Below are 54,921 nucleotides of genomic sequence, written 5' to 3' on the forward strand. Positions count from 1 at the left end.
ACCAGTTCAAGGCCGTGACCCTGGCGGGCGGCCCCAGCCGCCGCCAGGGTGTGCCCTGTTAGCCGCGCCTGAATTTGGGCGGCTCTGGCCGCGCCAATCTCCTGGGCCAAGCGTCGCTTGCAACGGCCTGGAGCAGGCCAGCGGGCCATCACGATCAACTGGCGGCTGCAGATAGCACTCACCCCTGACGGGGCAGTTCTGCGGGCTTGAGCTGCAGGGTCAGCCGCCCGTCGCCACGACGCAGGGATACGGCCAGGGGCTGACCCACCCGGCCCTGATCCACGGCCAGCTGCACCTCGGAGGGGTTCTTTACGGCCTTGCCTCCCACCTGGTCGATCAGGTCGCAGGGCTTGAGGCCACCCTCGGCGGCTGGGCTGCCGGGCATCACCTCCACCACCACCACCCCATTCACCTCGGGAAGCCGGCATTCATCGGTGCTGGCGTTGATCTCTCTAGCCAACTGGGGCGTGAGGGCCTGCAGGCGCACGCCGATGTATGGGTGGCTGGCGGAGCCCTTCTCGAGGATCTGGGCGGCGATCTGGCGAGCAACGTTGATTGGGATCGCAAAACTTAGTCCGGCGCCTGGGGCCTGACGAATGGCTGTATTGATGCCGATCACCTGACCCCGGTCGTTGATCAGGGGGCCGCCACTGTTGCCGGGATTCACGGCGGCATCGGCCTGGATGTAGGGCACGCGCTGGCCCTCACCCACCGCATTGGTGCGCTGGATCGCGCTGATGATTCCAGCTGTGACTGTGTTATCGAGGCCCAGCGGATTGCCAATGGCGATGGCCCATTCGCCGGGGCGCACTTTGGCGGAATCGCCCAGCGGCGCCACCGGCAGCTTGGAGGCCACCACCTTCACCACCGCCACATCGGTGAGCGGATCGCTGCCGAGCACCTTGCCGGTGAAGCTGCGGCCATCGGGCAGGGTCACGGTAACTTCACTGGCTCCTTCCACCACGTGGGCATTCGTGAGCAACACTCCGTCAGAACGGGTAATGAAGCCCGAGCCCTGGCCCTGCTGCTGCTGAATCGTGGGCCCGCGGCCAAACAGGCCGCCCAGGGGGTTCACCAGACGCTTGACGGTGTCGATTCGCACTACGGCTGGCCCCACCTTGGCAACCGCATCAACGATCAGGGTGTTGCCCTGCTGCAGCGGCGGCGTTGGGGGCGCATCACTGATCGGCGTCTGGATGCTCTGGCGGCCAGGCAGCCCTTGGCTGCAGCCCACCAGCAGCAGCGCTGCAGGGGCGATTAGCGCAGCTCGACGGCGGGGGGAGAGGCGGAGCATGGGGATGGAACTGGGCCAGGTCTGAATCCGTTTCATTAAAGACGGCCCTGCTGCGCAACCATGCGTAGATTCGGCACCTTCGAGACGGCGGAGTTCGGTGCAGCAGGGAGAGGAGCTGTGGCACCAGGTTCAGCAGGCACTGCAGGCAAACCTCAGCAAGCCCACCTTTGAGACCTGGATAAGACCGGCTCGCTGTCAGGGATTTGAGGCCGGCCAGCTGCAGCTTGAGGCCCCTAACAGCTTTGCCTGTGGCTGGCTGCGCAAGAACTACCTCGGCACGATCGAGGCGGTTGCCAGTGAGATTGCCGGCCGCCAGGTTCAGGTTCGGGTTTCCGCAGCCAGCGGTGATGACATCATTGCGGCGTCCGCCAGTGCTGTGGTGGCGGCTGTGGCCCCCGTGGCCGTGACCAGTCGCGATGCCGCGCCGCGGGCTACGGGCGAAACCCCCCGCAAGTTGGCGCCGGGCCTCAACCCCCGCTACGTGTTCAACCGCTTCGTGGTGGGACCCAACAGCCGCATGGCCCACGCAGCGGCCCTAGCGGTAGCCGAGGCTCCGGGCCGGGAGTTCAACCCCCTGTTTCTGTGCGGTGGAGTCGGGCTGGGCAAAACCCATTTAATGCAGGCGATCGGCCATTACCGACTGGAAATCAACCCCGAGGCGCGGGTGTTCTACGTGAGCACCGAAACCTTCACCAACGACCTGATCCAGGCGATCCGCAAGGACGGCATGCAGGCCTTCCGCGACCGTTACCGCGCTGCCGACCTGATCCTGGTAGACGACATTCAATTCATTGAGGGCAAGGAATACACCCAGGAGGAGTTTTTCCACACCTTCAACGCCCTGCACGAGGCGGGCCGCCAGATCGTGATTGCCTCCGATCGCCCTCCCTCCCAGATTCCTCGATTGCAGGAGCGGCTGATCTCCCGCTTCTCGATGGGCCTCATTGCCGATATCCAGGCTCCGGACCTGGAAACCCGCATGGCGATCCTGCACAAGAAGGCCGAGCAGGAGCAGATGGTGCTGCCCCGCGACCTGATCCAGTTCATCGCCGGCCGTTTCACCTCCAACATCCGCGAGCTGGAAGGGGCACTAACCCGGGCGGTGGCCTTCGCCTCGATCACCGGCCTGCCGATGACGGTGGAATCGGTGGCCCCCATGCTCGATCCCGGTGGTGGGGATGTGGAGGTGAAGCCGGTCCAGGTAATCGAGAAGGTGGCCGAGGTGTTCGGTGTGGGCGTAGAAGAGATGCGCAGCGCTAGCCGCAAGCGAGCCGTCAGTCAGGCCCGCCAGGTGGGTATGTACCTGATGCGCCAGAGCACCAATTTGAGCCTGCCGCGCATCGGCGAGGCTTTTGGTGGCAAGGATCACTCCACGGTGATGTATGCCGTTGAGCAAATCGACCGCAAACTCAATAGCGATCCGGTTCTTTCACGCCAAGTGCAGCAGGTGCGAGACCTGCTGCAGATTGACTCTCGAAAGCGTCGTTAAAGCTCTGCTTAAATTATATTAAATTTAGCGGCACCCCTGCACTGAAATCCTGTAGCTGAAGCCCAAGGCACCGGGATCCTTGCTTGCCCCTACTTTGAAATTCATCTGGGTTGCCTGCTTGCCGGGCACGCTTGCAAAGGGGCCGAACATTTTGCCTGTGCCCATCGGCGGATTCATCTCTGTATTGAACATCTGCAGGCTTGAGCCATCGCTGAACTTCATGTAGGCCTCAACGGGGTACTTGGCCTTTGGGTCGGAGCTGTTGGCGGTGAAAAAGAACTTGAAGCTGGTGTAGGGCTGGTCCACCAGAAAGTCGGTGTTCCAGTTGGTGCGACCGAAGGCCATTCCGATCGGGGTGACCTTGGCCGCTCCCACCGATTTGGACACGATCCGTGAGCTGCCATTTCCCCCAACCGGTTGCAGAAAGGTGCATGTGGGGGCCGCACCGGCACTGCCGCCCCAAAGGGCCACTCCCAGGGCAAATCCGGCTGCGGTAAGGCGTGTAAGTGACATGGGGCGATCAAATCAGCTCTGATTTTAGGTTAGGGGCCTAGATGGGTCTAGTCCCTCTACTTCACCGTCAAATACACGGCTGGCCGTGATGTCTTCTGCCTCGATCGTCATCAGGTCGAGCTTGGTTAGGGGGCTACCGATGCGGCTGAATAGGCGGTTGGCCTGGCGCATTCGCGCTCTATCAATGGCGTTACGAATGGAGCGAGCATTGGCGAAGAAGGGCAACTGCATGCGCCGGTGGATGTAGTCAGCAAAAGCCGCAGTGGCCTCCTGGCTGAAGCGGTAGTTTTCGGCGGCTAGCACTAGTTGGGCAATGGCAAGCAGTTCCTCGGCGCTATAGTCCGGGAAATCTATATGGTTTGCTACACGGGATGAGAGACCTGGATTAGATTGATAAAAAATATCCATTCGATCTTTGTAGCCCGCAAAAATTACTACTAAGTCGTCGCGATTACCCTCCATTACCTGCAGCAATATTTCGATGGCTTCGGCGCCGTAATCCCTTTCATTTTCTGGTCGATAGAGGTAGTAAGCCTCATCGATAAAGAGCACGCCGCCCATAGCCTTCTTGAGCATTTCCCGGGTTTTTGGCGCGGTGTGGCCGATGTATTGCCCCACCAGATCGTCGCGGGTTGCTGTCACCACATGGCCTTTACGCACATAGCCGAGACCGTGCAGGATTTTGCTCATCCGGGCAGCAACTGTGGTTTTACCCGTGCCCGGTCGCCCCGTGAATGACATGTGCAGACTGGGCGGCTTGGTCTCGAGCCCCACTTGCTGCCTGGCCCTGTCGACCACCAGTAAGGCTGCGATTTCTCGGATGCGCGCCTTCACCGGCCGTAGGCCGATCAGCTCCAGGTCGAGTTGATCAAGCATCGCCTGAATGCCAGCTCCTTCATAGGCCGCCTGTAGATCAATCACCGTGTCGTTGCCGGGGACTGGGAATGTCAACAGACCAGAGCATCAATTGCTGCTGTGAAGACCCAGTCTGCTGCTTCGATTGGGGAATCTTCAGTTTCGGCGCGCAGGGTCAGGTTCACGTAGGTGCGCCCGAAGCTGATATCAGGGAAGCGTTGTTCGGTCTCGCAGAGGGCATTGAGCCTCTCCAGAAAGTCTCTGGTGCTGGCGTAGTCGCTGAATTCAATGCGCCGCTCCAGCCTTTCGGCCTGCTCGGGTTTGGGGCGCGGGGTCCAGGGTTGGTCCATTACTTGAAGCTAAAACAGGTCATTTGGGGCTCAGTCAAGGCAAGATCAGTCAAGGCAATCAGTGCGGGCAGTGGCCAGGCGGGAGGCCCAGGCTGCGGCATAGGCGCGGTTTGCTGCCTGGGCTGCTGGTTCGCTGCTATTGAGCGGCTGGGGGAAGGTGCCACGTATCGCCGCATTGGTGACACAAAACATCGACTTCTGGAAGCTCATGCAGATTTTCACCCGCACATCCCCCTCCCCCCGAGTGCGCTCGCGATACCACTGGTGCAACCGCTCCGGCAGATGCCTGAACATGTCTTGCATCAGCAGGCTGGGTGGAATGCCGGCACCCATGCTCGGTAGGGGGTCGGCAAATAGGGCGCCGTAGGCAAACTGCGCCTGGTCCGGTGAGATCTGCTGGGCCTGGGCATTGAAACTAACCGTGCCCAGGAACGGCATGCCCCGCAGAAAGACAGCCTCCACATAGGGCACGGCCACATCCACAAGAAAGGTAAGACCAGCCTCCGGTGGCAACACCCAAAAGTGTTCGCCGTCAACCTCCACTCCGTAGATGATCGGGTTGGCAGCGGCGGCGACAAGTCCGTCCTTGATGAACTCGACCACGGCGTCGATGCTGGCCACCCTCCCGTCTGCCTCAGCCTCGGCCAGATCGATGAAAAGATCGCTCATTACCCGCCAAAACTGACCGAGAGCGTGGGTGGTGGCCGCGGTACGAATCAGCTCGGGCAGGAAGCCCCTGAACAGGGGGTTGAGTAGGGCCAGCAAAGGATCAAGCCGGGTCTTGCGGCGAATGATCGCTGCGCAGTTAGCCGCAAACGCATCGGAATCCAGATAGGCATCAAGGCCGCCGGTGCCATGCCAGAGCATGGCCTTCATGCAATATTCGGCGTATTCGAAGTTGATCCGGTCGTGGATTAGGTGGCGGCAGATCTTGGCTGGGTTTTTATCACCGTCAAGGTATTTGAACAGTGGAAAGGGCAGCAGGAACTGCTGCTCGGCTTGGAAGATCAGGTTGATGCTGTAGGCATCCAGCACCTCTCCGTAGCTCTTGAGCACATCCACCACCTCGATCAGGTGGTCTGCGGATTCGCTGAGCAGGGTCTGGCCGCTGAGTAGCTGCTGTTCGAGTTCTGCGGCAGCAGGCTTACCCCCAGCGTGGACCAGTTCGGCAGAGATGATTGGCATCAGCCCACCCCCCATGGATGAAGGGCTGCCAGTTGCAGGGCGGCCACCAGAGCCGGCAGTTGCGCCATGGAAGTGGAAGCGGCCTCGCTCAACTTACCGAGGCCCGAGGGCAGCAGCCCGATGGCTACCACAGCAAAGGCAAGTCCCATGGCGGGTATGGTTTCGCGGGGTGCCACTGGGGCCAGGCGCACATCGAGGCGACCATCGGAAACCGCATCGCTGGCCGGTGTCACCGCCAGGCGGCCGAAGAAGGCGCGATTAACGAGCAATAGAAAATAAACCGCCGTCAGGCCCGAACCAACCATCGAAAGCAAGGTCGCCAGTGGGAAGGCGGTGATGCTGCCGCGGAACACCATGAACTCCGAAATGAAGCCGGCCATGCCCGGCATACCGGCACTGGCCATCACCCCCAAAATCATCAGGGTGCCTGTGAAGGGCAGACCCCGTTCCGGGTTGAGCAGACCATGCAGCACCGAGAGATCCCGGGTGCCCGTCTTGCGATACACAATGCCCACCAACAGAAAAAGCAGGGCTGAAATCAGACCGTGGCTCACCATCTGGAAGACCGCCCCGAGCAGGGCAACCGGTGTGGCAGCTGCAGCGGCTAGCAGGATGTAGCCCATGTGACCAACGGAGCTGTAGGCCACCATCCGCTTCATGTCCTGCTGGGCGATCGCTGCCAGGGAGCCAAACAGCACAGAAACTGCTGCCCAGATGGCCAATCCCGGCGCCAGCAGGGCCCAGGCTTCCGGGAAAAGACCCATGCAGAAACGCAGCAAGCCGTAGGTGCCCAGCTTCAGCAGCACCCCTGCCAGCAGCACTGACACAGGTGTAGAGGCCTGGGTGTGGGCATCGGGCAGCCAATTGTGAAATGGGAATAGGGGCACCTTGATGCCGAATCCCACTAGCAGGGCCCCCAGTAGCACCAGCTGACCTCCCATCGCCAGCCTTTCACTGGTGACCGGGGTGAGGCTGAAGTCCACACTGCCGGTTAACAGGGAGAGGCCCAAGAATGCGCCGAGGATTAAAATTCCCGAGACGGCTGTAAAAATAAGAAACTTTGTAGCCGCGTAGGCCCGGTTGGCGCCGCCCCAGATGCTGATCAGAAACCAGAGAGGGATCAGTTCCAGCTCATAGAACAGGAAAAACAGCAGCAGGTTTTCGGCTAAGAAAGCACCGTTGACTGCGCCACTGATAACCAGCAAAAGGGCGAAGTAGATGCGGGGCCGCTGGTTAATGTCGCGGGTGCAGATCGCCGAAACCAAGGTGAGAGCTGAATTGATCAGCACCAGCGGCATCGACAGACCATCGACCCCGAGCCGGTAATCGAGGCCGATGCTGCCGACCCAGACAAATGACTCCTGCAGCTGCATGCCACTGAGGCCGGTGTCGAAGCGGAGCAGCACCAGCAGGCTCCAGACCAACTGCAGGCCAAGCACCACCAGGGCCACGGTGCGCATGCGTCCGGGCGCAGGGTTGCCGGGCCAGAGGGCCAGGACTAGAGCTCCCACAAAGGGGATCAGCAGTAGCAAGGTCAGCATTGAGTGCTCCTCATCCGTGCAACCACTGCAGCGAGGTGAGCAGCAGCACGATGGCCAACAAAACCGTCAGGACGTAAGTCTGCAGCTGGCCGCTAACCGAGAGTTTCAGCCCTTCAGCGCTCGCCAGGGACAGCCTGCCAATGCCATTGACAAAGCCATTCACTAGGGCCCGGTCGATCCAGTTGCTAAATCTAGCCAGGCCGGCTACCGCTGCCACAATCGTCACCTTGTAGATGCGCTCGGTGTAGAAGTCGTATGCCAGTAGATCCTGGAGCAACCGCAGGGGCTGGAACATGGATCGGGACCAGAACTTGTGCAACGGCGCCAGGCAGCCGCCGATTACTCCAGCCACCCCGCTTGCTACCACTGCAGTGGCTAGGGGCAGGGGGAAGGAGGCAAGGCCAGGTACCGGATCTATCCGGGCCATCAAGGCTGGTAGCAGGGTTACCAGCACAGTCAGACTGACCATTGGTAAGGCCATCAGCCAGTTCACCTCAGGGGCTCGCTTAGTTTTCGGCAGTGGCGCTCCCATAAACACCTGCCGGAATACCCGGGTGAGGTTGAAGGCTGTCAGGGCATTGGTGATCAGCACAACTGCGGCGAAAAATGGTGCGGTGCGGCCTAGCGCCTCCACTAGCAGGCCGAAGCACCAGAAGCAGCCAAGGGGCAGCAAACCCACCAGGCCCGCTCCACCAACCAGGTAGGCGGTTGTGGTGGCAGGCATGCGTGAGCCCAGTCCACCCAGCTCGGTGAGGTCCTGGCAGCTGGTGGTGGCGATAACGCTGCCCACACTCATGAACAGCAGGGCCTTGGCCAGGCCATGGGCAAACAACAGCAACAGGGCAATAGCAGGCTGCTGCAGGGCGATTGCGATGAAAACCAGGCCCAGATAGGAGGTTGTGGAGTAGGAGAAGGCACGCTTGATATCGACCTGGGCGATCGCCACCAGGGCACCAGCCAGGGCACTGATTGTGCCCACCACCAGCAACACATCAACGGCAAGAGGTGAAAACTGCAGCAGCGGCATCACCTTGAGCAGCACAAGGGCTCCAGCTGTCACAACTACGGAGTTGCGCAGAATCGAAGCTGGGTTTGGACCCTCCATGGCCTCGTCAAGCCAGAGGTGCATGGGGAACTGGGCGCACTTACCCATGGGGCCTGCGATGAGGCCCAGCCCGAGCAAGGTGCCCGCAAGCGGGGTTAGGGAACCATTGGCATGGGCTTCTGCTGCCCACACGTAAAGGTCGTCGAATTCCATCGAGCCAGCCCAGGCTGAGAGAGCGACTACTCCCATCAACAGCAAGACATCGCCAACCCTCTTGGTCAAAAAGGCGTCTCTGGCCGCCGTAACGACCAGCGGCTGGGCATACCAGAAACCCACCAACAGATAGGTGGAAAGGGTGAGCATTTCCAGCAGGAAATAGCTCATGAACAGATTGCTGCTCAGTACAACTCCGGCAAGGGCTCCTTCAAAGAAACCAACAAGGGCATAAAACCTCGCCAAGGCCCACTCCTTATCCAGGTAGCCCAGGGCAAATACCTGACCCACCAAGCTCAGTCCGGTCACCAACTCCAGGGCGGCCAGATTGGTCAGGGATAGGTCGAAGCCAATGCGCAGGTCGAGATCGGCAGCCTGAAACCAGGGCAGCTCGATGTGCTGGGGACCCAGCAGCCATACCTGCTGCAGCATCAAGGTGCCATGCACAACCGCCAGCAGCGTGACGATCAGGTTGAGATAGGCCGCAGGGCGAGGACCGTGACGCTTGATCCATCCAGCAGCCCACGGCAGGGACAAAACCATGCCGCTGAAACCATAAAGCGGGATCAACCAGGCCAGCTGGATCGAAAGTGGCAGGGGTGGGGCGAGCAAGGGGGGATGGGCGTCGGTCAGATCAGAAGGTGGCCCGTTCCATCGAGGGATTGGGGCTGAAGCCAAGGCTGCGCAGCCAGGCCCTCAGATCTTCGCCGTGCTGCTGTTCGTCCTTCCAGAGACTCCTGAACAGGACTTCGTTAGCGCCATCACCCACCAAAACGCAAAAGCGAACAGCCTCGGCGTAGTGATGGATCAGGTCGTTTTCGAGGGCGAGATTGAGCCGGAGTAGTCCGACCAGGTCGGCGGCATGGGCAACGGGCCTCAACTGGGATGCGGCAGGAGCCACCCCCAGAGCAAGCATGCGCTGCACCAGGCGTTCGGCGTGCTGCATTTCTTCCACGGTTTCACGTCGAAACCGGGCAGCCGAATCACCATCACCCCAGATCTCCACTAGGGAGGCCTGGGTCATGTACTGCTGAACTGCGGAAAATTCCAAGCTCAAGGCGCGGCCGAGGTAACCCAGGACGCGCGGATGAACGGCGCCCATGGCCATCAGAGGCGACGGGTGGTAGCAGTTGCGATCAGGGCAGGCTCCACTTCGCTGTGGGGACGGGCGATGATGTGGGCAGCAACCAGGCCGTCACCGACGCGCTCACAAGCATCAGCGCCGGCACGCACTGCTGCATTCACCGCACCTGTTTCGCCGCGCACCATCACGGTGACGTAGCCGCCGCCAACGAACTCACGGGCGATCAGGGTTACTTCAGCGGCCTTGGTCATGGCGTCTGCGGCTTCAATCGCCGGCACCAGGCCACGGGTTTCGATCATGCCGAGGGCGATGCCCTGAATGGAAGGAGCCATGGCGTTGCTGCGCGAAGGAGTGGTTGGGGGGGTGGTGCCGGCGCCCTTGCCGGCACCAGTACGGGCGCCGGTTGAGCTGGCGCTAGAGCGGCGGGTCGTGCTGGAAGCACGGCGCGCTGTCGAGGCAGCTGGCTTGGCTACGGCTTTCGCCGCAGGGGACTGGGCTGCCGCCGCCGGCAGGGCCTTGGGGGCCGCTGCAGGTGGGGTCGAGCTGGCCGCCGCCGCTGCAGCCACCGATGTGGAGCTGGCTGCCGCTGCCGCGGGGGCGGGTTTGGCAGCAGCAGCTCCGCTGGTGGTGGATTTAGGGGTGGGGGTGGCCATGGCTCAGGAGTATGGGGGCTGGAGTGATGACAGGTCGATCGGGCAGCGAGCTACCCGGGCCACCTAGCCATCGGGCTCCCAGAAATCAATGATTCCGCCGATCGTCAGATCGGTCTGCACCTCGGGGTTGCCACAGGCGAAGCGGGCGGCAGAGCCACTGGCGGTGAATACCCAGTTACCTGGGGATGCACCGACAGGGTCTACCGCAACGCTCAGCTTGCCCTTAGCGGTGCGAAGCACGCGCAGATTGGAGTGATCTAATCCAGCAACCCGCTGGCTGCAAACCAAAGAGCCGGTAACCTGCATGATTTCCATTAGCTAGCCCCTCCTGGCGGAGCTTGCGCCTTGCCAGCATCAGGATCCCAGTGGTCAATGATTCCCACGATCGTTAGATCGCTCGGGTACGACTTGCTTCCAGCGGCCTCGCGCGCAGCTGAGCTGCCGACACAGATCACCCAGTCGCCTGGTACGCAACCCACTGCATCAACTGCAACTTTCTGAGTGCTGCCATCGAGCACGACCTGCAGGTGCTTGTGCTCAAAATCTGGAATGCGATTGGTAGACACCAGTGGTTTAACCACCTTGCAGATCAACATGTCAGTGCCCTCCTCCGCTCGCGAATGTGATGGTGGAACCTACAGCTTCAGCTGGGGTGTGACGGTCTTGATCCCGCACGGTAAGCAGAGCATGCAATAGGCCCTGCTCAAACAACTCGGGATAGCGGTTTTCCATGGCGGCTTGCACCCTCTGACAATTGCGGATCGCTCGCTGCCTCGCCCCGGGCACTTGGCCGTTGTAATCAAAGCGCACGACCACTGGCACAGGCAGGCCCCGAGAAACGTTCAAGCCCTTGAAAATCTTGATGCCTACATCTAAATCCGGCGCTCCCTCCTCCACCGTGTCCATATAGGCGAAATAGGTGAGATTGCGCAGGTGGATCTCCTTGAAGCCTATGCCCACACCGATAAAGCGCTCCGCATGGCCAGCATCGCCGTAGCTGCCTCGGTGGTACTGGCGCACGTAATCGATTTGGGAGATGTTGTTCTCGATCAAGCGAGCAATCAGCTTCACCATGCCCGGATCGGGACTGCTGGCCGCTGCCTGCTCCACCAGCGATTGAATGCGGGCACGGCCCTCAACCGCATTGAGATGGCGGGTGGACTCATAGGCCGCTTGTGCATCCAGCCAGCTGTCCAGATTGGTGCTGCCATCAATGCCCGGCACATGCACGCGAATCGTGTCTGTGTCGGTGTCGATGCCGAGTAGCAACAGATCTACTGAGGCACCACAGCAGAAGCTGTTTTCGACGGCCTGCTGGAAATCCTTGAGGCGGGCTAGGCCACAGGAGGCAGCCAAGGCGTCATCGCTGCCGTGCGCAGCACAGCCCTCATGCAGGGGATCTTTTGAGCTGAAGTGGTAGAGCACCACCTTGAGGTAACGGGTGTCTTCGTGCGCCGAATTGGGCTGACCTTCGCGGTAGCGGCGATGTTCCGTTTTAACCCAACGGTTGACCGTGTTTTCAACGTCAAACAGGGCACCGGCATGGGAACGCCGCCGCACCGAACTGAATGGAATTCGCAGGGCGTAGGCCATGGCATGGGCCAGGCGCCCGTCAGCGCATGGGGTTGCGTCGAGTAGGTGGAATCCACAGGCCAGCAGAAACTCATTGAAGGCCTCGGCTGCGGGACTGCCAGGCTTGCCTCCCAGGGGATCGTGCTGAAAGAAAGCGTCGCTGGTTTGTTCGTAGGTTTCAAATACACACCAGGCGAACAAGGTGCGCATGTCGAGCTGGCTCACCCAGGCCTTTTCGAGAATGGGCAACGGCAACTCGAAGCCCAGTTCGGCCCTGGCCAGCCGCTGGGCCTGCTCGATGAAATCAGCCTCGTGCTGCAGGGCTGAGAGGCGCTTGAGCAAGGGCACAATGCGATCAAATGCCCCTTTCACCTGGTCTTCGTAGGCCCTCAGGACCCCATTGAGCTGGCCATCGCTAAGCGGATGCAAGCCAGTCGCCACTAGCTCGCTCGCGACAGCGGCACCTGGCCGACGGCGGGGAGCCGTCGGAGCCAGCGGGCGATAGGCAGTGGCGAGCGGGCGTCGGGGCATCAGGAAATCAACCGCGGGCGCCGCCGGAAACCGTGATCAGGGAGCCGGCAGTGGTACTGCCGCTGGAACCGGTGACACGGCAGATTGGCTCGGGACGCTCCTCGTTGCGCTTCGGCTGGAGGGCGGCCGGCATCGAGGTCTTCGAGCCTGGCCGGGTGGGGTTGCGGCGCCGAGCTGAAACACCTTCCGTGCCGGTGACCCGATCACCTCGATCCCAGTCATCACCAGTGATCTTCAAGCCAGCGGAGATGCCTTCGCCGGTAACCCTGGAGGTTGGACGGGCATCCTCGTCGACGCTCAAAGGAACCTCAATGGGCCCCCGGGCGATTTGGCTGCTGCCGCGACGGTCGAAACGGAATTGCTCGGTGCCGGTGACCATGTCACCGGCCAGGTCAAAAGGGCCGGTAATCCTGCTGCCCTGCTCGTAGCTGGTGCCGGTTACGGCCCCGGCTGGTTCTCGCCCCACTTGGGCCGAGCGAGCCGGGGATTGGATGCTGAATTGCTGCCAGGGCTGGCTGCCCGCCAGGGGTTGGGGGAAGTCGGAGTCGTGGGCTGCGGCAGCACCGCAGACCTTGGCGAGTTGATCGCCACCGATATATGGAGTGCCGGTGACGGCTTCGCAGGCCCCGCGGCCGGCACCGGTGAGGACACCGCCAATGCCTGGTTGTATGCCACTCATACGGTTAGAGCCCCGCACCGGAGTGCGCTGACGAATTTCGGCGACAGACTTGCTGTTACAGAAATCCCCTGCCTGCTCAAGGCCGGCGTAGGGCGTGCCGGTTACGACCTTGCAGGTGCCGGGCTCATCGCCGGTGACATTGGAGGAGCGGCCAGTGTGGGTTCCGCTGACAACCTGGGCCCGATTGGTGACGCTGAAGCCCACCTTGGCGGCCTCCGGCTCGGGCTTACTGCCGCAGAAATCGGCGTATTGCTGGCTGCCGACGTATTCATCACCAGTTACCAGGCGGCAGCTGCCGGGCTCATCACCGGTGACATGCTCGCTGCGGCCCACATGGGTGCCAGTGATGCCCGTGCCCCGAAGCGTGTGCAAGCTTGCAACCTTGGTAGGAGCCCGTCCAGTCACCTGGCCTTGATCGGATATGTACTGGGAGCCGGTGAGCTGCTTGCCCGAGCCGGGTTCGTCACCCGTGACAAGGCTTGAGCGACCAACCATCACACCTGAAACTGCCTGACCTCCCTCGGTCTGGCTGCGTCCAACCTTGCGTGGGCTAGGGCTGGGGCTGGAGGTGCCACAGAAGGCTGCTGACTGATTGGCGGAAACGTATTCGGTGCCGGTGACGTTTTTGCAGGTACCGGGCTCATCGCCGGTCACCTTTTCAGAGCGACCGACCTCATTACCAGTGACCCGGTTGCCGTGGGTGGTGGCGCTAACGCGAACTTTTGCAGGTTGACTTGTCACTGGACCGCTCTGGCAGAAAGCCTGGAACACCTCGGCGCCGAGATATTCGGTGCCCGTAATGGCGCGGCAGGTAGCTGCTTCGTTACCGGTAGTTTTCTCTGAGCGATTGGCCTGTGTTCCGGTCACCACCTGGCCAGAGCTGGTTTCGCTCACTCCCACTTTCCAGTGGGCTTCTGCGGCTGCTGCCTGCTTGGCGCCGTGGCGGTTTGGGCCAGAGGGGCGGGTGCCGCCGGCTCTGCTGGAACCAGCGCTGCCAACCTTGGCCCGCAGTTCACGCACCTTCTGGGAAAGTTCGCGGGCACTCATATCAGGGTTGCCCTGGCGGGATACCGAAGCGGCTGTAGTGCTCTTGGGCGTGTTAGCTGACTTGCCACGCTTCGAGAGAGCTTCTCTGCGGGCGAGCACAAGGGCCCGGCTTGGATCCAGTTGGGAGAGGCGCTTGGCTGTGGCACGGCGATCGCCACCACTACTACTTGTTTGGCTAGTGCGATTACTGAGGCTTGTTAGGGCCGGTGCAGCAGCGGTTTCGCCCTGGCATTTGCACTTGGCTTCCGCTGCAGGTGCCTGGGCTTTTGGTGCAATTTTGGCCACGTCCGTGCGGGTGCGGTCGCTGGAGGTGTCGGCACGTTTGCCGCGTTTGGAAAGGGCTTCCCGTCTGGCAAGCACCAAATCTCTACTGGGATTGGCGATTGGACGGGCCTGGGTCGTCCGGCTGGAGCCGGTGGGTGCAGCAAGGCTGCGCTGGGAGGCAGCACCCCGGGCGTTCACGGCCGGGGCAGCCTTGGCCACCGATGCTGGGGCCTCCATCGCTGGGGCTGTGCGGGTGGGGCGAGCGTCTTCAACCGAGCGCACACGGCTCGGACCGGAAGTGAACCGGTTGGCGGCTTTTTTGCCACCGTTAGTGAGGGCCTTGCGGCGCTCTAGAGCTGCTTCCCGGCTGGATGAGCTGGCCATGTCCGCCCGTCGAATGGAATATCTGGAAATGTGCTGACCAGTTCGCAGCGCGAACTAGCCCGCAGAGGAAAAGAGTTGGGGCTCAGGCCAATGGCTCGAGCCCCGGAAGGGCTGGGATCAGCGTCCTTCGAAAACCACGAAGCAGGAACCCTGGCTTTGGGTATAAGCGTCGTAGCCCACCAAGCGAACGTGGTGGTCGGGGTAGGCGCGGTGACAAGCCTCAAGCTCATTCACGATCACACCCAGATCCTTCTCGCCGAAGAAGGGCAGCTTCCAATAGGACCAATAGGTCGCCATGGAGTTGCTGGGATGGACATGCTCAACGAGCGGGCTCCAACCCTGGGCGATGATGTAAGCGATTTGGTCGTAGATCTCGTCCTGAGTCATCGGCGGTAGGAAGCCGAATGTCTCCAGGGTGGCGACTGTTTGATAGTCACCCACGGTGCTCTTAAAAGGCATGGGGATCCTTGTGTGGATGGAATGTTTGAACCTTGTATAAAAGGCTCTTAATCTCGTTAGCAGAGATTAATTTAATCTCAAGTTCTGAATATTCCGTTCTGGGAGGTGAGTAGGCAAGTTGTGCTTGCCCCACTCACCAACTCAGACTGGCGATTTCAGGTGTCGAGCTTGTCGACGGTGTCGAACTCGAACTTGATTTCCTTCCAGGTCTCCAGGGCGATAGCTAGCTCAGGGCTGTGCTTCGCTGCTTCCAGAAGGATGTCGCGGCCTTCGCGCTCGATTTCACGACCGGCGTTGCGGGCTTTGACGCAGGCTTCGAGAGCCACGCGGTTAGCAGCAGCACCAGCAGCCGAACCCCAGGGGTGACCGTGGGTACCACCACCGAACTGCAGCACGGAGTCGTCGCCAAAAATGGCAACCAGTGCGGGCATGTGCCAGCAGTGGATACCGCCGGAAGCCACGGCGAACACGCCGCCCATGGAGCCCCAGTCTTGGTCGAAGAAGTTGCCGCGGCTGCGATCTTCGGGGACGAAGGATTCGCGCAGTTGGTCGATATAGCCGAGGGTCGACTGGCGGTCACCCTCCAGCTTGCCGACCACCGTGCCGGTGTGCAGCTGGTCACCACCGGAGAGACGCAGGCACTTTGCCAGCACTCGGAAGTGAATACCGTGCTTGGGATGGCGGTCAATCACAGCGTGCATGGCACGGTGAATGTGCAGCAACATGCCGTTCTTGCGGCACCACTTGGCAAGACCGGTATTAGCGGTGAAGCCACCAGTGATGTAGTCGTGCATGATGATGGGCTGGCCCAGTTCTTTAGCGAACTCGGCGCGCTCATACATCTCTTCAGGAGTTGCAGCGGTGCAGTTGAGGTAGTGCCCCTTCTTCTCGCCTGTTTCCTGCTGAGCCAAGTTGGTAGCTTCAGCAACGAACTCGAAACGGTTCTGCCAGCGCTGGAAAGGCTGGGAGTTGATGTTTTCGTCGTCCTTGGTGAAGTCCAGACCGCCGCGTAGGCACTCATAGACAACCCGGCCGTAGTTCTTACCGCTCAGGCCGAGCTTCGGCTTGATGGTGCAACCCAGGAGAGGACGGCCGTACTTGTTCATACGGTCGCGCTCAACCACGATGCCGTTCGGGGGACCCATGCAGGTCTTGATGAACGCCATCGGGAAGCGGATGTCTTCCAGACGCAGGTGGCGCAAGGCCTTGAAGCCGAACACGTTGCCGACCAAGGAGGTCAGCACGTTGGTGATGGAGCCTTCCTCGAACAGATCGAGGGGATAGGCAATAAAGGCATAGAAGGCTTCCTTGTCGCCAGGAACGTCTTCGATGCGGTAGCAACGGCCTTTGTAGAAGTCGAGGTCGGTGAGGAGCTCGGACCACACGGCAGACCAGGTGCCGGTTGAGGATTCAGCGGCCACAGCAGCGGCAACTTCTTCGCGGGGGACGCCTTCCTGGCCGGTGCACTTGAAGCACGCCAGCAGGTCGGTGTCTAGGGGGATGTAATCAGGAGTCCAATACGTGTCGCGGTACTCCTTAACCCCGGATTCGTACTTCTTAGCCATGAATGATTCTCCGGTTGGGTCGGTAAGGGAAATGGGTTGGTTAACGCCTCAGACGTTGGTCAACTCAGTCCTTCTGACCGGCGTAGTTGCCGTTGCCGAGGGCAGGCTCCACTTCGCGGTGGGGGCGCGCAATGATGTGCGCTGCCACAAGGCCGTCGCCCACGCGCTCGCAGGCATCGGCCCCGGCGCGCACAGCTGCGTTGACGGCGCCGGTTTCACCGCGCACCATCACGGTGACGTAGCCGCCACCGACGAACTCACGACCGATAAGGCGCACTTCGGCGGCCTTGGTCATGGCGTCAGCCGCCTCGATCGCGGGCACCAGCCCCCGAGTTTCGATCATGCCGAGGGCGATGCCCATGGATTCAGTTGCCATTACCTGCTCCTGGTGGAGGTGGGGTTGAATGTTCGCTCGCAACCATGGTCGGCAGCCAAACCCCCCGTCAAGCCATTTGGCCGGAACCGACCATCACTGTTGCGTCGCCTTTAGATAAGACAGGCTGATCAGTGCATCACAAAACGTTAGGCAATGCTTGCCATTGCAGTGCTGGCAAGGGGTTTCAGCCCCACCAAACCCGTTTTGATCAAAATTTGCTTGCCCAGCACCTAGAGGGCCTCGGCGTCTGTGACGTACGCCACTCCGCCGTAGTAGGTCAAAAGGGGGCGCAGAGCAGCCCGCAGTGCATCCAGCAAGTCCGCTTCGCAGAACACGATCACATGGGCATTGGCGCCTAGACCGCTGAATTCCATGCCCTCGGACACGGAGCCATGCGGACCCTTGCCGGTGACGTGCCTGACTACGGAGTAACCGGGCACACCCGCTATTTCCATTGCCTGGATCACCGCATCCAACTCCCGCTCGCTGAGGATCAGTTCGAGGCGTTTCATTGATTTATCCGGCGGTAGGAAGCAAGGCCTTAATCATGGCCATGTAGAGGGGAATACCAACAATGATATTGAAGGGAAATGTGACTCCCAGCGCTGTAGATATATACAAACTGGGATTGGCCTGCGGCACTGTCATTCGCATCGCTGCTGGTACCGCGATGTAGGAGGCGCTAGCGCACAGCACCACAAACAGCAGAGCATTGCCAGGTCCAAGGCCCAGACCTCGGGCGATCAGGGTGCCTACTAGGGCATTGAAAAGTGGCATCAACACCGAAAAACCGATCAGAAAGGCTCCCGCTTGTCGTAAATCTCGGATCCGTTGGGCCGCAACGATCCCCATGTCCAACAGGAAGAAGCTGAGGGCTCCATAGAAAAGTTTGTCGGTGAATGGCAGCATTTTGTCGATGCTTGCTGGGCTGAATGCTGCAACCAATAAGCCAATCGCCAGACTCCCTACCAGCAGAAATACCGAGCTATTTAAAAATGACTCCCGCAGCACCGAGCTCCAGCCCATCTTCGGCCCCGCTGCTTGCTGGGTGGGGGCTGCCAATTTGACCAGCAGCAGTCCCACAATGATGGCCGGCGATTCCATCAGGGCCAGGGCAGCCACCATGAAGCCATCGAAGGGCAGGTTCTGGGTTTCCAGAAAGCTCTCGGCGGTGATGAAGGTCACCGCGCTGATCGATCCGTAGGTGGCGGCAATGGCGGCGGCATTAAACCCATCCAGCCTGGTTTTAAGCACCACATAGCTGTAGAGAGGCACCAGTAGCGACATCGCCATCGCGGCGGCGATGGTGGGCAGCACTTGACCACCGAGGCCGCTGTGCTCCAGCTCCAAGCCACCTTTGAATCCGATGGCGAGCAACAAATAGAGGGAGAACAGCTTTGGGATTGGGGCTGGAATTTCCAGATCCGATCCCACCAGTACGGCGGTCACGCCAAGGAAAAAAAACAGCACCGGTGGGCTGACCAGGTTCTGCAGAATCAGGCTTGGGTCCATCGGTTACCCCTGGAACCCAATCACGCGGGAGCCAAGGCGTTTACCAACCGTAGGTCTGCTGCAGGAAATAAGACACCTCCTTGGGGGACAATGACTTGCCCCGATTCCTGCTGAATGCCGATCCTGGTCGTGGCCAGTGGCAACCCCCACAAGGTGGCCGAAATCGGCGCGATGCTTGAGCTGGTTGAGCTGGATGTCCTGCCCCAGCCGCCCGGTCTCGATATTGAAGAAACGGGAGCGACCTACCTCGCTAACGCCCGTCTCAAAGCCGAGGCTGTTGCCCGCATCACCGGCCACTGGGCCCTCGCCGACGACTCAGGCATCGAGGTGGATGCCCTGGATGGAGCTCCGGGTGTTTTTTCGGCCCGCTACGCCCCCACCGACCACGAGCGGATTCACCGTCTGTTGAAAGAACTAGGCGACAGCCTTTATCGCGGAGCCAGTTTCCGCAGCGCCATGGCCCTGGCCGATCCATCCGGCACCACCAGGGCCGAGGCAGAGGGGATCTGCCGCGGCCAGATATTGCGCGCTCCCCAGGGTCATGGCCCTGGTTACGACAGCCTTTTTTATGTGCGCGAGGCAGGATGCTCCTACGCCCTGATGGGCCCCCACCTCAAGGCCAAGCTCGGCAGCCGCGGCAAGGCAGCTCGGGCGCTTGCCCCGAAGTTGCTCCGCCTGCTGGAGCTGAGCAACTAATGGTCCATTGCCAATAACTCAATTGCCAGTTGCTCAATTCTCAGAGCAAGCCCCTTGGTCAGCTGGCCTTGTTGTTGATATGACTGATCGCCCGCATCGCGGCGGCGGCTGCCTCCTCCACATCACCCTCCCGCCCCGCCAGGGTTAGACGGCCAAAGGCGCCCACGGCTTTCACGTCCACCACAGTGATGTTGGAAGCCTTTTCTGCCTCATTGGCTGCGATCAGCACGTAACCGGCGGGCTCGGTTTCCAGGATGAACATGCTCATCCCCGCTTGAATCATCGATCCGCGCCGGTTCTGGCGATTGATCAGCACGGCGTGGTCAGGGGTGATCGCCCGGATGATCTCGGTCCAGCTGACCTCGCAACGGCTGCGGAGCTCCACCCGGCTGCCGATGGCCTCAAGCACCACGTCGCCGGAGTGGAGGACGTTGCTCTGATCGCGGTGGTAGAGCGCCAAGGAGCCGAAGGCCCGCTCCACGATCATCTGGCCAAGCCGCACCGTGCTGGCCTTGAGGGCAATGTCGGTGACCCGGTGCACAGCCATGCCCGGAGATACCTCCAGCCACAAGCAGGCGTCACCGGGAATGGGCAGGAAGCCCTGGCTAACCGTGCCCATGTAGGCAGCTAACTGGGGCTGCAGCGAATCAAGAAATACGTATGTGCGCAGCTCAATCGACTGCACATGGCTGGATTGGCGTGCCAGCCGGGAGCCCTCGCTGTCGGTGGTAATCACACAACTGGCGCCTGAGCTGTCGCTGCCCACCCGGGTGCCAGTGATCTGGGTGCCGCCACTTGAGCTTGAGCCAAGCGCCATCTCCCGACGCCGGCGCAGCGCCAGTTCGTCTCGGGAGGGAAGGCGGGATGGCAAGGGGAAATCCTTCGAACAGCTAGCCCTCACATCGGCATTGCTGCGGCTGGATCTTAACCCTGAAGCCCCCTGCCCCTTGCCCATCGCGGCTGAGCCGGTACCGTCCGGCCAACGTTCAGGGGACGTCCATGGCCACCCGCCGCACCGCTTCTAGCTCCACTCGCAGCCAGGCTGCCCAGGCCGAACCCATGCCCGCTGGAGACACTGTCAACAGTGCTCCGATGCCTGAATGGATGGCCCAGGCAGCAGCCCAGGGAGTCAAGCCGGAGCAAGCACTGGCTTTCATCGGTATGGGATTGATGCAGAAGATGGCCGGTTCGGCCCACGACCTGCCCTGGCTTTGGTCTGAGGCCGAAGACGGTGGCCAGGCCGATCTGGCTGCTTTGCGGCAACGCCTCGAGCTCACCCAGCTGGCCGTCCAGACCGGGGCACCCCTCAGCACTTCCGAGGTGAGTCAGCTGCTTGGTGCCCGCCCCACCAGTGAAACGGTTGAGCGAGGCGGCCTCAAGGCCCGCCGCCTTAGCCGCAACGTCTGGAAACTGAGCCTCGCTGAAGAAGCATCCAGCCGCAGCGACGATGCCTTCCGCCGCCGCTTTTAGGCCGGCGTCAGCCCCACCAACTTCATTGATTCCTCCCACAAGGTCTGCGCCGTTTCAGGGTTGCTGGCCTTGTCGGAGAGCTCCTGACTGAATTGCCGTCCCCCTTTGGTTTGGCGGTTGCCCCAGCTCCAGTGCACACCCGAGGCGGAAAAATCTGGATCGGCCACCACCTGGCCAACCCGATCTCCTGCCAATGCCTGGCTTACATATCCGCCGGTGATATTTTTCTGGAACCAAGGAAAAATAGTCTGAAACGCCCGCGGCGTGCTGCGGAAAAGGGGCGAGTCGGCAACGCAGCCTGGGTATAGCGAGCTGAAAACGATGCCGGTGCTTTCGTGCAGACGACGATGCAGCTCCTGGGTCGTGATCATGTTGCAGAGCTTGCTGTCTTTGTAGGCCTTGCCAGGTTTGAAGGCCTTGCCGTTGGCCATGGCGATAGGGGCCTTAAATCCGGCCTTGAAGCCGGCACAGTCGCCTAGGTCCGCTGGAGCTGGGATCGGAATCTTGCCGCCCAGTTCCTTGGAGTTGGCCGTCACGGTGCCGAGAATCACCACCCGCCGCGAGGGGTGGCTTGAGCGCTGCAAGTCGCCCAGCAGTAGCTGAATCAGTAAAAAGTGCCCCAGGTGATTGGTGGCCATTGATATTTCGTAGCCCTGCGGGGAGCGCTCCGGCTGCTTTAGCCGCGGTTTGTAGACAGCCGCATTGATCACCAGGGCATCCAAGGGGCGTCCCAGTGACGCCACCAAAGCTTCGACTCCCACCCGAACGCTGTCGAGATCGCCGAGGTCAAAACGCAGATGACTGAGCTGATCTGTAGGAATCCCCAGGCTGGCTGCGGCAGCAGCGGCTTTAACGGGATCACGGTTGGCCGTCACCACATGCCAGCCGCGTTTGGCGAGGGCACTTGCGGCATTGAGGCCCACCCCTGAGGTGGTGCCGGTGATCAAAACCGTTCCGGCGGCTGCTGTTGCGGCCATCAAGTGAATTGAGACAGGGGCCCCAACCTACGGGGTTGCCTGCTGCCAAACCACCCGCAGGCGATTGGGGGCAATCCATTGATTTTGCTCGCGGATCAGACGCTGCTCCCCTTCCACCATGAACAGATGGTCAAAGCGTTCGCGTGCTTTGGAGAGTTTGGCCCGTTCAAGGCCGAGCACCGCCGAGAGCTCTCCCTGGCGCTCCATCCGCTCCTGATAAGCGGTGGCAAGTCGTACCAGGCTGACGCCAGCGACCACAACAAGGCCAACCTTGAGAGCCAGTCCGATCACGCTGCAGAGCAATTCTTGCCGCTCACTTGAGAGGGCTTGCAGTGCGGCTGCTTCACCGCCAGTAATTATCTGGGGATCAGGCTGAGACGCAGTATTGGAGAGCGACGCAGGTTTGCGGAGGGAAGCAGGCCTGGAATCCGCACCAGAAAGCGGCTTTCTTTCTCGCCGCAAGGGCTGATTTTGCCTGGCCTGATAACTGGATGGGTGGAGAGGCGGCATGGGGGCAACGAGGGATCAAACCCCGCTGGGGCCTAGACGCTTTTAGCTAGCCAGGTGCAACTTGCCAAGGGGTAAGGCTTGCCAAGGACCAATGGCCAGCTTCTCAGGCTTTGTAAAGGCTGAAGCAGAGGCGAACGGCCAGCACGCCCGCATGGGCGGCCACCACCAGGGCAATCAGCACTTCGGCCTGGCTGAGAGTGGAAACCATGGGAGGGCAGAAAGCAACTGGATTCGCCCCATTCTTTGCCCTTAGGTGGCTACGGTCCAGCTTGTCCCGCCCTGCTGTCACAGCTCTTGATGGCCCCTGTGGAGATTTCCGAGAGCCAGATCCGACAGTTGGATCTTGCAGCTCTCCAGCCCTGGTTCAGCCTTATCCCTGATGCTCTTGTCCAGCAGGCTGGTTCCCTGGAGCTTCACTTCAATTGGCCCCGTGCCGACGACGACCCCCGGGAGCTGTCGGAAATTGCCGAGTTGCGGCTTTGGTCCCTGCGGGCCGATGCGGAAGCTCCCTGGCTGCCCCTGCTGCTGGAGCGTGGCGGCGGCCAACTCACCCGCCACGTGGCGATGGTGCTGCCCCACCAATTCAGCCGCACGGAGGGCATCCGTTTTGCCCCCGAGTCCCTGGAGCTTTGGATCACCCACAGGCTTTTCAGCCTTGATGCCTGGGCGCGCCTGCACGGTTTGAGTTGCCGTCAGGGCTTAGCCCAGATGGCTGCGGTTCTTGGCTACGAGCTAGACGGAGGCTTCTGGGCGCCACTTTCAGCCGGGGCGGCTCAGTAGTAGTGCCAGGGCCCTGCGACCGCTGTCGAGCGCAAGTATGAAAGTTAAAGCCCGTAGTAGCCACGTCAGCTGACCGTCGCTGACCCGATCCAGCCTGGTGGCCGACCAGTGGGCGGCAACAGCTGCTGTGCCTCCTAGGAGCATCCCGATCGGCAGCAGTGCTCGGCCATCCAGCAGGAAGGTGGTTGAGGCGACTGAGGCCGAGGTGAGCACCGCCAGGGTGCTGAAGCGGATTGCCAGGTGAATTGGCACCTGCATCAGCTGCACCATCAAGGGAACCATCACCAGGCCACCGCCGAGACCGAGCAATCCGGTGGCCATGCCTGCGACCATGCCGGTGGCTGTCAAACCCGCCAACTTCAAGCTGGCGGTATCGATGGCAGCCTGCGCCGACGGGGGGCGAAAGCTCAAGGCCAGTCCTCCGTACATCACCGCCTGCATTGCGAGCAACATCCAGCCATGAAGCACCAGCCCAACCTGGCTGAAAAGGCCTGCACCAAGGCCTGCACCCAGCACAATCGCCAAGCCCCCGCGCCAGGGAAGGCTGCGGTTGCGCAGGTGGGCCCAGGTGCCACCCAGGGTGGTGGGCACGATCGCCAGGGTGCTGGTGGCCAGGGCCTGGTGCGGATCAAGTCCGGCTAGCAGCAATAGGGGTGAAAACACCAGCCCTCCGCCGATGCCCAGCACTCCCGACAGCAGACCCGCCAGCAGGCCAAGGGGCAGATAGGGCAACAGGCTCCACAACATCCGGGCAACCTGGCGTAATGGATCACTCTCCAGCATCTCCCCTCCCAGCCATGCGGCTGCTGCCCAGCAGCTGCCATCCGGGAGCCAGGCAGATGGCGATAGACAGCCTGCTGCTGGACCAACGGGCACCGGCCTTTCGGCTCTACTCCTGGCAGCGCCCGACCCTGTCTCTGGGGTTTCACCAGCGCTGCATAGAACCCCATTGGCAGGCGCTGGCAGCGGCGGGGGTGATCGATTTGGTGCGGCGACCCAGTGGCGGCCGTGCCGTGCTCCACGCCGGAGAGCTCACCTACGCCCTGGTGTGGCCTGATCCCCCCCTATCGCGTCAGGAGACGTACGGCAGCGCTTGCGCCTGGCTTGTGAATTGCTTTGCCGCATTGGGACTGCCATTACAGGCAGGCCGCCAGGCCGCCAGCCCACAACCCAGCAGCTGCTTTGCCACCAGTACGGCTGCGGATCTAGGGCACGCCAGCGGCGTCAAGCGGGTTGGCAGCGCCCAGCTCTGGCGCCGCGGCTGCCTGCTGCAGCACGGCTCGATTCTTTTGGAGCCACCCGCTGACTTATGGAAGCTTGTGTTTGGCGGGCCGCCACCCCAATTGCCAGTTCTGCCCATAGACCGCGCTGAGCTGGAGCTGCGTTTGATCGAAGCGGCCCAGGCTGAGCTGCCTGCGGCGGCGGCCGGTAACAGGACCATCCCCCTCAGCAGCGAGGAATGGGAACAGATTGCAGCGACCGAGGCCAGTTACGGGCTGGCTTTGGCTGGCCCCTCCTCGCTTGCTTCACCAGAGGCCACCATGGAGCGCACCACCTGGGCTAAGGCCAGGCCAAGTGGATAGGTGCCTTGGCGACGGGCGGCCTCAAGCATGGGAGTGGGCAGGCGCAGGCCCAACTTGGCAAGCACCGCCTCGCCGAGCTCGGGGCGTTCGATGGTGCCGCAGGGGAGGCCGGCTGGGCTTAGCACCAGCAGCCGGTTGCGGCCGCTTTCCTCGAGTTGCTGCACCGCTTGCCACAGCGGTGCCGACTCCCGGATGGAGGGCAGGCTCGAGAGGGGCTGGATGTGGTCGCCGATGCTGTCCGTATCCCAACGCTGCACTGGCAGTTGTTGCAGGGGCTTGTCGTCGATGAAGCCCTGCCAGCGGCCGCGATCGCAGACCAGCAGCCAGTCGCCTTGGTCGACCTCGCTGGCTTGGGAGACACGCATCTGGCTCAGTTCCCGTAACCGACCTGCCGCCTCAAGCACCCGAAATCGCCGCCCAGCCGCATCCCGTACTTTTAGTTCGTTGAGGGTTTGCTGTAAGGCGAGCATTTGGCGCTGATTGCGCGAGGCCCCAAGTCCAAACCAGCCCAGCAGCATCAACCAGGCGCCGCTGAGGCCCCCTCCGCGCAGCAGCACCACGGTGCCCATGCCAATGGCCAACAGGGAAAGGAAGCGCCCGCAGCTGTTGGCAACCTCCACGCCGCGCCGCTGGCTACCGCTCGCCTGCCAAACCAGGGCCTTCACAATCAAGCCCCCATCCAGCGGTAGGCCGGGCAGCAGGTTGAACAGGGCCAGCACCATGTTGAGGGTGCCCAGTTCTGAAACCATGGCGCCCAGCAGGGGGGAGAGATGGGCGGCTGGATGGGTCGCTGCCAGTAGTCCCACACCCAGTACCAGGCTTACAGCAGGGCCAGCAGCTGCCACCAGCAGAGCGCCTCGGGCGGTGCTGCACTCGCGCTCCACGCTGGCTACGCCGCCGAGCAGGAACAAGGTGATGCTGCGCACCTCAACCCCCTGGGCCAGGGCCACCAGGGAGTGGCCCAATTCGTGTAGGAGCACCGAAACGAACAGCAACATCGCCGTAACTAACCCCAGACCCCAGAGCACCGCACCGCTCATCGGATCTTTGAGGGTGAGGCTGTAGTGCTGTTGGAAGGCCGCGGTGGCAAGCACCAAGATCACAAACCAACTGGGGTGGATCCGTAGGGGGATGCCCCGAATTTTGAAAATTTGCCAGCCTTCTCCCACTGCCCTCTGTCTTGGTGTCTGATCCTAGAAAGGGGTGACAGCCTTTGCCCTCGCCATGGCATCCCCCCTGCTGAAGATCTGTGGGTTGCGGGAAACGGACCAGGCCGCAGCGGTTGCTCAACTGGGGGTGGATGCGATCGGCGTGATCGGAGTGCCGGGCTCGCCTCGCTTCCTTGATGCTGAACACCGGCCGGCACTTTTTGGGGCGATGCGGGCCGCGGCGCCTGGCTGCCGAGGTGTGCTGGTGGTGGCCGATCCGCTCGAGCAGCAGTGGGCCCAACTAGAGCTGGGACAGGGTCATGATGTGGTGCAGTTGCACGGCTCAGAAACACCCCAGCTCTGCGGCCAGCTGCGCTCCCGCTTGGGCTGTGAGATCTGGAAAGCCCTGAGGATTCGCAGGCCGGAAGATCTGCAGCGGGCCGTTGACTACTCCCTAGTGGTGGATGCCTTGCTTCTCGACGCCTGGGTGCCCGACCAGTTGGGCGGTACCGGCCACCGCATTCCGATTGAGTGGCTGCAGGGTTTTACGCCAGTTCTTCCCTGGTGGCTGGCGGGGGGCATTCGGCCCGACCGGGTGCCAGGAGTGCTGACCCAGCTGCGCCCCACAGGCCTCGATGCCTCCAGCGGCGTGGAGCGAAGCCCAGGCAATAAGGATCTCGATCAGGTTGAAGCGCTAGTGGCTGCGGTACGGGTTGCTGGCCTCGCTGGGCCTTCCCAGTCAAGATTGGTGGGTCTTGCCCCTTCTTGATGGGTTTGTTTCGTACATCTGCGCTTCTTCGTCCATCCCTCTGGGCCCTGGCGTTGACCATTGGCTCGGGTTTAGGACTAGGCCCGCTGGCACCGGTACGGGCCCAGGACCTAGTGGGCTGCCAGCTGGTGGATGGCCAGCTTTCCTGCGTACCAGGGGTGAGTGCCGACCCCCAGTCCCAGATCCGTGCCCTACGCCAGCAGATCAATACGGATCTGCAACAGGAGAGTGCTGTTCAGCAGCAAATCGATGGTTTGCAGCAGCTGGTGCTCCAGGGTGAAGCCGTGCAGGGGGCAGTACTACAGGCCACGGCCTTAGCCGACGTATTGGCCGCATTGCCACCCTCAGCGTTTCATTGGTACCGACGTAGCCCTGGTGCCAACCAGTGGCTGCTGATTGACGGCGCAACAGGGCCCAGCTACGTATTGCAGCTTCAAGACGTTTCAGCCCAGGTAATGGTGGTGATATCAGTGCCAGCCCAAGGTGGTGGTTCTAGCCGGCAGGCTTCGCCGGCCATTGGACCAATTGGCAGCAAACCCTGAGGTTGATTTTCGGGGAGGTTGGTCTTCGGGGAGGTTGGTCTTCGGGGGAAGGTGACTTTCTACCTAAGGCTTTCGCTCTAGGTAGAAAGCATGCACTCCTGCTGCTTAACCAGCTCGAAAAATTCAGCCTTAAGGCTTGGATCTATACGGAAATCGCCCCGCACCACAGAATTGACCATGCTGGTTTGGGGCTCCTTCACACCACGCCACTTCATGCAGTAGTGCTGGGCTTTTACCAAAATCGCCAGACCTTGGGGCTCGCAAAGACGCTCGATCTCATCGGCCAAGATCATTACAGCCTCTTCCTGAATATGAGGCCTTGAGAATACCCAATCGGCAACTCTAGAGAACTTGGATAGGCCAATTACCCGATCGCCGGGCTTGATACCAATCCAGCAATTGCCCAAAATGGGCACCAGGTGGTGTGAACAGGCTGAACGAACGGTAATGGGACCAACGGTATAAATTTCATCCAGCTTTTTAACATTTGGAAAGCTGGCGATCTTGGGCTGCTCGTGGTAGCGCCCCTTAAAGACTTCGTGCAGGTACATCCTGGCGACACGCTCAGCTGTCTCCTCGGTGTTGTGATCTTTGTCTATATCGATGACGAGACTACGTAGCAATTCGCGAACCTTGCCCGCCACCTCAATCTCCAACTGCTCGAGCTCACCATCGCGCAGATGGTCAGCAATGTTGTCGTTTGCGAGGTAAGCGACTCCTGCAGCGTCAAGACGCTCACGGATTCGCAGACTTATGGGCAGGGGAGCTGAATCGGGTGTAATGGAGAGCGAAGGAATGCTTGACGGCAGGGTGGAAGTCATAGGAGTGCTCAAAGCGCGCCGGCGGCCGGCATGAGGGTGAGATCTTCCACCACTGAGGTGGCTGGCTGTTGGGCCAAGTACAGCAGGGCTTCAGATGCCCTTTCGACGTCAAGCATGGCACGGCGATCGAACGTGCTGTGGACGTTTTCGCTCTCCCAGAGAGGCGTATTCACCGCACCTAGGGTAAGGGTGCTTACCCGTATGCCAAAGGGGCGTTCTTCGACTGCAAGGCATCGACTAAGGGAGAGGAGAGCGGCCTTGCTAACGCAGTAAGCGCCCCAGTCGGGGAAGGCTTGGTGGGCTGCATGGCTGTTCAGATTGATGATATGTCCGCCGCCAGCCTGCCTGAGTCTTGGAAGCAGCGACTGGCACACCTGAAATACGGCAGTGAGATTGAGCTGCATCAACCGTTGCCATTGCTACAGGGGCATCTCTGCCAAGGAGCCTGTATAGGCAACGCCGGCATTATTAATTACAACAGTGGGGGTGAGGCCTCGGCTGCAGAGGTCTTCCAATCCCGGAGCAATAGTGGCAGGCTCGGCGAGATCGAGGCCGATGGATTCGATTCTCCTGCCAGTTGGCTTTAGATCCGTCGCAAGCGAATCGAGGTCCGCAGTAGTCCTGGCGAGCAGGAGCAAATCGTAGCCGGCAGCGGCAAACTTGTGGGCTGCTGCTGCACCTATGCCTCGCGAGGCGCCGGTGATCAGAGCAACAGGTGCTGAATCAGGCAAAGGCAGGCTCTGGGAGGCAACGGGACCTGAAGCAAATCTTAAGAGCTGGGGGAAGCAATTGGGGACTCGCTGTCGAGCACCCTTCCCATGCGGCGGAATTTGGCGTAGCGCTGCTCGATCAATTGGGATTCACTTAGGCCCTGCAGTTGGCTGAGTTGCTCCAGTAGGGCAGATTTCAGGGTCTCAGCGGCCTGGAGAGGAGCCGAGTGGTTGCCGCCGGCAGGCTCGGGCAACACCAGGTCAACGATGCCGAGCTTGAGCAGATCAGGGCCTGTGATCTTGAGAGCCTCAGCGGCAGTGGAGGCCTTGCCTGCGTCCCGCCACAGGATCGAGGCGCAGGCTTCTGGGCTGGCCACTGTGTAAACGCTGTGCTCGAACATCAGCAGCCGGTCGGCTACACCGATGCCCAGGGCGCCACCAGATCCGCCTTCGCCGATCACCGTGGCAAGGATCGGCACCCGCAGCCGGAACATCTCACGCAGATTGACGGCGATTGCTTCACCCTGCCCTTGCTCCTCGGCCAGCACCCCCGCGTAGGCCCCCGGCGTATCGATGAAACTCAAAATCGGCAGGCGAAAGCGATCGGCATGCTCCATCAGCCGCATCGCCTTGCGATAGCCCCCTGGGGATGCCATGCCGAAGTTGCGGGCGACATTCTCCTTGGTGTCGCGGCCTTTTTGATGTCCGAGCAGCACCACACCCTGCTCACCGATCCTGCCAACCCCACCCACTAGGGCCCGGTCGTCACTGCCACGGCGGTCGCCATGCAGCTCCAGCCACTCATCAGTAATCACCTGGATGTAGTCCAGGGTGCTGGGCCGCTGGGGGTGGCGGGCCACCTGGATCTTCTGGGAGGGCGTCAGGGCATCGAAGATGTCTTTGCGACGCCTGGTGGCAAGGGTCTCGAGCTGCAGCAGCTGCTGACTCACATCCACCTCCGAGTCGCGTGCCAACTGGCGGATCTGCTCGATCTGCTCTTCGAGCTCAACGAGGGGTTTTTCGAACTCCAGCAAGGCGCGGCGGGCCATGGCGGGGATGGGCAAGGGGACGAAAGGTATTCAGGCAGTAGTCAGGGCCGGGGTGGGATCGATCTGGGCGGACAGCCCCAGGGCCTGGAAGCCATGGCGCAGGGAGGCGGCACCGATCAGATCCATCTTGTCGAGGCTGATGTTGTTGCGCCCCCAGCTGAAGTTGGTGTGGATACCTTCGAACTCCAGCAGGATGGCCTCGGCGAAACAGGCAAACATCTGACGTTTGGGGTTGTCCATTTCAGCCATTTCCATCATTTGCCAGGTGATGTCGCTGAAAAACTCAACGATGCCGCCCTTCAATACGTGGATGCCGTTGCCACTGGCCTTGGTGTCTAGGTTTTTCGGGTAGCCGCCGTCGATCATCAGGCAGGGCGACTTAAGACTGGCAGCATCAATGCTCAGCGTTTGGGGCAAGCTGGCCACCCACACCACTACATCGGCTTCCGGTAGGGCCTCCTCCAGCTTGAGGATCCGGCCGCCGCCAAGCTCCTGCTGTAGGTCCAGCAAGGGTTGGGCCTGGCGCGCGACCAATAAGAGCTCCTTGACTCCAGTGCGCTGACTCAGCCAGCGGCATACAGCGCTACCGATATCGCCGGTAGCCCCAATGACTGCGACCCGGGCCTGGCTCAGATCAATACCGAGCTTGGGGGCATTGGTTTCCACCTGGCGAGAAATCACCCAGGCGGTGTGGGTGTTTCCGGTAGTGAATCGCTCCCATTCCAAGGTGGTGGAACGGATTTGCTGCTCCTTGAGCAGGTTGAAATTTTCAAAAATGATCGAGGTAAACCCGCCCAAAGCGGTGATATCGATACCATTTTTTTGGGCCAGCTCCATGGCACTGAGCACCTTGCGGCGAGCGGTTTTAAACCGGCTCAGCATTTCTGGCACGAAGCAGGAGTCGATGTATGCCCCTTCTATGGTCTTGCCTGTGGCGCTGGTGACCTGAAGATGCTCCACCAATTGGGGCGGGGCACTACACCAAACGTCGAGGTCACCTTCGGCAAACTCTTCAAAGCCAAGAGTGCGAGCCTTTTCACGGGCAGCCTCGAAGCTTGTGGAGTGACCGATCAGGCCGAACATGGGCAACCCCAGGGGATGTCGCGGACGCTACATCTTGCCACGACACCCCTGGCAGGAGGCTTCACCCGATCAATGCAGCAGCTGCCATTTTGGCGATCTCCCTGGAAGTGAAGCCAACTTCGAGCAGAGCCTCTTGGTAGGAGGTGAGGAAATCGGCCATCAAATCCTCCTGGTCCATTTGCAGAACAGCCGCGTCGCCAGCGACCTGCTCAAGCATCTTGCGCACCAGAGGCAGATTCTCACGGTTTGCCTGCTCCAGCTCCCCTCGCACCGTTTCAAGGTTGGCTTTCAGCCATTCCTGACCGTAATTAAGGTGTGTGTACTCATCTTTGACTACACCTTCGGTGATCTTGCGGGCAAATGGATCAGCTACAGGAATATAGATATGATAGGCCGAAATGGCAAAGGCCTCAATCAGAATGGCCTGAATCAAAAGACAGGTTGTGACCTTGCCTTCAGCTAAAGCCTTCTGAAAGTTGTTGTGCAGGGGAGAGAAGAACTCCTTAGCAAACGGCATGTCAGCAGTGACGCCGAGGTTGTTGGCGCAAGCTGTGAAGCCCTTCATGTGCTTCAGCTCCATGCGGGCCAATTTGGTCAGCTCCTCAGCTTGGTCAGGGAGCAGCCCACCGATAGAGATGTAATTGTCGTGAGCTTCCTGCTCGCCTTCAATCACGATCGCGTTGATGCGGCTGTAGGCGTCCTTGTAGGTATCAGTGCTGAAGTCGGGCAGTTGGTCTGCAGGAAACGCCTCGGAAACATTGTGAGGAGCAAGAGTTGTCATGGCAGCCGCGCTGTTGGATCTGATCTTGAGACTGTAACCACTCCCTACCGAACTTTGACCGTCCCCTGGCCTGGCCAGGGGCTGGCCAGCAGGGTTTCGAAGCGGTGCTGCCAACCTGCGACCAACCTGTCAAAAAGTTGGGCTCCCAGGGCTGCAGAAGCGCCGCGGGCGTCGCCAACCACTCCGGTGAGGCTGAGTTCCTGGCTGAGCCAGGCAAGCGGGGCGGCCCCTTCCAGGCTCCAGCCCGCGGGGATGACCTCGCCTCGCTTGCCATCGCAGGGGCGCTGCTCGCCCACCAGCTGGGGGGCGAGGTGCAGCATCAGGCTGGTTTCCGCCAGGCCCGCGTGCAGCCCGTCGGAGCGCTCCGGCTCGGGGATCAGCTCGGCGATCCCCTCGGGACCACTCCATAAAAAGCAGGGCAGCACGGCTAGCTCGGGCCGCTCCGCCCGCAGCTGGCGCGCGGCGGTCTGAAGCAGGGATATTTGGCCTCCGTGTCCGTTAAACAACACCAGGCGCTGAAAACCTGTGCCGGCAAGTTCATGGCCTACGGCCACCAGTTGCTCGATCAGGACCTGGGGGGGGAGGCTGATGGTGCCACTGAAACCACGGTGCTCTGGGGAGAAGCCAATGCTCTGCAGCGGCAGCCGCACGATGGGCAGGCTTGGCTCTAGCGCTACCAAAACTGCGTCTAGCACTCGATCGGCAAACAGGCCATCCGTTCCGAGCGGCAGTTGGGGGCCGTGTTGCTCGACCGCCCCCCAGGGCCAGACAACCGTGCTTCCTGGCTGGGCTGCAAGCTCCTGAACCTGCGGCCAGGCCAGCTGCTCAAGGTGGCGCTGCTGGGGCATTTTTTGAGGACTGATCACTACAGTGTGGGGCTCTCAGCCCTTAGTGGAGATGGCCGGTACCGGCAGTCAACCGCCCTCATCCTCATCCCGGCCCGTGCCCCCTGGTCCTGCGCGCCCAGTGCCTGCACGCCCCCAGCCGCTGGCGCCCCTGCGTAAGCCGCCCCAGGTGTTGATGATCCGCAAGGACGAGCCAGCCCCGCAGCCGTCTGCGACTGAGCCTGCGCTTGCTGCAGCTCCCCAGGCTCCCGCTCAGCTCGCTCCCGTTAACCGGGTTGCGGCACCTGCAAGCACTCCTGTCCGAAACGACGACGAGCTGTTTGACCTGGGGTCCATGGAAGGCCTCACCATGGCTGATCTATTGGGCCCTGACCCGAGTCAGAAGCGTGCTCCCAAGGCTGCTGTTGCTGGAGAGCCCAGCACCAAGCCCGCGGCGCGGAGCGTCGACGATTTCGACTTTGACGAAGAAGCCTTTCTGGCGGCTCTCGACGACCACGAGCCCCATGGCACCACTGGAGAGGTGGTGCGCGGCACCGTGATCGGTGTCGAAAGCGATGGCGTTTACGTGGACATCGGCGGCAAGGCGCCGGGTTTCATGCCGAAGAAAGAGTGCGGCCTGGGGGTGATCACCAACCTCAAGGAGACCTTCCCGAAGGGGCTGGAGGTGGATGTGCTCGTCACCGGCGAGCAAAACGCCGATGGCATGGTGACCATCAGCGCCCGTGCCTTGGCCCTGCGCCAGAGCTGGGAGAAGGTGAGGCTCTTGGAGAAGGAGGGCAAGGTGGTGCAGGTCAAAGTGAACGGCTTCAATCGAGGTGGTGTCACCTGTGAACTTGAGGGATTGCGCGGCTTCATCCCCCGTTCCCAGCTGCAGGAGGGCGAAAACCATGAGGCTTTGGTGGGTAAGACCCTTGGTGCCGCTTTCCTAGAGGTCAATCCAGAGACCCGCAAGTTGGTATTGTCCGAGAAGAAAGCTGCAACTGCAGCACTGTTCCAAAACCTGGAGGTGGGTCAGCTGGTCGAAGGCCAGGTGGTGGCTATTAAGCCCTATGGCTTGTTTGTCGATCTAGGTGGTGTGAGCGGTTTGTTGCACCAATCGGCAATTAGTGGAGCTCAGCTGCGGGACCTGCGTGAAGTTTTTGGCCAGGGAGACCGGGTCAAGGCCCTGATCACCGAGCTGGATCCGGGCCGAGGCCGCATCGCCCTCAATACCGCCCTTCTCGAGGGACAGCCCGGTGAACTGCTGATTGATCGAGACAAGGTGATGGCTGAGGCTCCAGAGCGGGCCAACCGGGCCCGCTCCGTGCTGCGCCAGCAAGAACAAGGGGCCGGATGAAGCAGGCCGCTCCAGATTGGGAGCTCGACTACTACTCTCGCCCCATCCTTGAAGAAGATGGCAAAAAGCGCTGGGAGCTGCTGATCTGTTCCACCCCTGAGGTGCCCGGACCAGGGGAGGTAGCGAGCGAATCCTTCCGCTGGGCCCAGGCCTGCCCTGCCACCAGCGTTAATTCGATCTGGCTGAGGGAGGCTCTGGAGGCAGCATTGGCTGGTGCTGCCGCCCAGGGTTTTGGGCCGCCTCGGCGGCTGCGCTGCTGGCGTGGCTCGATGCGCACCATGGTGCAGCGGGCGGCTGAGGGGCTGGGATTGGAGCTGGTGCCCAGCCGCCGTACCTACGCCCTAGTCAACTGGCTGCAGGAGCGGGAGCGCCTGGTGTATCCCCAGGAGCCCGGCTACATGGCGGGCCCGTTAGCACCGCCCCCCCAGGCTTTGCGACCGATTGCGGTTCCCTTGCCGGAAGAGGCGCGGGGCGACAGCTGGGCCTGGGCCACCTTGCCCTTGGGTGCCCTAGCCGCTGCATCGGAGTGGGAGGTTGGCTTTGCTGGCCTCGTACCCCTACCAATGGCGGGGGCTGCCGAGCTGCCGGTGCCGGGCATTCGCCTATTCAGCTCCACCAGGGCCCTGGCCCTGGCCGGCTGGCTGGCTGGGCTCGAACCCGTGCGGCTTGAGATCAGTGGCCCGCAGCTAGTGCTTGAGGCAGGCCTTGAGGATCGCTGGCTACTCACCAACTTGCCGGCTGAGGAGGCAGAGGTGGCGACTGCCGCTTTTGCTGCCGCCCGAGAGCAGGCCGGTGGCCTTCAGTTCCTTGCCGTTCAGGCCAGCGAGCAGGACCAGCGCTTTGAGGGCTTCTGGTTGCTGCGCGATCTTCCCGACGCTTGATTCCCCACAATGGCCGAAGCGGTTGATCCCCCCTTTGATCATCCCGACCGGGACTTCAATTCCTTGCCCGGTTGGACCTGGGTAGGTACCTATGGCGGCTACTACCTCCAGTGCGACCTGCTCCAGTCGTTTGAGCATGGCTTCTTTACACGTCAATGGCAGGGACGGGGGCCTGAGGTGCTGGCGGCTTATGTGAGCGCTGGGGTGAGTGTGCACCGTCTGCGCCAGGTGCACAGTGCCGTGGTTTTGCCAGCCAGCCAGGCCAGCGCCGATCCCTTTCCCGAGGCCGATGGTCTTATTAGTGATGCCGGCGGCCAAAGCCTCTGGGCTTGTGGCGCTGACTGCACCCCGGTGCTGATTGCTGATCCCGCTACTGGCCGGGTGGCGGCTTGCCACGCTGGTTGGCGCGGTGTGGCTGGAGGCATCCTCGAGCGCGCCGTGCAGCAGCTGGTGGATGGAGGCAGTCGGCCGACCGAGCTGCTGGTGGCCCTAGGACCAGCGATCGGCGGTGGTTCCTACCAAGTGCAGCGGCTGGTGTCTGAACAGGTTGCGGCGTCTCTAGCCGCCGCCCCTGATGCGTCTTTGCTGCCTGTTCTGCTTGAGCAGTTGCGTCAGTGCGGCGCTCTGCAGGCCGATCCAGACCCTATTAAAGACCGCCTTGATATTCGCCTTGCCGCCCAGCTCCAACTTGAGCGACTTGGGGTGCCCACGGCGCAAATTGGCCACTGCCCTCTTTGCACAGCCAGCGAACCACTGCTTTTTCACTCCTGGCGGCGCGATCAGGTGAAGGCGGTGCAGTGGAGCGGCATTGTTTCTCAGGCTTGAATCTTGGCACTGTTTCAAGCTGGATTCGCCTTCAATTCAAGCCGCGTAGCTTGCATTCGGGCCTGTCTCTGCGCAATAATGCAGGAGTTGCATAATTATCATCAATGCTCACTGGTGTCGACCTTCTCGCCAAAGTCAAAGAACTCGGGGATGTGAGCAAGTCTGATTTGGTTCGCGCTTGCGGCTATGTCTCCCACAAAAAAGACGGTTCGGAACGGCTGAATTTCACAGCCTTCTACGAGGCTCTCTTGAATGCCAAGGGAGTCGATTTTGGCGGTGCAGCCAAAACCGGGAAGGGCGGCCGCAAACTCAGCTTCAACACCAAGGTCCAGTTCAACGGCAACTTGATGGTCGGCAAGGCTTATACAGGCATGCTTGACCTCAAGCCTGGCGATGAGTTCGAAATCAAGTTGGGTCGCAAACAGATTCGCTTGGTACCACTGGGTGCTGAGGACGAGGAAGAGTGATCGACAGGGCTACCTGTTCGGCCACTTTGATGCCATCAATTGCTGCCGAGAGGATTCCGCCGGCATAACCAGCTCCCTCGCCGGCTGGGTATAACCCTGGGGTGTTGCCACACTCCAGGGTTATTTCGTCTCTGGGTAGCCGCACGGGCGACGAGGTGCGGGTCTCTACACCGGTGAGCAGGGCATCGCCCATTAGGAAGCCGGGAATACGGCGATCGAAGGCAGGCAGGGCCTCTCGGATAGCTGTCAGCACGAACTCCGGTAGGCAGCCAGCCAAATTCCCATAGCAAACTCCTGGTTGGTATGAAGGAATCACTCCGCCACTGCCCTGACTTGGGCGGTTGGCGAGGAAATCTCCAACCCGCTGGGCAGGTGCTTGGTAGTTAGATCCGCCAGTAACAAAGGCGCGGCCCTCCCAATAGCGCTGAAAAGCAACGCCGGCGAGGGGATCGTCGTCTCTTTCCCCGTAGGGCGTCAGATCGGCTAGCTCGATACCCACCACGATGCCGCTGTTGGCATTGCGTTCGTTGCGGGTGTGCTGGCTCATGCCATTGGTGACTACTCGACCTGGCTCCGAGGTAGCCCCCACCACCAATCCCCCCGGGCACATGCAAAAGCTGTAGACACTGCGGCCCAAGTTGGTTGTCTCACGGCAGTGATGCACCAGCTTGTATTCAGCTGGGCCCAGGCGGGGGTGGCCGGCGGCCTGCCCCCAGCGGGCCCTGTCAATCAGGCTCTGGGGGTGTTCGATGCGTAGACCAACGGCAAAAGGCTTGGGCTGCATCGCCACGCCGGCGGTTTTCAACATCTCAAAGCTGTCCCGGGCGCTGTGGCCAAGGGCCAGCACCACCTGGGTGGCGGCAATTCGTTCGCCGCTATCGAGCTGCAGACCCTGAATGGAGCGGTCCACGGGATTTAGCTCAAGGCCGTCTACCCGGCACTCGAAGCGCACCTCGCCCCCTAGGGCCTCGATTCGCTGCCGCAACCCCCGCACCACCGTGGCCAGTTTGTAGGTGCCGATGTGGGGGTGGTGCAGGGTGAGGATGTCAGGGTTAGCGCCTGCGGCAACTAGCTCCTCAAGCACCTTGCGCACATAGGGCTTGGCTTCGCTCACCTGGCTGTAAAGCTTGCCGTCGGAGAAGGTGCCAGCCCCACCCTCGCCAAATTGGGCATTGGATTCGGGATTGAAGTCAGCGCTCCCCTTCCAAAAGCCGAAGGTGTCGGCGCTGCGCTCCTTGACCGCCTTGCCCCGCTCCAGCAGTAGGGGACGAAACCCCATCTGGGCCAGCAGCAGGGCCGCGAAATAGCCGCAGGGACCAGCTCCCACCACCACTGGTCGCATATTTCCAGCGTTGGCTCGGCTTACGACGGGGTGATAGGTCGTGTCGGGGCTGGGCCGCAGATGGGGGTCGCCGGCAAAGCGCTTTAGAAGCCGGGCCTCGGCACGGGCATCAAGGTCCAAATCCAGATCCAGGCTGTAAACGAGGGTGATCGCCGCGCTCTTGCGGGCATCAACGCTGCGCTTAACCAGCCGCAACCCAAGTAGTTGATCGGGGGCGAGCCGCAGGCGCCTCAGCACTGCCGCCGCCAGGTCGGCCTCGCTGTGGTCGAGGGGCAGCTTCAATTCGCTCAGGCGCAGCACTACCGACTCCAAGGGGGCGCCTGCACGGGAGCCGGGCGCTGATTCATGGCGTTATTTCAGCAGTCTTGGCTCCACTGCGCCTGAAATTGAATTGGGCTGCCAGGCTGGAGGTCGATGCGGCGTCGATTCTTTGTCGATTACCCACTGCCCCCTTTGCATGGCCCTGGCGGTCCTTTGTGTGCTGCGAGCCACGGCCCACGGCACCTTGCTCTGGCGTCTGTCTGCCTAGGCGGGGCGCTAAACCATGGGCATGTTCCAGCGCAGCACGCCGAAGAACCTCACCTGGCCGATGGTCACCTGGCCTGGTGCGTTCGTCTCCCGACGTGGCTTCCTCAGCTTGGCTGGCTTGGGAGTGGCCGCCCTTGCGGCCTCAGGCCTGAGCCCTGAGGCCACTGCCGCCCCTAGAGGCGGTGCCAAACCGCTGCTGCCGCCCCGGGGCGACCTGCGCCTGGTGGCGATCAGCGATCTCAACAGCAGCTACGGCTCCACCAGCTACCTGCCGGAGGTGCTGCGGGCCGTTGAACTGATCCCCAGCTGGAAACCCGATCTGGTGCTCTGCGGCGGCGACATGGTGGCGGGCCAGAAGCAGGGCCTCAGCCGGGTACACCTCAGCGCCATGTGGGCCTCCTTCCATCGCCAACTGCTGGCACCTCTGGAGCAGGCTGGGCTGCCGGTGGCGATCACCATGGGCAACCACGACGCCTCTTCCGCCCGCTCTGGGGGCCACTACATATTTGAGCTCGATCGCCAGGAGGCCGAGCGTTATTGGCGCGGCCAGCAGAATGCCTTGGGGTTGAAGTTTGTTGATGCCAGCCGCTTTCCCTTCGCTTACAGCGTGCGTCAGCACGACCTTTTCCTGCTGGTGTGGGATGCCTCCTCGGCCGCCCTGCCCGCCGAACAGGTGGCCTGGGCCGAGCGCCAGCTGCGCAGCCCCGAGGCCCAATCGGCTCGGTTGCGGCTGGTGCTTGGCCACCTGCCGCTGCTGGCCGTAGGAGAGGGCCGGGACCGGCCTGGCGAGGTGTTGCAGCAGAGCGAGTCCCTGCGCCAGTTGCTGGAGCGCACCGGCGCCCATGCCTACATCAGCGGCCACCATCACGCCTTCTTCCCAGGCCGGGTGGGTCAACTGGACCTGCTCAACCTCGGCGCCCTGGGCAGCGGTCCGCGCCGCCGGCTGCAGGACAGCACGGCTCCGGTGCAGACCCTCACCGTGATCGATGCCTTCTGGCGCCAGGGCGATGGCGCGGGACGCACGACCTACACCAGCTACAACATGACCACCCTGGAGTCGATCAGCAGCCAGCAGCTACCTGCCCAGATTCAACCCAGCCAGGGACCGTCGCTGCGGCGGATCGGCTGAGAGATGCGGTTGGCGGCTCAGGCCAAGCTGGCCTCGATCCTGGCCACCTCCAGGCGGGTGGCGATCACGGCGTCGGGGTTGAGGCTGATCGAATCAATGCCCTCCTCCACCAGGAAGCGAGCGAAATCGGGGTAGTCGCTGGGGGCTTGGCCGCAGATGCCGATCTTGCGGCCGCAGCGTTTGGCGCTTTGGATTGCCAGGCGAATCATGGCCTTCACGGCCGGATGCCGCTCGTCAAACAACTCAGCCACCAAGGCTGAATCGCGATCCAGCCCCAGGGTGAGCTGGGTGAGGTCGTTGGAGCCGATCGAGAAGCCATCGAAGCGCTCTGCAAACGCCTCTGCCGCGATCACGTTGCTTGGTAGCTCGCACATCACATACACCTCAAGCCCGTTTTCACCCCGCACCAGGCCGGAGCGGGCCATTTCGGCCAACACCCGATCCCCCTCCTCGGGGGTGCGGCAGAAAGGCACCATCGGGATCACATTGGTGAGTCCCATGGCATCGCGCACCCGTTTAAGGGCCTGGCATTCGAGGGCAAAAGCAGGGCGGAAGGCGGGGGCGTAATAGCGGGAGGCGCCCCGCCAGCCGAGCATCGGGTTCTCCTCGTTGGGTTCAAACGCAGCTCCCCCAAGCAGGCGAGCGTATTCATTGCTCTTGAAGTCGGAAAAGCGCAGGATCACCGGCCTGGGATAGAAAGCCGCTGCAATGCGGGCCATGCCCTGGGCCAGTAGATCCACGTAGTACTCGGCGGGGCTGGTGTGGCCGGCCGTTAACCGGGCTATCTGCTGCCCCTGCTGGGCGTCAGCAACCCGCTCAGGCTGGAGCAGGGCCAGCGGGTGCACCTTGATGTGATTGGCGATGATGAACTCCAGCCTGGCCAGGCCCACCCCGTCGCAGGGAATGGCCGCGAGGTTGAAGGCCTCCTCCGGATTGCCCACATTGATAAGGATGCGGGTCCGGGTGGCGGGCAAATCGTCAATGGCCTGCTCCGTGACGCTGAACGGCAGGTTGCCCCGGTACACCCGGCCGACATCGCCTTCGCAGCAGCTGATCGTGATGGCGTCGCCGTCATGGATGCGCTGGGTGCCATCGCCGGTGCCGACGATGGCCGTGATGCCCATCTCGCGGGCAATGATCGCCGCATGGCAGGTGCGGCCGCCCTGGTCGGTCACCACGCCGCTGGCCCGTTTGAGGATTGGTTCCCAGTCGGGGTCGGTTCGTTCGGTGATCAGTAGGTCGCCAGCCTCAAAACGGCTGATTTCGCCGGGATCTTTAATCACCCGGGCTACGCCGCTGCTCACCGAGGCCCCGATGGCACGGCCGCTCGCCAGGGTTTCGGCCTGGTGGGGCTCCAGGTGCCAGCTGCGCAGCACCGCCTGCTGCTGCCGCGACTGCACGGTTTCAGGACGGGCTTGGAGGATGAACAGCTCGCCTGTGAGGCCATCTTTGGCCCACTCGATATCCATCGGCGTGGGGGCGCCACGCTTAGCGCTGTAGTGACGCTCGATTTGGCAGGCCCAGCGGGCCAGGGTGAGGCACTCGTCATCGCTGAGGGCGAAGCGGTTGCACTCGGCTTCCGGCACGGGCTCGTTTGTCACGGTTATCCCCGCTTCCCCATACACCATCCGGATCGCCTTGCTGCCCAGTCGCTTACTGAGGATCGGCGCAAAGCCCTGCTCAAGCGTTGGCTTAAAAATCAGCACCTCATCGGGGTTAACGGCGCCCTGCACAACGTTTTCACCGAGGCCGTAGGCGGCGGTGAGCAGCACCGCGTCGCGGAAGCCTGTCTCGGTGTCGATGCTGAACATCACCCCGGCGCAGGCCAGATCGGAGCGCACCATGCGCTGCACACCGATCGAAAGGGCGACCTCGAGGTGATCAAAACCATTGAGCTGGCGGTAGGAGATGGCCCGGTCGGTGAACAGCGACGCGTAGCAACGCCGGCAGGCCTGCAGCAGGGCAGCTTCGCCCTGAATATTGAGGAAGGTCTCCTGCTGGCCAGCAAAGCTGGCATCGGGCAGGTCTTCGGCTGTGGCGCTCGAGCGCACTGCTACCGCTGGCAAAACGCCATCTAGTGTTGCCAGCTCTCGATAGGCGGCCAGGATCGCTTCGCTGAGGTCGGCGGGCAAGGTGGTGTTCAGCAGCAGGTTGCGGGCGGCTTTGCCGGCGGCCTGCAGGGCACCGAGATCATCAGCATCCAGGTTTTGGAGTAGGGCCTGCAGTGGAGTTCTGAGGTCGTTGCTGCGCAGTAGGTGGCTGTAGGCGGCGGCTGTGGTGGCGAAGCCTCCAGGCACCCGCACACCCTGGCCCGCGAGCTCGCGGATCATTTCGCCTAGGGAGGCGTTTTTGCCGCCCACCTCGGCGATCGCCCCGATACCAACAGCCGCGAACGGCACGACGAGCAGTTCGCGGCTGTTGGTATGGGTAGTTGGCATGGATAGTTGGCAGCCAACCTGACTCTGGCGACTTCTTGGGGCGTTGTCTTAACTGTGAAGCCAGGGATGCAGACCCCATACCCCCTGCCACTGGTTCGAAATAGGTGGCACAGTGGGGTGAAGCTTTTTCGTTGCTCGCAAGTTTCTGTGTCTCGCTTTTCCCTCGCCTGGATCGCTGCTTCCGCCCTAAGTACCACCGCTCTGCTGGGAGCTCCTGTCTTCGCCCAGTCGCCTGGGGCTGCCGCCGCTGCGGCCAAGCCAGTCAGCCTGGAGACCATGAACGATCTGGCTCTCGCCGCCGCCGTCAACGTCTGTGAGCTGGCGGTGGAGCAAAAATTGGCCGTGCAGAACGCCGTTATCTCCAATGCCAAGGCGATCACCTACGTGGTGACCGCTGCCCATGGTGGTCAGATAGCTGGCAGCGGCAAGCTTGAAGCAGCCCAGATTGTCAACGGCAGCATTGTGCAGATTGTGGGCCGGGTTAAGCAGGGCTGTTACGCCAAGATCACCGCCGACGATAAAAAATTTGTGGACGAAGTGATCGCCCAGTACACAGCCCAGGCCAACAAAGCCCAGCCCAAGAAGTAAAGAGCTTGCCATTTGACTGGAGATCAAACTTGCCCATTGACTGGAGATCAGTCGGAGTCGGAAGACTCTGGCTTGCTCTCCGGTAGGAGTTGGGCCAGTAGCCCAGCAGCCATCAGCAATCCGCCCAAGCTAAGGGCCAGGGTTTTATTACTCGCCGCGGGGCCCTCACTCCATACCCCCGCCGCCAGGAAGGCTCCCCCTAGCAGCAGGGAGGGCACTAACACTATGCCCTTTGCGGTTCGATTCAGACTCATGGGCAGATAAGTGGCCTCATTCAGGCTGCGACGTTGGCACAGTCGGCGCTGGCGAGGGAGTCGGCTTGGGCCAGACCAGCTGCGATTAAACCGCTGCCCAGATCTGCTGCTTGGTTTGTGCTGCCACGCACGGGAGCCAGCGGCTGAACCCTTGCCAACAGCACACCCTGGTTTTGGCCCATCGGCCGCAAATTGACGCGTGTGTGGCGAGGAACGGCTTGCCGAAGCCAAGCCACTGCCTCAGACTGCTTAGCTTCAGCTACCTCCACACAGGCCAGCTGCACCGTGTAGCTACGGTTTTGGTCGCCTAGCTGGAGCAGGGTTGCCCCCCGCACTTGCAGCACCTCGGCCGCCAAGGCGGCTCCAGGCCACACCAATAAAACCGCCAGCAATGCGGCGAGCCATCTCAAAGCTTGGCGCCGCAGCTGGGGCAGAACAGGTGGGCACTTTCGGTGGTGCTACCGCAGGAGTGGCAATGGCGGCTCGTGTCGATAGCTAGCTCTGGATGGGATGGCAGCCCCACCATCTGAGCGTTGCTGGCGCCGGGGGGAACCATCGGATAGCAGTTCTCGTTGCGGCGCACCTTGACATCGATGAAGGCAGGCCCGGGATGGTCAAGGGCCTCCTGCAGTTGCTGGCGCAGGTTGGCCCGTTCGTCGATGCGCACGCCCCGAACGCCGAAGGATTCCGCTAGAGCTGCGAAATTAGGCATGCCATTGGTCATTTCCGAGGCCGAGTAGCGCTCTCCGTAGAAGCTCTCCTGCCACTGGCGCACCATGCCCTGCCAGCCGTTGTTAATCACCACCACCTTCACCGGCAGGTTGTATTGGCTGAGAGTGCCCAGTTCCTGAATGTTCATCAGGATGCTGGCGTCGCCGGCAACACAGATCACCTTCTCATCCGGGAAGGCGGTCTGCACGCCCATGGCTGCGGGCATGCCGAATCCCATCGTGCCAAGGCCCGCCGAGCTGATCCAGCGCCGGGGGCCATTGTGTAGAAATTGGGCGGCCCACATCTGGTGTTGGCCCACATCTGTGGTGTAGAAGGCATCTGGTGCCAGCTCCCTCAGGGCGACAACCACTTCCTGGGGGGCGATGTCTCCCTCCGGATCGGGCACCACCAGGGGATAGTTCTGCTTCCAGCTGTCGATGCGCTGCAACCAGGCCTCGGTGCGGCCCTCCGAGCTGTCCTGGGCTGAGGCAGCCAGAAGGGCTGCTAGCGCGGCCTGGACATCGGCCACCAAGGCCACATCGGGTAGGCGGGTTTTGCCCATCTCCGCCGCGTCGATATCGATGTGGATCACCTGGGCCCGGGGCGCAAAGCCATCCAGCCGGCCTGTGACCCGGTCATCGAAACGGGCACCGGTGGCAATCAGCAGATCGCACTCTGTGACTGCGAAATTGGCATAGGCGGTGCCATGCATGCCGAGCATGCCCACCGATTGGGGGTGCTTCTCATCGAAGGCTCCCTTACCCATCAAGGTTGTGGTTACAGGCAGGCGGAAGCGTTCGGCCAGCTGTTTCACGGCGCCATGGGCCCCGCTGCTGATGGCTCCACCACCGACGTAGAGCAGGGGGCGACGGGCTTGGCGGATCAAGGCCAGAGCCGCGGCAACGGCCTCGGGGTCGGGGCTGGGTGGCAACTTGAATCCAGCTGGAATCGCCGAGCCCGGAGCCACCGGCGTGTAGTCGAATTCCTCCAGACCGACGTCCTTGGGCACGTCAATCAGCACCGGGCCGGGCCTGCCACTGGCTGCAATCAAAAAGGCTTCAGCCACGATCCTGCCGATGTCGCGGGGATCGCGCACCACCCAGGAGTGCTTCACGATCGGCAGGGTTATGCCGAAGATGTCGGTTTCCTGGAAGGCGTCGGTGCCAATCGAGGCCCGCGGAACCTGCCCGGTGATCACCACCATCGGCACCGAGTCCATCTGGGCGGTGGCGATACCGGTGACCAGGTTGGTGGCGCCAGGCCCCGAAGTTCCAAAGCAGACGCCAACTTCGCCGGTGGCTCGCGCGTAGGCATCGGCCGCATGGGTGCCGCCCTGCTCATGGCGCACGAGGATGTGCTTCAACCAGCCACGGGATTCTGCCTTGTGCAGTTCGTCATAGATGGGCAGGATCGCGCCGCCGGGATAGCCAAAGATGTGGCGCACTCCATGGCGATGCAGGGCATCCATCAGGGCATAGCCGCCGTTTACTCGCTGAGGAGCAAAAGCTTCAGAAACAGTGTCATCACCACTAGTTGTGGCGGTAGCGGACTGGGCCGCAGAGGCGAGGGGCGTCAGCGTCACGGCTGCTGCAGGCCAATCAACTTGGCGGTTAACGGATTACGGCAACCCTAGTTGCCGGCGGCGCTTTCGGGGCAGTTGCCCGACCTGGTTGCTGGCGCCTGCCGGCTGCCATAGCTCGCAGGATCTGGGCTGGGTCTAGCCAGCGACCGCCATGGCGCATGCCCCAATGCAGGTGTGGACCAGTAGTGCGGCCGCTCATGCCCACATGGCCGATTAGTTGCCCCGTGCGTACGCCCTGGCCCTGGCGCAGCAGCACCTGACCACTGCTGTAGGTGCCGCCTGAAACCCGGCCGGACAAATGGCAGTAGATGTGCTCGTAATCGCCCGAACGAATCACCAGCCCCAAGCCGCAGCCTCCGTCGTTGATCACGTCCTGCACTGAGCCAGCCCACCAGTTGCGGATCGGCGATCCCATGGGCGCCGCGATATCAAGGCCGTAATGGGGCTCAACCCGACCCCAGGGGCCGGTGCGGGTACCGAAATGGCTGGTGTAGGCAAGGAAGCTGGTGACGGGAAAAACCCCCATCTGCCAGCGACTCTGGGCCAGCCCCGCCGAGCTGGACAGCAACAGGCAGGCGCTGCCGCTGAACACGACCGCCGCCACGGTCAGTCCTCCCTGCATTAGACGGCTCTGCATTAGAGGGCGCTCAGAGCAGGCCCAGCGCATGCAGCGGTCCCTTTCCACTGAGTAGCTCCAGCAGGAAAGCGGAAAATCCCACCATCGCCAAGCGCCCATTCCAAACTTCAGAGCTGTTGTTCCAACCCCAGGCCCATTTGTCCTGGGGGTAGAGCTTCACCTTGCTGGGCAATTCGGCGGCCTGGTCGAGGTTCACCTCGGGCCCAGCCATGGCCTGCTGCACCAGATCGGCTAAGCCGTTGATGAAGGCCGGGGTGGTGTCTAGGGCTGGCACACGCCGGAAATTGATGATGCCTGCCTCGGTCGCTATCTCCCGGTATTCGATATCGATCTCCTCGAGGGTCTCAATGTGCTCGCTGACGAAACTGATCGGCACCACCACCAAATCCTTGATGCCAGCGGCGCCGAGATCCTGCAGGGCATCATCTGTGTAAGGCCTAAGCCACTCCACCGGACCTACCCGGCTCTGGTAGGCGAGCGTGAAGGGATTGGCGAAGCCCAGATCACTATCAAGTCGCTCCATGATCAGCTGGGCGCAGGATTCGATCTCTTTTTGGTAAGGGTCGCCCGCCTCCTCCACATAGCTCTTAGGCACCCCATGGGCACTAAAAAACACATGGGCTTTTGAGGGCTCGGGGCAAGCCTGGATTTCGCGGGCAATTAGGCCGGCCATGGCACCCACGTAGCCGGGGTCGTCGTAGTAGCTGCGAATGCAGCGGATCGGCAGCCGGGAAAAGCCACTGTCGGCCTGGCGCAACCGTTGCAGCTCGCGGAAACTCGAACCGCTGGTGCTGATCGAGAAGTGGGGATAAAGGGGCAGCACTACCACCTCCTCAACCCCGTCGGCCTTGATGTCGGCCACAGCCGACTCGGTGAAGGGATGCCAGTAGCGCATCGCCACATAACTGGTGGCTTCGATGCCGCGAGTGCGGAGTTCGCTCTGCAGTTCGCGGGCCTGTTGCTCGGTGATACGCCGCAGCGGTGAACCACCACCGATGGAGCGGTACGCCTCCTGGGACTTGCCAGCCCGCAGGCTACTAATCAGCCAGGCCAACGGTTTTTGTAGAGCTGGATTGGGCAACCGAATGATTTCCGGATCGGAAAACAGGTTGTAGAGAAACGGCCCAACGTCCTGGATACGCTCGGGTCCACCGAGGTTCAGCAGCAGCACGCCAACTTTGGCCATGCCCTCGTTCCACGCGGCTCAGAGGATGAGAGCGTAACGCTGCCGCTCCTCCCCTAGCGACCAAGGCGCAGGATCGATAACGTCAAGTTGTGTGCTGGAACGTCAGCCTCTGTGCTGGGCCCATGGCAAAAGCAGCGGTGGAGCTGGATCTGGCTAGGGCAGATGCCAGCTCAGCAGTTTCCACTGAAGCCTTGGGCAACTTGCAGATCGGTCTCGCCCAGGCAAACCAAGCCCTAGCCCAAGCCGGAGTCTCCTTGCGCATAGAGCTGCGCGGCCAAAGGTTGGGCCTGCGCGGGCCCCTTCCCTGTCGCCGGGGCTCGGGCCGCCACCCGGTGCAGCGCATCAGTCTCGGGCTGCCTGCCGATACTGCTGGTCTTGAGCTGGCTAGGGAGCGGCTTAAAGAGGTGTTGCGTCAGCTGCAGCAAGGACGCTTCGCATGGAGTGACTGGGGGGTTCAACAAGCTCAGCCACCTTCACCTTCACCCTCAACTTCATGGTTTCCGACAGCTACTCAGCCCGCCGCGGGCGATTTGCTGGGGTTGGCAGCTTTTGAAGCAGCATTTTTTGCCGATCCCCGCCGCCGCCGCAACCCTGCCGGTTGTCGCACCACCTGGAGCAGCGCCTACCTGCCCTACCTGCGGCGCCTGGCGGCCGTTGCGGCCGAGCGCGACCTGCCCTTGGGTCTGCCCCTACTTGAAATGGCGCTAGAGAGCTACGCCGCCAGCAGTCGCAGCCGCCAGCAGTGCGGCACCGCCCTGGCCGCCCTGGCTCGCCACTTTGAGCTCGACCTGCCCGATAACTGGAGTGAGAGGGCTGCTGGTTATGGCCTACATGCGGCCCAGTTCCGGCGGCTTCCGGGTGATCCTCAGATTTTGTTGTGGGCCGAGCAGATCCCCAATCCGGCCTGGCGCCTGGCCTACGGCTTGATGGCCACCTACGGCTTGCGCAATCACGAGGTGTTCTTCTGTGATCTTTCGGCCCTTGCCCCAGGTGGTGACCGGGTGATTCGGGTGCTGCCCACCTCCAAGACCGGTGAACATCAGGTGTGGCCGTTCCAGCCCGATTGGGTGGAGCATTTCGGCTTGGAGCAGCTGGGGGGTTCCCAGCCGCCCCTGCCAGCGGTGGCAACCGACCTGCGCCAGACGACCCTGCAGCAGGTGGGCCGCCGGGTGGCTGAGCAGTTTCGCCGCTACGAGTTGCCGATCACCCCCTACGACCTGCGCCATGCCTGGGCGGTGCGAACTATTCATATCGGCCTGCCGGACACGGTCGCGGCCCGGATGATGGGCCACTCGGTGGCTATTCATACCCGCACCTATCACCACTGGATCACCCGGCGAGACCAGCAGCAGGCGGTGGATGCGGCCCTGGCCCGTCACCGCCAGAGTGGTGTCAACGCTTTGCTAACTCCGTGAATCAGCACTCCAGCGACCAAGCCTCAAGCCTTGATGCGGCAGCGGCGGAGCTGGGTCCCGGCGGTGATCTGGCGCCAGAAGCTGATCAGGACGGCTATCGCCGCCGCATGGCCCGTCGCAAGGAGGTGCAGCAACAACGGGTTGGTGAGCGCAACTTGGAAAAGGGCCTGGTGCTGGTGTTCACCGGCGATGGCAAGGGCAAAACCACGGCGGCCCTTGGCCTGGCGCTGCGCACCCTGGGTCATGGCGACCAGGTGGCGGTGGTGCAGTTCATCAAAGGGGGCTGGCAGCCCGGGGAGGCAAAAGCCCTGGAGCTGTTTGGGGAGGCGCTGCACTGGCACGCCCTGGGCGAAGGCTTCACCTGGGAAACCCAAGACCGGGATCGTGATCGGCAGCTGGTGCAGCAGGCCTGGGAGCAGTCGTTGGTCTACCTCGCGGATGCCAGTCGCAAGCTGGTGGTGCTCGACGAGGTAAACGTCGCCCTCAAGCTGGGTTACCTGGGGATTGAACAGGTGCTTGCCGGACTGGACCTGCGGCCGGAGCTCACTCACGTTGCCCTGACGGGCAGGGGCGCGCCGCCGCAGCTGCTGGAGCGGGCCGACCTGGTGACCGAAATGAAGCTGGTGCGCCACCCCTTCAGGGAGCAAGGGGTCAAGGCTCAACGGGGAATTGAGTTCTGAACCTGGCCGCGGCGGCAGGTTAATTCGCAAGGCCGTTGCTACGCTCCGGCAGATCAGGGGTATCAATGGGCTTCAAGCGCGTTCTCCTCAAGCTCAGCGGCGAAGCGCTGATGGGTGAGCAGGGCTATGGCATCGATCCTGAGATCGTGCAGTCGATTGCTTCCGATGTGGCTGCCTGCGTTGCCGGTGGCACCCAGTTGGCGATCGTGGTGGGCGGGGGCAACATCTTCCGCGGCCTGAAGGGATCGGCCGCTGGCATGGATCGGGCCACCGCCGACTACGTCGGCATGCTGGCCACGGTGATGAATGCCATCACCCTTCAGGACGGCCTGGAGCGGGCCGGTGTGCCAACCCGGGTGCAGAGCGCCATCTCGATGCAGGAGGTGGCCGAGCCCTACATCCGCCGTAAGGCGATCCGCCACATGGAAAAGGGCCGGGTAGTTATCTTCGCTGCTGGCACCGGCAATCCCTTTTTCACCACCGACACCACCGCCGCCCTACGGGCTGCTGAAATTGGCGCCGATGTGGTGTTCAAGGCCACCAAAGTGGATGGGGTCTACAACAAAGACCCCAATAAGCACGCCGATGCGGTGCGCTTCGAGAGTCTCTCCTTCCTGGAGGTGCTCAGCTCCGAGCTGGAGGTGATGGACGGCACCGCCATTGCCCTCTGCAAGGACAACTCCATTCCAATCGTGGTGTTTGACCTGTTCGGCCCCGGCAACATCGGCCGAGCCGTGGCCGGAGACCCGATTGGTACCCGTATTCACCCCTGACGCCAGCCATGGATTTGGAAGCCAGCATGCGCAAGTCGTTGGAATCGACCCAACGCACCTTCAACACCATCCGCACCGGTCGAGCCAACCCCTCCCTGCTCGACAAGATTTCCGTGGAGTATTACGGCGCTGAAACGCCGCTGAAATCCCTCGCCACCATCTCCACCCCCGATTCCCAGACGATTCAAATCCAGCCCTTTGATGGCGGTTCGATGGGCCTGATCGAAAAGGCCATCTCCATGAGTGACCTGGGTCTCACCTGCAACAACGACGGCAAGGTGATCAGGATCAACATCCCACCCCTCACTGAAGAGCGTCGTAAGGATTTTTGCAAGCTGGCTGCCAAATATGCCGAGGAGGGCAAAGTTGCCCTGCGCAACGTGCGCCGTGACGCCATCGACAGGGTAAAAAAGCAGGAAAAAGACGGCGATCTCTCCGAAGATCAGAGCCGCGACGAACAGGAGAAGGTGCAGAAGCTCACCGATAAATTCATCGCTGAGCTTGAGAAGCTTCTGGTTACTAAGGAAGCTGACATCCTCAAGGTGTGACCAGCTCGCCGGCTGGCGTGGCTGATGTGGCGGTGGTCGGCGCTGGTGCGGCTGGCGCTGCTGCTGCCTTCCACCTAGCCGCTGGCGGTTTAGAGGTGCTGGTGCTAGAGCGAGCCAGCTTCCCCCGATCCAAGCCCTGCGGCGGTGGCATGGCGGCCTCGATGCAGGGGCTATTTCCCTTCGATCTCAGCCCTGCCGTTGATTCGGTGATTGACCAGGTGCGCTTCACCTGGTGCCTGGGCGACCCGGTTACGGCGGTCCTGCCCGGTGATTCGCCCTTCTGGATCGTGCGCCGCTCCGTACTCGATGCTTACTTGGTGGAGCAGGCCCAGACCGCTGGAGCTACTTTTCTGACTGGGGTGGCGGTGGAAAGCCTGCAGCGCGCAGGCGATTGCTGGCAGCTTCAGTCTCGCGGGCCGGAGGGGAAACCGCTGCAGCTAAAGGCCCGGGCCGTGGTCATCGCCGATGGCTCCGGCTCCCTGTTGGCGGCTCGCCATGGCCTTGGTCCAAGCCAGCCCCGCTACGCCGAAACAGTTTCGGTGGAGGTGGATTGCGAGGTGAGCGACCCGAGCACGGCCCGCTTTGAATTTGGCCTGGTGCGCCACGGTTTTTGCTGGACCTTCCCCCGCAAGGGGGGCTACAGCATTGGCGTGGGCACCTTCATTGGCCGAGACCCAGCCAATGCCGAGGCGGTGCTCAGCCAGCTGCTGCCCAGCCTCGGCCTGCCGCCCAATGCTGGCGAACGCCAGCCTGGCCGCCTTCGCATCTGGGATGGCCACCACCCCCTGCATGGCCAGGGTGCCAATGCCGGTTTGGTGGTGGTGGGCGATGCCGCCTCCCTGTGCGACCCCTTCCTGGCCGAAGGGCTACGGCCTGCCCTTATCAGCGGCTGCCGGGCCGCCGAAGCTCTGATTCCCTGGCTAGTAGGTGATAGTCAGGCCCTAGTGGGCTACACCAATCGGATGCGGGCTGAGTGGGGCGCCTCGATGGGCTGGGGCAAGCGCATCGCCCAGGTGTTCTACCGGGTGCCGCGGGTTGGCTATCAACTCGGCATAAAGCGACCTACGGCTCCCCAGCGGATAGCCCAGATCCTTTCCGGCGAGATGGGCTATGGCGATATCGCCCAGCGTGTGATCCGGAGACTGCTGTTTCAGCGCAATTGAAGGTCGGGTCAGATCTTGGTGCAGTCCTTGAGTTGGCGCAGCCGCTGGTCGATTGATCCCAGCAGCTCAATCGCAAACATCGGCGATTCCTGCACGGCAAACAAAAACTTTTCCCTATTCATCACCAGCACCTTGCAGGCGGTTAGGGCCTTGGCATTGCCGTAGCGGCGGTGATCACTCGTCACCAGTGCGCCTGCCCCGAATACATCGCCGGCGTTGATCTGTTCGTGGCCTTGGTCGCCGTTCCAGCTGAGCTGGACCGATCCTTCAAGTAAGCCAAACATGCAGTCGCCGGCATCTCCAGAGCTAAAAATCAGCTCTCCGGGCTCAAGCTTGACAACCTCACCGTTGCTGGCCAAGGCGCGCATGGTGTCGAGGGCGTTCACTAGGCGAATATTCTGTACTTAATGGTCAGTGTGGCCCACCTCGGTTAAGCCTGTTTCAAGCCGGTCCCCACAAGGGCAGCAGCACCTTCCAATTCGCCAAGGCGCTGGGCTAGCTGGGCCTCGAGGGTTTCGATGGCCTTGCAGAAACCACGGATGCCCTCATCGAGTTTCTCGGTGGCCATTGGATCGGCGGCCAGCATCTGACGGAAACTATCTTCGTCGAGGTGGATCTGGGCGTCGGTGGGGGCGGGGTCGAAGGAGTTGAGCTTGCGCTCTAGCTCGCCATCGGTGTGGCGCAGCTGATCAAGCAGCGCCGGCGAAATCGTCAGAAGGTCGCAACCGGCCAGTTCAATGATCTCTTCAATGTTGCGGAAGCTGGCCCCCATCACCTCCGTTTTGTAGTCGTAGGTCTTGAAGTAGTTGAAGATTTGTGTTACTGAGATCACACCGGGATCTTCTGGACCTGGATAGCCGTCACGGCCGCTGCTCTTTTTGTACCAATCGAGGATCCTCCCCACGAATGGAGAGATCAGGGTGACGCCGGCCTCCGCGCAGGCGACGGCCTGGGCAAACCCGAAGAGGAGTGTGAGGTTGCAGTGGATACCTTCCCGTTCCAGTTGTTCAGCTGCGCGGATACCTTCCCAGGTGGAGGCCACCTTGATCAGTACCCGGTCGTTGCTGATGCCGGCTTGGTTGTAGAGGCCTATTAATTTGCGGGCCTTGGTGATCGTTGCCTCGGTGTCGTAACTGAGGCGGGCGTCAACTTCAGTGGAAACACGCCCCGGCACGATCTTGAGGATCTCCTTTCCGAAGGTGATGCAAATTTCATCGAGGGCTTCGCGAACCACCGCATCGGCGCCGGCATCGGCACCCATCACCTGGCGCGACTCCTGCAAGGAGAGGTCGATCAGATTCTGGTAGGTGGGGATCTGGGCTGCCGCCAGGATCAGCGAGGGGTTGGTGGTCGCGTCGCGGGGCGTGAACTGCTTGATCGCGTCGATGTCACCGGTGTCGGCCACCACCACGGTCATGGCGGCGAGTTGATCGAGCAGGTTGGCCATTGGCTGGAAGAGGGGGGCTGATGGCGGAGCATCGACCCGGTGTGCAATCACGCTAGCCAGTGTTTTCGGGTTATCCCAGCGGCGATGCCCTTCCTTCAGGGAACGGCCACAGGCGCTTAGGCGCGGGGCTTGGCGACTGCTTTCTGCAGCTCCTTCGGGTGGGAAGGGGGGATCCGCTCCAGCACCAGCAGGGCATCGATGATCTGGCGAGCTACTGGCGCTGCCACCGTGGAACCGAAGGTATTGCCTCCCTTGGGCTCATCCACCACCACCAGCACCACATAGCGGGGATCGTCGATGGGCAGGTGGCCCACAAAGCTGGTGATAAGGGCCCCTGGGATGTAGACGCCACGTTCAGCCTTCTGGGCGGTGCCGGTCTTGCCGCCGATGCGGTAACCGGGAATCTTCATACCCAGGCCGCTGCTGTTGTCCACCACCGATTCCATCCAGGCCATCACCGTGCGGGTGACGCCTGGATCAAGCAACTGAATACCACTGCCTCCGGGTGTGCTTGCTAGGGCATCGCCGGAGCGCAGGCCACGGGTGATGTGCGGACTCACCAGACGGCCGCCGTTGGCAAGCATGGCGTGCAGTTGCAGCAACTTCAGCGGGGTGAGGGAGAACCCTTGGCCAAAGGCGGCGACAGCAGGTTCGATCGCATGGCCGGTGAACTCCTTGCGCGTCTTAAGCTCGCCGGCCACCGCCCCAGGCAGGTCGGTATCGGGGGTTTCGTCAATCCCCATAGTGCGCAGCCAATGCCAGAAGCGATCGCGCTTCACCTGGGCCATGGCCTTCACCATGCCTACGTTGCTCGACACCTGCAAAACGGTAGGGAAATCGATTAAGCCGTTAGCCCGTTTGTCGTGGTTGAAGATTGGCCAGCCGCCGATGCTGAGTTGGCCGGTGTCGGCAACGCGGCCATTTGCCTCAATGGCTTTTTCCTGCAAGGCCACCGCCAGGTTGATCGGCTTGAAGGTGGAGCCCGGTTCATAGAGGTCTTGCACAGACCATTCGCGGAACAGCCCTGGATTGAAAGCCCAGAACTTATTGGGGTCGTAAGTGGGTGTGGAAGCCAGCGCCAGCATTTCGCCATTGCGCACATCCATTACCAATGCAGCTCCGCGCTTGGCATTCCATTTCTTCACCTGCTTTGCCAGGGCCTGAAGGGCTACCTGTTGCAAACGGGCGTCAAGGGTTAGCTGTAGGCGCAGGTCGTCGCCGTAGAGGGAGCCGGCCGTTAGGCCCGCTGGTAAGGGGGTGCCATCAGCGCCGCGGCGCATCTGCAGGGCAGTCTCCTGGCGCTTGAGATCACTGTCGCGGCTTTGCTCCAGGCCAGCCTGGGGAACGCGTTCCAGGTTGAGAAAGCCCACCACGTTGGCGAAGAGGGAGCCCTGGGGATAGATGCGGTGTGGATAGGCCTCCAGATCGAGACCACTAATGCCCAGTTGCCTTACCCGTTCTGCAGTTTCGGGGTCGAGGTCGGTGCGCAGCTTCACGCCGCTAGGCCGGCCGGCCATGGTTTGCAGTAGTGCTGGCTTGGGCTGGGCGAGAACGGCAGCCAGCTTGCCGGCCACCTCATCTGCCGTGCGGATCTTCTGGGGGTCGTCGCCTGGGAAGTTGAAATAACGGGGATGGGCCCAGAGGGTGAAGCGCTGCTCATCGAGAGCCACTAGACGACCATTGCGATCGACGATCGTGCGTCGCTTGCCGATGGGCTTGGTGGTTTGGGTCTGGATGGCATGGGCCCGGGTCTGCAGGTTGGTGGCATCCACCACCTGGAGCCAGGCCAGCCGACCCGCCAGGCCAACTAAGCCGGCACACAGCAAGCCGTAAACAGCGAGCAGGCGTCCAGCGGGCACTGGTTGGATGGCTACCACCCGTTGCTGGGAGCTGCGAGGAGCCCGAACCGGACCACGCTGACGGCTGCTGTTCATTGAATTATTGCCATCAATAGCCCGTCCGGATCTGGCGCAGGGGCAGGCTGCTCAGCAGTGGCAAGCCAGATGCACCTGAGGCCACGCTCGGAGCCGGCAGGTAAATGAGTTTTTCGCTGCTGGTGGGTACCAGCCAGCCGGGACGCTTCACGGCACCGAGGTGGTGCTGCTCCAGCAGGGCGGCTGATTCCTGCAGCTTGTGCTCCAGCACTTGGGACGACTCCATCTGCTGGTAGCTCACACCCCATTGGTTTTGCCAGTGCAGGGTTAGGGCACTGAGGGCAAGCATGCAGATTCCCAGACCAGCCAGGGTGCCATCGGTAGCCCGGTGCAGGTTGGATATCCAAGGTGCCCGGCGTTCAAGTTTGCGGGCTGAGAGAGAACCCTGGATCAGCTTGAGCGTGCGTTGCTGCAGCTTGCGACTTGATTTAGCCCCTGCAGTCACGCTGCTCTCTGGAGCCTGCCGGGGCGAAAGGGAGGCAACCAAGGGAAAGGGCAATGCACTGCGCGATTGAACCATTCTTGGCGCCAGGCAGCAATAGCTGGCAGACGCTTAGCCAGCAAGTAACAACAAATTGGCAAAGGTGAGGCCATTCCAGAGGCTGTGCATAAGCACACTGGACCCGAGCCGTCCGCTCTGCAGCCGGAGCCAGCCCAGCCCTAGCCCCAACACGAACAAAGG

General features: G+C 61.8%; 58 protein-coding genes and 3 pseudogenes (1 of these 61 only partly in view). 18 read left to right on the forward strand and 43 right to left on the reverse strand.

All coding sequences use genetic code 11. The features are described from left to right. Both KBY74_RS01050 and KBY74_RS01055 read right to left on the reverse strand, forming a co-directional pair. Positions 1–182 (reverse strand): annotated as a pseudogene (locus KBY74_RS01050) (glycosyltransferase); the annotation flags it as partial. Then, positions 179–1,294 carry a trypsin-like peptidase domain-containing protein gene (locus KBY74_RS01055; RefSeq protein ID WP_254941112.1) on the reverse strand — a complete coding sequence of 372 codons (1,116 nt, stop codon included), beginning with the start codon at positions 1,292–1,294 and terminating at the stop codon, positions 179–181. The pseudogene KBY74_RS01050 and the gene KBY74_RS01055, both read right to left, overlap by 4 nt. Before the next feature lie 97 nt (positions 1,295–1,391). Here KBY74_RS01055 and dnaA point away from each other — a divergent pair, with 97 nt between their 5' ends. Continuing rightward, complete coding sequence (gene dnaA / locus KBY74_RS01060; protein WP_254941113.1) at positions 1,392–2,783, forward strand: chromosomal replication initiator protein DnaA; 1,392 nt, start codon at positions 1,392–1,394, stop codon at positions 2,781–2,783. 24 nt (positions 2,784–2,807) lie between these two features. Here dnaA and KBY74_RS01065 read toward each other — a convergent pair whose 3' ends face one another. The 17 genes from KBY74_RS01065 to KBY74_RS01150 form a co-directional block, all read right to left on the reverse strand. After that, positions 2,808–3,296 (reverse strand): hypothetical protein, encoded by a 489-nt coding sequence (locus tag KBY74_RS01065; RefSeq protein ID WP_254941114.1) that lies wholly within the window; start codon positions 3,294–3,296, stop codon positions 2,808–2,810. Between the two features lie 24 nt (positions 3,297–3,320). Continuing rightward, on the reverse strand, positions 3,321–4,247 hold the full coding sequence (gene cbbX, locus KBY74_RS01070; protein ID WP_254941115.1) for a CbbX protein: 927 nt from the start codon (positions 4,245–4,247) through the stop codon (positions 3,321–3,323). Further along, the gene (locus KBY74_RS01075; protein WP_254941116.1) at positions 4,244–4,501 is read right to left on the reverse strand and encodes a 4a-hydroxytetrahydrobiopterin dehydratase; all 258 of its coding nucleotides are present in this window, start codon (positions 4,499–4,501) and stop codon (positions 4,244–4,246) included. Before KBY74_RS01075 ends, cbbX begins: the two co-directional genes overlap by 4 nt. Before the next feature lie 45 nt (positions 4,502–4,546). After that, positions 4,547–5,686 (reverse strand): CO2 hydration protein, encoded by a 1,140-nt coding sequence (locus KBY74_RS01080; RefSeq protein ID WP_254941117.1) that lies wholly within the window; start codon positions 5,684–5,686, stop codon positions 4,547–4,549. Then, the gene (locus KBY74_RS01085; RefSeq protein ID WP_254941118.1) at positions 5,686–7,227 is read right to left on the reverse strand and encodes an NADH-quinone oxidoreductase subunit M; all 1,542 of its coding nucleotides are present in this window, start codon (positions 7,225–7,227) and stop codon (positions 5,686–5,688) included. Before KBY74_RS01085 ends, KBY74_RS01080 begins: the two co-directional genes overlap by 1 nt. A 10-nt stretch (positions 7,228–7,237) precedes the next feature. Next, entirely contained in the window at positions 7,238–9,097 is a 1,860-nt protein-coding gene (locus KBY74_RS01090; protein WP_254941119.1) for an NAD(P)H-quinone oxidoreductase subunit F, read from the reverse strand. Between the two features lie 22 nt (positions 9,098–9,119). Then, positions 9,120–9,587: a ferritin-like domain-containing protein gene (locus tag KBY74_RS01095; RefSeq protein ID WP_254941120.1), complete on the reverse strand. Its 468-nt coding sequence runs from the start codon at positions 9,585–9,587 to the stop codon at positions 9,120–9,122. A 5-nt stretch (positions 9,588–9,592) separates the two neighbouring features. Next, positions 9,593–10,222 carry a BMC domain-containing protein gene (locus KBY74_RS13765; protein WP_315859022.1) on the reverse strand — a complete coding sequence of 210 codons (630 nt, stop codon included), beginning with the start codon at positions 10,220–10,222 and terminating at the stop codon, positions 9,593–9,595. Positions 10,223–10,285: 63 nt separating this feature from the next. Then, complete coding sequence (locus tag KBY74_RS01110; protein WP_254937079.1) at positions 10,286–10,537, reverse strand: carboxysome peptide B; 252 nt, start codon at positions 10,535–10,537, stop codon at positions 10,286–10,288. Beyond that, positions 10,537–10,818, reverse strand: coding sequence for a carboxysome peptide A (locus KBY74_RS01115; protein ID WP_254941122.1), 282 nt, complete (start codon positions 10,816–10,818; stop codon positions 10,537–10,539). Before KBY74_RS01115 ends, KBY74_RS01110 begins: the two co-directional genes overlap by 1 nt. Position 10,819: 1 nt before the next feature. Beyond that, a complete protein-coding gene (locus KBY74_RS01120) occupies positions 10,820–12,325 on the reverse strand; it encodes a carboxysome shell carbonic anhydrase (protein WP_254941123.1) in 1,506 nt (501 codons plus the stop codon). 7 nt (positions 12,326–12,332) lie between these two features. After that, complete coding sequence (locus tag KBY74_RS01125; RefSeq protein ID WP_254941124.1) at positions 12,333–14,699, reverse strand: CsoS2 family carboxysome shell protein; 2,367 nt, start codon at positions 14,697–14,699, stop codon at positions 12,333–12,335. Positions 14,700–14,816: 117 nt separating this feature from the next. After that, entirely contained in the window at positions 14,817–15,158 is a 342-nt protein-coding gene (locus KBY74_RS01130) for a ribulose bisphosphate carboxylase small subunit (RefSeq protein ID WP_254941125.1), read from the reverse strand. A gap of 155 nt (positions 15,159–15,313) precedes the next feature. After that, positions 15,314–16,723 carry a form I ribulose bisphosphate carboxylase large subunit gene (locus tag KBY74_RS01135; RefSeq protein ID WP_106502475.1) on the reverse strand — a complete coding sequence of 470 codons (1,410 nt, stop codon included), beginning with the start codon at positions 16,721–16,723 and terminating at the stop codon, positions 15,314–15,316. A 64-nt stretch (positions 16,724–16,787) separates the two neighbouring features. Further along, positions 16,788–17,099, reverse strand: coding sequence for a BMC domain-containing protein (locus KBY74_RS01140; protein ID WP_106502566.1), 312 nt, complete (start codon positions 17,097–17,099; stop codon positions 16,788–16,790). Between the two features lie 230 nt (positions 17,100–17,329). Continuing rightward, a complete protein-coding gene (locus tag KBY74_RS01145; RefSeq protein WP_106502474.1) occupies positions 17,330–17,611 on the reverse strand; it encodes a P-II family nitrogen regulator in 282 nt (93 codons plus the stop codon). A 4-nt stretch (positions 17,612–17,615) separates the two neighbouring features. Next, positions 17,616–18,611: a sodium-dependent bicarbonate transport family permease gene (locus tag KBY74_RS01150; RefSeq protein ID WP_254941126.1), complete on the reverse strand. Its 996-nt coding sequence runs from the start codon at positions 18,609–18,611 to the stop codon at positions 17,616–17,618. A 114-nt stretch (positions 18,612–18,725) separates the two neighbouring features. Here KBY74_RS01150 and KBY74_RS01155 point away from each other — a divergent pair, with 114 nt between their 5' ends. After that, on the forward strand, positions 18,726–19,307 hold the full coding sequence (locus KBY74_RS01155) for a non-canonical purine NTP pyrophosphatase (RefSeq protein WP_254941127.1): 582 nt from the start codon (positions 18,726–18,728) through the stop codon (positions 19,305–19,307). Between the two features lie 58 nt (positions 19,308–19,365). Here the strand turns inward: KBY74_RS01155 and KBY74_RS01160 are convergent, their stop codons facing one another. Then, positions 19,366–20,124: a BMC domain-containing protein gene (locus KBY74_RS01160; RefSeq protein ID WP_106502471.1), complete on the reverse strand. Its 759-nt coding sequence runs from the start codon at positions 20,122–20,124 to the stop codon at positions 19,366–19,368. A 182-nt stretch (positions 20,125–20,306) separates the two neighbouring features. Between KBY74_RS01160 and KBY74_RS01165 the strand changes: the two genes are divergently transcribed. After that, positions 20,307–20,777 carry a hypothetical protein gene (locus KBY74_RS01165; RefSeq protein ID WP_396093281.1) on the forward strand — a complete coding sequence of 157 codons (471 nt, stop codon included), beginning with the start codon at positions 20,307–20,309 and terminating at the stop codon, positions 20,775–20,777. Here the strand turns inward: KBY74_RS01165 and KBY74_RS01170 are convergent. The 3 genes from KBY74_RS01170 to psaM form a co-directional block, all read right to left on the reverse strand. Further along, positions 20,774–21,754: a protochlorophyllide reductase gene (locus KBY74_RS01170; RefSeq protein ID WP_254941128.1), complete on the reverse strand. Its 981-nt coding sequence runs from the start codon at positions 21,752–21,754 to the stop codon at positions 20,774–20,776. The two genes, KBY74_RS01165 and KBY74_RS01170, sit on opposite strands and share 4 nt — an antisense overlap. Before the next feature lie 27 nt (positions 21,755–21,781). Further along, positions 21,782–22,045 (reverse strand): hypothetical protein, encoded by a 264-nt coding sequence (locus tag KBY74_RS01175; RefSeq protein ID WP_254941129.1) that lies wholly within the window; start codon positions 22,043–22,045, stop codon positions 21,782–21,784. A 322-nt stretch (positions 22,046–22,367) separates the two neighbouring features. Then, a complete protein-coding gene (gene psaM, locus KBY74_RS01180) occupies positions 22,368–22,472 on the reverse strand; it encodes a photosystem I reaction center subunit XII (protein WP_106502470.1) in 105 nt (34 codons plus the stop codon). Positions 22,473–22,561: 89 nt separating this feature from the next. On the opposite strand from psaM, the gene KBY74_RS01185 reads away from it, so the two are divergent. Further along, the gene (locus tag KBY74_RS01185) at positions 22,562–23,044 is read left to right on the forward strand and encodes a CRR6 family NdhI maturation factor (protein WP_254941130.1); all 483 of its coding nucleotides are present in this window, start codon (positions 22,562–22,564) and stop codon (positions 23,042–23,044) included. Here the strand turns inward: KBY74_RS01185 and KBY74_RS01190 are convergent. Then, complete coding sequence (locus tag KBY74_RS01190; protein ID WP_254941131.1) at positions 23,024–23,791, reverse strand: sulfite exporter TauE/SafE family protein; 768 nt, start codon at positions 23,789–23,791, stop codon at positions 23,024–23,026. The two genes, KBY74_RS01185 and KBY74_RS01190, sit on opposite strands and share 21 nt — an antisense overlap. A 50-nt stretch (positions 23,792–23,841) precedes the next feature. Between KBY74_RS01190 and KBY74_RS01195 the strand changes: the two genes are divergently transcribed. Continuing rightward, positions 23,842–24,627, forward strand: a complete 786-nt coding sequence (locus tag KBY74_RS01195; protein WP_254941132.1) for a lipoyl protein ligase domain-containing protein — start codon at positions 23,842–23,844, stop codon at positions 24,625–24,627. Here the strand turns inward: KBY74_RS01195 and KBY74_RS01200 are convergent. After that, the gene (locus KBY74_RS01200; protein ID WP_254941133.1) at positions 24,534–25,796 is read right to left on the reverse strand and encodes a site-2 protease family protein; all 1,263 of its coding nucleotides are present in this window, start codon (positions 25,794–25,796) and stop codon (positions 24,534–24,536) included. The two genes, KBY74_RS01195 and KBY74_RS01200, sit on opposite strands and share 94 nt — an antisense overlap. A gap of 55 nt (positions 25,797–25,851) precedes the next feature. On the opposite strand from KBY74_RS01200, the gene KBY74_RS01205 reads away from it, so the two are divergent. Further along, positions 25,852–26,544 carry a phosphoribosylanthranilate isomerase gene (locus tag KBY74_RS01205; RefSeq protein WP_254941134.1) on the forward strand — a complete coding sequence of 231 codons (693 nt, stop codon included), beginning with the start codon at positions 25,852–25,854 and terminating at the stop codon, positions 26,542–26,544. Continuing rightward, entirely contained in the window at positions 26,544–27,086 is a 543-nt protein-coding gene (locus tag KBY74_RS01210; RefSeq protein WP_254941135.1) for a hypothetical protein, read from the forward strand. The genes KBY74_RS01205 and KBY74_RS01210 overlap by 1 nt, the downstream gene beginning before the upstream one ends. 77 nt (positions 27,087–27,163) lie before the next feature. Here the strand turns inward: KBY74_RS01210 and folE are convergent, their stop codons facing one another. From folE to KBY74_RS01240, 6 genes and pseudogenes are all read right to left on the reverse strand, one after another. Further along, positions 27,164–27,907 (reverse strand): GTP cyclohydrolase I, encoded by a 744-nt coding sequence (gene folE, locus KBY74_RS01215; RefSeq protein WP_106502465.1) that lies wholly within the window; start codon positions 27,905–27,907, stop codon positions 27,164–27,166. 8 nt (positions 27,908–27,915) lie between these two features. Then, positions 27,916–28,638, reverse strand: a pseudogene (locus tag KBY74_RS01220) (SDR family oxidoreductase). Between the two features lie 38 nt (positions 28,639–28,676). Next, positions 28,677–29,666, reverse strand: coding sequence for an acetyl-CoA carboxylase carboxyltransferase subunit alpha (locus KBY74_RS01225; protein ID WP_254941136.1), 990 nt, complete (start codon positions 29,664–29,666; stop codon positions 28,677–28,679). Between the two features lie 30 nt (positions 29,667–29,696). After that, positions 29,697–30,749: a long-chain acyl-[acyl-carrier-protein] reductase gene (locus tag KBY74_RS01230; protein ID WP_254941137.1), complete on the reverse strand. Its 1,053-nt coding sequence runs from the start codon at positions 30,747–30,749 to the stop codon at positions 29,697–29,699. Between the two features lie 61 nt (positions 30,750–30,810). Then, the gene (locus tag KBY74_RS01235) at positions 30,811–31,530 is read right to left on the reverse strand and encodes an aldehyde oxygenase (deformylating) (protein WP_254941138.1); all 720 of its coding nucleotides are present in this window, start codon (positions 31,528–31,530) and stop codon (positions 30,811–30,813) included. A gap of 44 nt (positions 31,531–31,574) precedes the next feature. Continuing rightward, complete coding sequence (locus KBY74_RS01240) at positions 31,575–32,378, reverse strand: creatininase family protein (RefSeq protein ID WP_254941139.1); 804 nt, start codon at positions 32,376–32,378, stop codon at positions 31,575–31,577. Positions 32,379–32,427: 49 nt separating this feature from the next. On the opposite strand from KBY74_RS01240, the gene KBY74_RS01245 reads away from it, so the two are divergent. The 4 genes from KBY74_RS01245 (at position 32,428) to KBY74_RS01260 (ending at position 35,884) form a co-directional block, all read left to right on the forward strand. Continuing rightward, positions 32,428–33,711, forward strand: a complete 1,284-nt coding sequence (locus KBY74_RS01245) for a S1 RNA-binding domain-containing protein (protein WP_254941140.1) — start codon at positions 32,428–32,430, stop codon at positions 33,709–33,711. Then, positions 33,708–34,592: a Tab2/Atab2 family RNA-binding protein gene (locus KBY74_RS01250; protein ID WP_254941141.1), complete on the forward strand. Its 885-nt coding sequence runs from the start codon at positions 33,708–33,710 to the stop codon at positions 34,590–34,592. Before KBY74_RS01245 ends, KBY74_RS01250 begins: the two co-directional genes overlap by 4 nt. A 9-nt stretch (positions 34,593–34,601) precedes the next feature. Beyond that, a complete protein-coding gene (pgeF, locus tag KBY74_RS01255; RefSeq protein ID WP_254941142.1) occupies positions 34,602–35,417 on the forward strand; it encodes a peptidoglycan editing factor PgeF in 816 nt (271 codons plus the stop codon). A gap of 104 nt (positions 35,418–35,521) precedes the next feature. After that, positions 35,522–35,884 carry an AbrB family transcriptional regulator gene (locus tag KBY74_RS01260; RefSeq protein ID WP_254941143.1) on the forward strand — a complete coding sequence of 121 codons (363 nt, stop codon included), beginning with the start codon at positions 35,522–35,524 and terminating at the stop codon, positions 35,882–35,884. Here the strand turns inward: KBY74_RS01260 and KBY74_RS01265 are convergent. Then, positions 35,823–37,526: an FAD-dependent oxidoreductase gene (locus KBY74_RS01265; RefSeq protein ID WP_254941167.1), complete on the reverse strand. Its 1,704-nt coding sequence runs from the start codon at positions 37,524–37,526 to the stop codon at positions 35,823–35,825. The two genes, KBY74_RS01260 and KBY74_RS01265, sit on opposite strands and share 62 nt — an antisense overlap. A gap of 244 nt (positions 37,527–37,770) precedes the next feature. Between KBY74_RS01265 and KBY74_RS01270 the strand changes: the two genes are divergently transcribed. Next, entirely contained in the window at positions 37,771–38,883 is a 1,113-nt protein-coding gene (locus tag KBY74_RS01270; RefSeq protein WP_254941144.1) for a metallophosphoesterase, read from the forward strand. A gap of 17 nt (positions 38,884–38,900) precedes the next feature. On the opposite strand, the gene ppsA is transcribed toward KBY74_RS01270, so the two are convergent. After that, positions 38,901–41,321, reverse strand: coding sequence for a phosphoenolpyruvate synthase (ppsA, locus tag KBY74_RS01275; protein WP_254941145.1), 2,421 nt, complete (start codon positions 41,319–41,321; stop codon positions 38,901–38,903). Between the two features lie 147 nt (positions 41,322–41,468). Between ppsA and KBY74_RS01280 the strand changes: the two genes are divergently transcribed. Next, positions 41,469–41,909: a hypothetical protein gene (locus KBY74_RS01280; protein ID WP_254941146.1), complete on the forward strand. Its 441-nt coding sequence runs from the start codon at positions 41,469–41,471 to the stop codon at positions 41,907–41,909. A 47-nt stretch (positions 41,910–41,956) separates the two neighbouring features. Here KBY74_RS01280 and KBY74_RS01285 read toward each other — a convergent pair whose 3' ends face one another. The 5 genes from KBY74_RS01285 to hemH form a co-directional block, all read right to left on the reverse strand. Next, positions 41,957–42,163: a GIVxVP protein gene (locus tag KBY74_RS01285; protein WP_254930967.1), complete on the reverse strand. Its 207-nt coding sequence runs from the start codon at positions 42,161–42,163 to the stop codon at positions 41,957–41,959. 20 nt (positions 42,164–42,183) lie between these two features. Beyond that, positions 42,184–42,573, reverse strand: coding sequence for a hypothetical protein (locus KBY74_RS01290; protein ID WP_254941147.1), 390 nt, complete (start codon positions 42,571–42,573; stop codon positions 42,184–42,186). Beyond that, complete coding sequence (gene ilvB / locus KBY74_RS01295; RefSeq protein WP_396111739.1) at positions 42,570–44,342, reverse strand: biosynthetic-type acetolactate synthase large subunit; 1,773 nt, start codon at positions 44,340–44,342, stop codon at positions 42,570–42,572. The genes KBY74_RS01290 and ilvB overlap by 4 nt, the downstream gene beginning before the upstream one ends. Before the next feature lie 142 nt (positions 44,343–44,484). Continuing rightward, positions 44,485–45,093, reverse strand: coding sequence for a M23 family metallopeptidase (locus KBY74_RS01300; protein ID WP_254941148.1), 609 nt, complete (start codon positions 45,091–45,093; stop codon positions 44,485–44,487). 10 nt (positions 45,094–45,103) lie between these two features. After that, positions 45,104–46,279 carry a ferrochelatase gene (gene hemH, locus KBY74_RS01305; RefSeq protein ID WP_254941149.1) on the reverse strand — a complete coding sequence of 392 codons (1,176 nt, stop codon included), beginning with the start codon at positions 46,277–46,279 and terminating at the stop codon, positions 45,104–45,106. Positions 46,280–46,401: 122 nt separating this feature from the next. On the opposite strand from hemH, the gene KBY74_RS01310 reads away from it, so the two are divergent. The 5 genes from KBY74_RS01310 to KBY74_RS01330 all read left to right on the forward strand — a co-directional run bounded on the left by KBY74_RS01310 (position 46,402) and on the right by KBY74_RS01330 (position 50,858). Then, positions 46,402–47,694, forward strand: coding sequence for a site-specific integrase (locus KBY74_RS01310; protein ID WP_254941150.1), 1,293 nt, complete (start codon positions 46,402–46,404; stop codon positions 47,692–47,694). Beyond that, a complete protein-coding gene (gene cobO, locus KBY74_RS01315; protein ID WP_254941151.1) occupies positions 47,691–48,374 on the forward strand; it encodes a cob(I)yrinic acid a,c-diamide adenosyltransferase in 684 nt (227 codons plus the stop codon). Before KBY74_RS01310 ends, cobO begins: the two co-directional genes overlap by 4 nt. Positions 48,375–48,439: 65 nt before the next feature. Then, entirely contained in the window at positions 48,440–49,147 is a 708-nt protein-coding gene (gene pyrH / locus KBY74_RS01320) for a UMP kinase (RefSeq protein WP_106502448.1), read from the forward strand. Between the two features lie 8 nt (positions 49,148–49,155). Beyond that, entirely contained in the window at positions 49,156–49,695 is a 540-nt protein-coding gene (gene frr / locus KBY74_RS01325; RefSeq protein ID WP_254937042.1) for a ribosome recycling factor, read from the forward strand. Further along, positions 49,692–50,858: an NAD(P)/FAD-dependent oxidoreductase gene (locus tag KBY74_RS01330; protein WP_254941152.1), complete on the forward strand. Its 1,167-nt coding sequence runs from the start codon at positions 49,692–49,694 to the stop codon at positions 50,856–50,858. Before frr ends, KBY74_RS01330 begins: the two co-directional genes overlap by 4 nt. A gap of 8 nt (positions 50,859–50,866) precedes the next feature. On the opposite strand, the gene KBY74_RS01335 is transcribed toward KBY74_RS01330, so the two are convergent. The 5 genes and pseudogenes from KBY74_RS01335 to KBY74_RS01355 all read right to left on the reverse strand — a co-directional run. Beyond that, on the reverse strand, positions 50,867–51,244 hold the full coding sequence (locus KBY74_RS01335) for a Crp/Fnr family transcriptional regulator (RefSeq protein ID WP_254941153.1): 378 nt from the start codon (positions 51,242–51,244) through the stop codon (positions 50,867–50,869). Between the two features lie 74 nt (positions 51,245–51,318). Further along, a pseudogene (locus tag KBY74_RS01340) lies at positions 51,319–52,305 on the reverse strand (transaldolase); the annotation flags it as partial. Between the two features lie 116 nt (positions 52,306–52,421). Then, positions 52,422–54,239 carry a penicillin-binding protein 2 gene (locus KBY74_RS01345; protein ID WP_254941154.1) on the reverse strand — a complete coding sequence of 606 codons (1,818 nt, stop codon included), beginning with the start codon at positions 54,237–54,239 and terminating at the stop codon, positions 52,422–52,424. A gap of 13 nt (positions 54,240–54,252) precedes the next feature. Next, positions 54,253–54,738 (reverse strand): hypothetical protein, encoded by a 486-nt coding sequence (locus tag KBY74_RS01350; protein ID WP_254941155.1) that lies wholly within the window; start codon positions 54,736–54,738, stop codon positions 54,253–54,255. Positions 54,739–54,792: 54 nt separating this feature from the next. Further along, positions 54,793–54,921, reverse strand: partial view of a CPBP family intramembrane glutamic endopeptidase gene (locus tag KBY74_RS01355; RefSeq protein WP_254941156.1) — the 3' end only. 1,287 nt of this gene lie beyond the right edge of the window; 129 of the gene's 1,416 nt are visible here — the last part of the coding sequence; the start codon falls outside the window, past its right edge; its stop codon occupies positions 54,793–54,795.

The organism is Cyanobium sp. A1C-AMD (genome assembly GCF_024346495.1).
Lineage (GTDB): Bacteria > Cyanobacteriota > Cyanobacteriia > PCC-6307 > Cyanobiaceae > Cyanobium_A > Cyanobium_A usitatum.

Bases quoted from the DNA above. Each gene is read 5' to 3' on its own strand.
- KBY74_RS01285 (WP_254930967.1), bottom strand. From the start codon at position 42,163: ATGAGTCTGAATCGAACCGCAAAGGGCATAGTGTTAGTGCCCTCCCTG.
- KBY74_RS01225 (WP_254941136.1), bottom strand. From the start codon at position 29,666: ATGGCCCGCCGCGCCTTGCTGGAGTTCGAAAAACCCCTCGTTGAGCTC.
- KBY74_RS01170 (WP_254941128.1), bottom strand. From the start codon at position 21,754: ATGGCCGCAACAGCAGCCGCCGGAACGGTTTTGATCACCGGCACCACC.
- KBY74_RS01110 (WP_254937079.1), bottom strand. From the start codon at position 10,537: ATGGAAATCATGCAGGTTACCGGCTCTTTGGTTTGCAGCCAGCGGGTT.
- KBY74_RS01165 (WP_396093281.1), top strand. From the start codon at position 20,307: ATGGCCACCCGCCGCACCGCTTCTAGCTCCACTCGCAGCCAGGCTGCC.
- pyrH (WP_106502448.1), top strand. From the start codon at position 48,440: ATGGGCTTCAAGCGCGTTCTCCTCAAGCTCAGCGGCGAAGCGCTGATG.
- KBY74_RS01080 (WP_254941117.1), bottom strand. From the start codon at position 5,686: ATGCCAATCATCTCTGCCGAACTGGTCCACGCTGGGGGTAAGCCTGCT.
- KBY74_RS01150 (WP_254941126.1), bottom strand. From the start codon at position 18,611: ATGGACCCAAGCCTGATTCTGCAGAACCTGGTCAGCCCACCGGTGCTG.
- psaM (WP_106502470.1), bottom strand. From the start codon at position 22,472: ATGGTTTCCACTCTCAGCCAGGCCGAAGTGCTGATTGCCCTGGTGGTG.
- KBY74_RS01115 (WP_254941122.1), bottom strand. From the start codon at position 10,818: ATGTTGATCTGCAAGGTGGTTAAACCACTGGTGTCTACCAATCGCATT.
- KBY74_RS01245 (WP_254941140.1), top strand. From the start codon at position 32,428: ATGGCCGGTACCGGCAGTCAACCGCCCTCATCCTCATCCCGGCCCGTG.
- KBY74_RS01345 (WP_254941154.1), bottom strand. From the start codon at position 54,239: ATGAACAGCAGCCGTCAGCGTGGTCCGGTTCGGGCTCCTCGCAGCTCC.
- KBY74_RS01270 (WP_254941144.1), top strand. From the start codon at position 37,771: ATGGGCATGTTCCAGCGCAGCACGCCGAAGAACCTCACCTGGCCGATG.
- KBY74_RS01120 (WP_254941123.1), bottom strand. From the start codon at position 12,325: ATGCCCCGACGCCCGCTCGCCACTGCCTATCGCCCGCTGGCTCCGACG.
- KBY74_RS01055 (WP_254941112.1), bottom strand. From the start codon at position 1,294: ATGCTCCGCCTCTCCCCCCGCCGTCGAGCTGCGCTAATCGCCCCTGCA.
- KBY74_RS01250 (WP_254941141.1), top strand. From the start codon at position 33,708: ATGAAGCAGGCCGCTCCAGATTGGGAGCTCGACTACTACTCTCGCCCC.
- KBY74_RS01185 (WP_254941130.1), top strand. From the start codon at position 22,562: ATGGCCCCTGTGGAGATTTCCGAGAGCCAGATCCGACAGTTGGATCTT.
- ilvB (WP_396111739.1), bottom strand. From the start codon at position 44,342: ATGGATGCCCTGCATCGCCATGGAGTGCGCCACATCTTTGGCTATCCC.
- KBY74_RS01235 (WP_254941138.1), bottom strand. From the start codon at position 31,530: ATGACAACTCTTGCTCCTCACAATGTTTCCGAGGCGTTTCCTGCAGAC.
- KBY74_RS13765 (WP_315859022.1), bottom strand. From the start codon at position 10,222: ATGGCCACCCCCACCCCTAAATCCACCACCAGCGGAGCTGCTGCTGCC.
- KBY74_RS01230 (WP_254941137.1), bottom strand. From the start codon at position 30,749: ATGTTCGGCCTGATCGGTCACTCCACAAGCTTCGAGGCTGCCCGTGAA.
- frr (WP_254937042.1), top strand. From the start codon at position 49,156: ATGGATTTGGAAGCCAGCATGCGCAAGTCGTTGGAATCGACCCAACGC.
- KBY74_RS01205 (WP_254941134.1), top strand. From the start codon at position 25,852: ATGGCATCCCCCCTGCTGAAGATCTGTGGGTTGCGGGAAACGGACCAG.
- KBY74_RS01085 (WP_254941118.1), bottom strand. From the start codon at position 7,227: ATGCTGACCTTGCTACTGCTGATCCCCTTTGTGGGAGCTCTAGTCCTG.
- pgeF (WP_254941142.1), top strand. From the start codon at position 34,602: ATGGCCGAAGCGGTTGATCCCCCCTTTGATCATCCCGACCGGGACTTC.
- KBY74_RS01135 (WP_106502475.1), bottom strand. From the start codon at position 16,723: ATGGCTAAGAAGTACGAATCCGGGGTTAAGGAGTACCGCGACACGTAT.
- KBY74_RS01065 (WP_254941114.1), bottom strand. From the start codon at position 3,296: ATGTCACTTACACGCCTTACCGCAGCCGGATTTGCCCTGGGAGTGGCC.
- KBY74_RS01155 (WP_254941127.1), top strand. From the start codon at position 18,726: ATGCCGATCCTGGTCGTGGCCAGTGGCAACCCCCACAAGGTGGCCGAA.
- KBY74_RS01125 (WP_254941124.1), bottom strand. From the start codon at position 14,699: ATGGCCAGCTCATCCAGCCGGGAAGCAGCTCTAGAGCGCCGCAAGGCC.
- KBY74_RS01075 (WP_254941116.1), bottom strand. From the start codon at position 4,501: ATGGACCAACCCTGGACCCCGCGCCCCAAACCCGAGCAGGCCGAAAGG.
- KBY74_RS01240 (WP_254941139.1), bottom strand. From the start codon at position 32,378: ATGCCCCAGCAGCGCCACCTTGAGCAGCTGGCCTGGCCGCAGGTTCAG.
- KBY74_RS01300 (WP_254941148.1), bottom strand. From the start codon at position 45,093: ATGCAGAGCCGTCTAATGCAGGGAGGACTGACCGTGGCGGCGGTCGTG.
- folE (WP_106502465.1), bottom strand. From the start codon at position 27,907: ATGACTTCCACCCTGCCGTCAAGCATTCCTTCGCTCTCCATTACACCC.
- hemH (WP_254941149.1), bottom strand. From the start codon at position 46,279: ATGGCCAAAGTTGGCGTGCTGCTGCTGAACCTCGGTGGACCCGAGCGT.
- KBY74_RS01140 (WP_106502566.1), bottom strand. From the start codon at position 17,099: ATGGCAACTGAATCCATGGGCATCGCCCTCGGCATGATCGAAACTCGG.
- KBY74_RS01095 (WP_254941120.1), bottom strand. From the start codon at position 9,587: ATGGGCGCCGTTCATCCGCGCGTCCTGGGTTACCTCGGCCGCGCCTTG.
- KBY74_RS01260 (WP_254941143.1), top strand. From the start codon at position 35,522: ATGCTCACTGGTGTCGACCTTCTCGCCAAAGTCAAAGAACTCGGGGAT.
- KBY74_RS01145 (WP_106502474.1), bottom strand. From the start codon at position 17,611: ATGAAACGCCTCGAACTGATCCTCAGCGAGCGGGAGTTGGATGCGGTG.
- KBY74_RS01190 (WP_254941131.1), bottom strand. From the start codon at position 23,791: ATGTTGTGGAGCCTGTTGCCCTATCTGCCCCTTGGCCTGCTGGCGGGT.
- KBY74_RS01210 (WP_254941135.1), top strand. From the start codon at position 26,544: ATGGGTTTGTTTCGTACATCTGCGCTTCTTCGTCCATCCCTCTGGGCC.
- KBY74_RS01130 (WP_254941125.1), bottom strand. From the start codon at position 15,158: ATGCCTTTTAAGAGCACCGTGGGTGACTATCAAACAGTCGCCACCCTG.
- ppsA (WP_254941145.1), bottom strand. From the start codon at position 41,321: ATGCCAACTACCCATACCAACAGCCGCGAACTGCTCGTCGTGCCGTTC.
- KBY74_RS01195 (WP_254941132.1), top strand. From the start codon at position 23,842: ATGCGGCTGCTGCCCAGCAGCTGCCATCCGGGAGCCAGGCAGATGGCG.
- KBY74_RS01310 (WP_254941150.1), top strand. From the start codon at position 46,402: ATGGCAAAAGCAGCGGTGGAGCTGGATCTGGCTAGGGCAGATGCCAGC.
- KBY74_RS01160 (WP_106502471.1), bottom strand. From the start codon at position 20,124: ATGGCGCTTGGCTCAAGCTCAAGTGGCGGCACCCAGATCACTGGCACC.